The sequence below is a fragment of the Micromonospora psammae genome, from assembly GCF_036902725.1.
Taxonomy (GTDB): Bacteria; Actinomycetota; Actinomycetes; order Mycobacteriales; family Micromonosporaceae; genus Micromonospora.
On sequence record NZ_JBAKHM010000002.1, the window covers coordinates 508,430 to 566,100 of the forward strand.

Here is a 57,671-nt window from a genome sequence, read left to right on the forward strand (position 1 = left end):
ACTGACCGAACTGGACCCGTTCATCCACCTCGACCAGATGGGCGAGGTTGACTACGCCCCCGGCGAGCCCAAGGGCACCCCCTGGCACCCCCACCGCGGCTTTGAAACCGTCACCTACATGATCGACGGGATCATGGACCACCAGGACTCCCAGGGCGGCGGCGGCACCATCACCGACGGCGACACCCAGTGGATGACCGCCGGCAGCGGCCTGCTGCATATCGAAGCCCCACCGGAGCACCTGGTCACCAGCGGCGGCCTCTTCCACGGCCTGCAACTGTGGGTCAACCTGCCCCGCGCGGCCAAAATGAACCCGCCCCGCTACCAGGACATCCGCGGCAAGGAATCCGCCCTGCTCACCACCCCCGACGGCGGTGCGCTGATCCGGGTCATCGCCGGTGAGGTCGCCGGACACCACGGCCCGGGCTCGACCCACACCCCCATCACCATCGCCCACGTCACCGTGCAGCCCGGCGCGGAACTCAGCCTGCCCTGGCGGGCGGACTTCAACGCACTGGTCTACGTCCTCGCCGGCCGCGGCACCATCGGCACCCACGGGCGGCCCATCCACGTCGGCCAACTCGCCGTGCACGGCCCCGGCGACGCCCTACGGGTGGCCGCCAACGCCAACCAGGACGCCAACACCCCCGCCCTGGAGCTCTACATCATGGGCGGCCAGCCCATCCGGGAGCCCGTCGCCCACTACGGGCCGTTCGTCATGAACACCCGCGACGAACTGGTCCAGGCCTTCGAAGACCTCCAGGCCGGCAAGCTCGGCGTCATCCCCGCCAAGCGGCTACCGCACACCGACGGCCAGGCACCGCGTCCCTGACCGACCCCGTACCCGACAGCGCCGGGCGAGCCCGCGCCACCGGCGATGGCGACGACCGCCAGGCCGCCGGCATCCCACTTTCCCCTTGACCGAACGAAGGAACATGTCATGACAATCAGGACCGGTGCCCCCGTCGTCGTGGGCGTGGACGGATCCGCCGCGGGGTTGGACGCGGTGCGGATGGCGGCTCGGGAGGCGGCGCACCGGCGGTGTCCGCTGCGGATCGTGCACGCCTTCATCTGGCCGCTGATGGGTGTGTCGGTCTGCCCGGCCCCCGGCGGACCGGTCGACGGGGGCCTGCGCCACCAGGCCGAGCGGTACGTCGCGGAGGCCGTCGCCGAGGCCGCCAAGGTCGCCCCGGACGTGCCGGTCACCGGCACCGTTGTCGATGGCGCGGCAACCACGGTGATGCTGGCCGAGTCCCGGGAGGCCGCGCTGGTGGTGCTCGGGCACCGTGGCCTGGGCGGCTTCGCCGGGCTGGTGATCGGCTCGGTCACTGTGCAGGTCTCGGCCCGGGCGCTGAGCCCGGTGCTGGTGGTGCGGGGAGATCCGCGCGCCGACGGCCCGGTGGTGGTGGGCGTGGACGGCTCGGAACTGTCCACCGAGGCGATCGGGTTCGCGTTCGAGGAGGCCGCCTACCGGGACGCCCCACTGGTCGCGGTGCACGGGTGGCTCCACCCCACGTCGGCCGGCCACGGTGAACTCCTGCCCCTGGTGTACGACGGGAAGGAGTACGACGAGGAGTTGAAGCGGGTCCTCGCCGAGTCGGTCGCCGGCTACGCCGAGCGCTACCCGGAAGTGGCCGTGCAGCACCGGCTGGTCCGGGGCGCCCCGGCCCACGTACTGACCGAGGATTCGAGGACTGCCCAGTTGGTGGTCGTCGGCGCACACGGACGCGGCGCCCTCGGCGGGCTGCTGCTCGGTTCGGTCAGCCACGCGGTGCTGCACCACGCGCACGCCCCGCTCGCCATCGTCCGGCACTAGGTGTACTGCCCAGGCAGGTTGGTCGAGATTGTGCGATGACACGGTCTGATGTCGTGGACGGGTGAAGGCCTCAGGTTGTGGAGTGGAGCTGTCGAGGAACCGCTCCGCCAACCAGGAGGCCTTCGTGTCCCACGCTAACGCTGCCCTGACCCCTCGCGCACGTCTGCGTCTGGCGCGTCTGATCGTGGACGAGGGCTGGCCGGTCGTGAGGGCGGCCGAACGCTATGACGTCTCCTGGCCGACCGCGAAGCGGTGGGCCGATCGCTATCTCAGCGATGGCGCGGCGGGTATGACCGATCGGTCTTCACGACCACACCACAGCCCGGCCCGGACGCGGCAACCTCAGGTCCGCAAGATCGTGCACCTGCGCTGGAAACAGCGCCTCGGACCGGTGCAGATCGCCGGGCGGTTGAACATGGCGGCCTCGACGGTGCACGCCGTGCTGACCCGGTGCCGGGTCAACCGGCTGTCACACATTGACCGCGCCACCGGGGAGCCGATCCGCCGTTACGAGCACGACCGGCCCGGCGCGATGCTGCACGTTGACGTCAAGAAGTACGGCAACATCCCCGACGGCGGCGGCTGGCGCTACGTCGGTCGCGTCCAGGGCGACCGCAACCGCGAAGCCACCGCCCGGCGCACCGGAGCCCGCAACACCCGCTACGAACCCCGCGTGGGCACCGCGTTCGTGCACACCGTCATCGACGATCACTCCCGCATCGCCTACGCCGAGATCCGTGACGACGAGAAAGCGCGTGCGGGGCCAACCGTCGCTGCGGCTCCACTGCGCCCGCGTATTGGACGTTCCAGCCGACCGCGCGGCGCAGGTTCTGCCAGAACCGATCGAGTAGCCGCGGAAAGTGCACGGCATCCCAGGCGGCCCGCCGGTAGTCGTAGGCGTCGGGGTCAACCGGCGTCCCGTCGGAGTGCACGCGGCCGTATGAGCCGAGGGTGAGGGTTAGAAACATCGACGGCCGGAACACCTGCCCACCGCGCCCCTCGTAGGTGCGGCCGACCGTGCGGTTCTCGACGGGCAGCCGGGGAAGGTCTGGGGCATCCTGCCGCCGATTGGTCGACCGCACCCGGCGCTTGCCGTCGCCGTCCTCCTGGTCCTCACTGCCGTGCGGCGGCGCGGGACGGCCCCGCATACCTTCGGTGGTGATCTGGCCTTCCAGTTCCGCGATGGCGTCGTCCAGGTCGGCCACCTGGTCCCACTGCGACGCTCGTGCGGCTTCATCGCGGGCGAATTCCAGGTGAGCACGGGCGACGATCAGGCCGCGTTGCGCGTCGGTGGCGGGCTGTGGTCCGGGGTCGGGTTCGTCGTCGCGGTGCCAGCCCTCGCGGATCTGCTGCTGGCGCAGCCGGCGGGCGCGGGTGGCGCAGGCGGGGCACTTGGCTTCCTGGGTGGCGCCGCACGGCATGTCGATGACTTCGGTCTGTCCGCTGTCGAGGTCGGTGCGGCGCAGGCTGACGGGGCGGGTGCAGACGCCGTAATCCGACGCGAGGCCTTTGACGACGTCGACGGAGCGGGGCATGAGCATCCGGGCGGCCCGGGAGCCCGGCCTCGGCTCCACCACGGGGGCGGGGGCGAGGCCGGGCAGCGTCGGAGCGAGCTTCATCGGCCCACCTCCACACCGGCGGGGGTGAGGTCGCGGACCCGGACGGTCGGCCGGGTGTCGGTGGCGTGGTCGTCGCGGTGGCGGTCGAACACCGCTACGCCGGTGCGGGTGGTCTTCGCCCGGTACATGGCCGCGTCGGCGTCAGCGAGTGCGGCGGCCAGGTCACCAGCGGCGGGAGCGAGCCCGATGCTGGCCGTCACCGACACGACGACGCCGGAGGGCAACTGAACCGGCGCGGCGATGGCGGCGGCCAGCTGGCGGCCGGCGGCCGTGGGGTCAGGATCGCAGAGCAGGGCGGCGAACTCGTCTCCGCCGAGGCGGGCGGCGACGCCGTGGACGGTGGCGAGCCGGCCGGCGACGGCGGTGAGAACCACGTCTCCGGCGGCGTGGCCGTGGGTGTCGTTGACGGGCTTGAAGCCGTCCAGATCGACCACCGCGACCCACGGGCGGGTCGGGGCGAGCTGCTCCCAGCCGGCGGCGAGGCCGGCGCGGTTGGCCAGCCCGGTCAGTCCGTCGCGGAGGGCGGCGCGTTGCAGGGTGGCGAGTTTGTAGCGGGCGACGTAGAGCCGGTACTGATCCCAGGCGAAGACGGCGAGGCCGGCGACCAGGAACAGACCGGAGACGATGGCGTCGTTCATCGGGTGACCTCCCGAGTCAGCGGGGTGCCGTTACGGCGAGCGAAGGCAGTAGCCGGCACCGGGGCGACGGGGGCCGGGCGGGCAGGCTCGACCGGGACCAGGGCGATCGGTTCCGGCTCGACGGTGACCGGAGCGACGGTGGCCGCCGAGGCCGGTGCGGGCGGGACGGCCGTTGGTTCGTCGGTCGGCGCCGCTGCAGGGGCGGTGGTGAGGACGAGCTTGGACAGGCCGATGAACGCCAGCGCGGGAACGGCGGACAAAAGCCACCCGGACAGGCCGGGCTTGGCCACCGCGAGCTGCGCGGCCAGGGAGAGCGCGACGGCGGCGACGAGCAGGAACATCGGGTAGCCGATCGGCCCGCCGCTGCGGCGTCGGCGGCGGATGGTCAGCAGCGCGGCGACGGGGACCAGCTCGGAGATGACCGCGTTGGCCCAGCCGAACCACTCGCCGGTCCGAGCCGGAGAGTTGTCGAGGGTCCAGTCCTTGACATGGGTGAAGGAGGCGGCCCCGGCGAACCCGGCGACCAGCAGGAGGATGACGACGAGGACACAGTGATGGTCATCGACATCGCGGACCAGGCACTCGACGGACGCCGCTGATCGGTCACCGAGGGACAACGGGCACAGTGAATGTGATCCGACAACTGATGTGCGACGCACCTCTGCCAGGTGATGCGCGACAGGTCCCAGAGGTCTAGGGGCGGCAGGAGCCGCCGACGAGACGTCCTGTCATGCCGAGAAGAGTGTGTTGCCGCGAATTTCCCATGGCTGGCATCCGCTGTCCCGACTCAGGGTGTAGCGGGTAACCCGGCGCGGCACAGTTCAAGAGCGTCTCGAGCACCGCGCAGGGCTGCGATCACGTTGGGCGAGGGTCGCACGTGCACTTCAGGAAGATCGAGGCCGGCCGATCCGTTGGTAATCGGGTAGGCCAGTTGCTCACGCCCGAGCCGGAATTGGGCGTCGATGCCGGTGCGGTTGCCGCGCGGGTCCTGGCGATGCCAGCGGCCCGCGAGATATACGGCAACGAGGCCGTGCAGGAAGGGCTCTCCCCCGTCGGTCAGCTGTTGGTAGCACAACCCGGCCGGAACGCCGGCGGCCCGGGCCACGGCCACCAGCAGGTGCGACTTGGCATAGCAGAGGCCGACGCCGGCGCTGAGCACCTCGCCAGCGGTGACGGTGATCCGCGGATCCTGGGCGTCCACGGAGTGCCGGATCCGGTCACGAACCCATGCGAAGGCGGCCCGCATGAAGTCGACGTCGTCCGGATGCGCCGCGCGTAGTTCACCAGCTAACGCCCGCACTGCCGGATGGTCCACCTCGACGACCATGTCACCGCCCAGGTACTCCAATGGTTCGCCCGCGACCAGTTGCATAGCTGTCCCTTTCCCCGCCGCTTGTCGGATCGAGGCTGCTCCATCGCGCCATGACCCATCGCGTTACGGTAACGGCGCTATTTCACCGCAGCCACGCTTCGCCTGTCACCCTCATTCCCGGACACGGCTGCGGCAACGCGCACTGATCTGCCGCATTCCGCGCGCCGATGTGGCGGATCAGTTGGCGGACGCGTGTCGCACGAAAGTCGACGGAGGGACAGGCCGACCGCGTCGCGTTGCCGAATTGACCTCTTAAGGATCAAGGCGGCCCGCAAGCGGGCCGCGCCGGCCCGGCCCCGGCCTGCTGGCGACCTCCGGCCGGCATCGGCCGGGCCGGCCGGCCATCTGACGGACGACAAGAGCTTTGAAGACCTCGGGGCTCCGCCCCGAACCCCGACCCTCCTCAGAGATGCCACCCGCGGCTCCCCTCGCCGGGCACCACAAGGGCTACCAGGCTCCCCGCACGGGGACCAGGTCGTTCGTCCGGTGGGCGCTCCACCTGGTCCCCGTGCGGGGAGCCTGGACGGTCTACGACTGCCCGACGAGGAGATCCGCTCACCCCAACCGCCGTGCCCGCGACCTAGCCTCGCGGAGCTCGGGCGGCACGGGCACGCTCGATCTTGGATGGCACGACGTAGATCACCTCTAGCAGTTGCCGCGTCAGATCGGCCAGATCTCGCGCTTCATCGAGGTCGACGTCTCCGAAGATGTCTGGGTGGGCGCCTGCATTCCCCATCTCACGAATGTGGGTTGCCCAGTCAGCCAGAGATGCCGGCAGTCCTCCGTCCCTGACCAGCTGAGTAACCTGATCCTTCAGGCTCTTCTTAGCCTTCGCGGCGTCCGAGCCTTTGTCCTTCACGACATAGGCAAGCGCGGTTCGGAGGACTGCTACCGCCCCATGCGGGGCGCCGGCCGCTAGGCACCGCAAGCCCTCGCCATAGGCATCCGCCACAGCCTTCGGGATCGATGGGTCGAGCTGGCCGCCGCCGGGGGTCGGCCACCAGTGGAAGCCCGCCCAGGAAACCCGCCCAGATCTCCCATCTTTGGACCCACCAATCAACTTCTCCTCGATCACCGCGACTCGCTGCTTACATCCGTGGCACTCAAGCACGGCCACGCGCTCCACGTAGTCACGCTCCGAGTTGCCATCGAGCTTCGCGACCCACTCATCGGTAAAGGTGACTGGCTCAGCTCCGAGCACCTGGAAGCTGCTGACCCGGTGGCATCGTGGGCACGGACCGCCCGGGTCAGCGCTGTCAGGAAGCCGCTCCGGGTCTTGAACTGCCTTCTGTAAGGGTGGCGGCGTCAGCCAGGCTGGCATTTGAGTCCCCCAAGTCGTGCCCGTTACGTGCCCGATCCGACAGTCGATCAGGGGCACCATGGTCAACATGAACAGCAAACGACAAAGGCCTCTGGCCTACGTTTCCGCAGGTCAGAGGCCTGTCCGTTGCCTGGTGGCGGGTAGAGGATTCGAACCGCTATAGCTTTCGCGACGGATTTGTAGCCTCCACCCAACCTGCTGCCTGCAGAGGCTACGACACTAACCACTTCGGACTTGTCCTCTAATCGTCGCAGTAGCGGCATCGACCGGGCAAGCGCCCGCCGCCCGGCGCGGAGAGCGGACAACTTCTGGTGGCAGGAGCGAGCACCCCAACCGGCATCTTGGTCTACCGACGCTTACCGAGGCTTGGAAGCCCGCTCGGCCTTGCTGGAACGCTCTGGGAAGGGCCGTCGTAGTACTGCGGGCTCTTCGGCTTCGGCAGGGGTGGCGTCCGCAGGGGAGGCAGCGTGGGTGTTCTACCCCTTTCTGGCTGAGGTGGGAGCACAGCGGAAGCCGAGGCAGGACAAGACTTTGTCTGGTGCGGATAGGTATGCGAGTAAAGGCGCCCCGTCCGGAGGTTGACCTTCGTGGCGCGCCCACAGTCAGGGCAGTCATGCGGGGCGGCGTTGGGATTTCCGCGTTTCGGGCGGTCCTGTAGCTCACGCTCAGCTGATATCCAACCTTGCACGGTCACAGGGCTGATGCCAAGGTCGTCAGCAACGCGGTGGACTCCACGGCCTGAGCGCACCATTCGTAACGCCTCGTCGCGCTTAGCAGCCAATCGTTCTCGCTCCGGTGGCTCCATGGGTCCTCCCATGCACTTGACCAGGCAAACGTATCTCTCGATTCCCGTTGATCGGCATCGGCCGGACGGGCCAGTGACCCAGCGTGGCTCCAGAGCTCTCTAATCTCTCGGCCGCCTTGAGGCGTTAGATGCCTCCGCTAGCAGAGAGCGATGCCCGGTAGGCGAGATGCCCGTACGCGATGCCGTGCTCCGCGGCCATGCGCAGCTTGCCGAGCGGTCGCCCCGTCGCGGTCTCAAACGCGTCGAGATCCTCGCCGATCCAGATCGCTCCGGCATCGAAGAGGACATGGTGATTGGGGCATAGACAGAGGAGGTTGTTGAGAGCGTCGGGCCCGTTATGAGGGCGGCCTAGAGGGCGTACGTGCGCGCCTTCAGCGTAGGGACCAGCTGGTGTCAACAGCCGTGTGTCGCAGATTTGGCAGTGGTAGTCGTACATCTGCTTCACCTTGACCGCGAGGGCGGTGCTGCGTACAAGGCGTTGAATCACCGCCGGGACTCGGGGTGCGCTGCCGGTAGCCGTCTCCTCCGTGGGCGGCTGATCCATGTTGTCGACGCTGACGAGGCGGAACCTCCAGATTCGGAAGCCGTCCTTGCCCCCGGTTGGCCAATGATCGACCACCCTGAAGAGGCCGTCGTAACGGAAGCCTTTGGAGGGCGAATAGGCCGAATGTCCTCCAGCGCCGCGGATGACCCGAACCGGGTTGCCCTCCAGTTGGTTCCGGGCTAGCCCGGCGTTACCCAGGGTCAACTCCTGGTGGGCTATCTGCCGCTTCGTGGCAGGGTCGTTGCCGCCTTGCCCGGTGTACACGATCTCATCGCCGTAGTCCTCATCGTCGATGTAACCGCCGGACACGACGATGGATTCGGCGCCGTCCTTGCCGCCACAAATGCCGCCCTGTAGCGGACGATGAACTTTGGAGGAAGCAAGCTCGGCCCGGTTGAGGAACGTTGAACCCACCGGATATCCCGGGACCTCGCCGTACGTCCGCACACTCATAGCGGGCACCGTAGAGCATGCCCCTGACGGGACAAGAGGATCGGTCCCTGGGCTTCGAGGAGTCGGGGTGATTCGGGTTGATCCCGAGGGGCACCGCCCGCGGTGACAGCAACGAGTGACAGCAACGGAGGCGGACGGGCCGACGCAGGCCGGGACAAGCAAAGGGCTACGACCAGACGTCACCAACCGCGCTGTACTGACCTGGACAGCCTCGCCAAGGCTACGGATCAGAAGGTTAGGAGTTCGAGTCCCTTCGGGCGCACAGAGCAAGGGGAAGCCCCCGACCAGCCGAAACGGCAAGGTCGGGGGCTCTTTCATGTCCGCCAAATTCAGGCTTCGAGCGGCCGTGGGAGCCAAGCTGGGAGCCACCGGGTGCCTCACTGCCCGAACAGCGCACGGGACATGGCCGCCGCAGCAGAACGGCGGTCGCCTTCCATCAGGTGCCCGTAGACATCCTTGGTGATCGCGATCGACGTATGCCCGAGGACTTCAGACACCACATGCAACGGGGTGCCCTGGGCAAGCATGAGCGACGCACCAGAATGGCGAAGCTCGTGCGGGTGCCAGTGCCCGAGCCCGGCCCGCTTGCACAGCGCCGAAAACCGGTGGGAGAAGTTGTCCGGATCGAGCGGCGTACCGACCTCGCTGGGGAAGACCAGGCCGTGATCCTGCCACGCCTCACCGGCTCCACCCCGAGGCAGAGCGCGCCCTGCGGGAAGACGTAGTCGAACGGAACCGGAACCTTGATCGTGTTGGGGACCATGCCCGAGTCGCGCTACACACGCGGACCGAGCTGGTGCCGGCGATCGTGCAGCGAGCCGACGCGGAACATCCGTACGAGGTGCCCTGCGTCATCGCCACCCCGGTGATCGCAGGGAACCCCGCTTACGTTCAGTGGGTACTCGACGAAACCGCGGGCATCCAGCCTCACCCGTAGTGCCTAGTCCCACCACATGCTTGACAGATCCGTCCCAGCACATGGCCGACAGACAACCTAGATTTCGGATCAAAATCTCAGCTTGCCACCCGGTGGCAGACGTGGCCGGATGGTGGATGATCCCTGGCGTGGGAGTCCTCTACGACTACTTTGCGACCGCATCGGATGACCATGCCGCCGCGACGATCGACCTCAAGGGCGGCCCAGGTGGGGCCGAGCCCTTGTCGCCCGAGCTGCAAGCGGCCATCCGTGCTGGTGATCACGAGGCGATGCACCGCCTCATGCGGCCGCGCGTCCGATTCTCCGAGCACGGTCTGCATGTCTTGTCCGTCAAGGGCATCGACCCAGTCGTGCAGATGGGGACCTTGGAAGAACTTCTCACCGGCGTCAGCACCGATGTCATCTTCGCTCGCCCACGTTCCGGCCTAGACGTAGCCGTCAGAGATGAAGGCGAGCGACTGGTCCTGTCGCTCACTGACGAACTACAGCAGGCACTGGTCGAGCAAGCCCCCGGACGGCTGGATGCGGTTGCCGTGCCGTGGTCTCAGACAGAGGAGTTCTGGGGCCACGGGGACCCAGAAGTACTGGCCGAGTTCCTGCGCGAGCTCTCCCAGCTCGCACACCAGGCCCGCGACCGAGACCACCGTCTGTACTGCTGGGTTTGCGTGTAGTCCACGGAGAGCCGCGCCTGGCATCCGTCCGCTCATGGCCGATGACGGCGCGATCATGTCAAGCATCTGGTGGGACGCGAGCGTCAAGTATGTCCCGTGACGGGACACAGCCTCACCCGTAGCATTTGCCGAATTGCGCTCTATCAGATCAAGGCGGCCCGCAAAGCGGGCCGCGCCGGCCCGGCCCCGGCCTGCTGGCGACCTCCGGCCGGCATCGGCCGGGCCGGCCGGCCACACTTGGGGACGACCAGGACCCTGAAGACCTCAGGGCTCCGCCCCGAACCCCGACCCTCCTCAGAGATGCCGCCGCGGATCACCTCGCCGGGCACCACAAGGGCTACCAGCCTCCCCGGACGGGGCCCAGGTCGTTCGTCCGGCAGGGCGCTCCACCTGGTCCCCGTCCGGGAAGGCTGGACGGTCTGGCGACTGCCCGACGAGGAGATCCGCTAAAGCCAGCGTGCCGTCGACCCCGTCGTCCCGCAGAGCGGAAGACTGCCAGCGGGGCAGGTACCGGTTGGGGGCAACGCCAATCTCGCCGCGCAGTCGGGGTAGCCACTGGAATTCAGGCGTGTAAAGATCGCGCCGTGCTCACCTCGTCAGCATCCCCTCCTGTCGCCGTCCTGTTGTTCTTTGAGCCTTTCGGCATCGCTGCCATAGCTCTAGGCATCGGAATAATCGTCACGCGGCGTGTCCCGTGGCCACTTCAGGGTCTCGCACCGGCGCCGTTGCGCAGAGGCAGCTCCGTCGCTCTGATAGGTGTCACTATCGTCCTGGGAGCGTCAGCGGAGTTTCCGTCGACTCCGCATCCGGTCGCAGTAGCGCTGAGCGCAGCGGCTTTTATCACCATCACGGCCTCTGTGGCCTGCCTGATCTTTGTGCGACGCTAGCAGCCAAGTCGGCTAGATCGACAACTCCCATGCTGACAGTCTGGGAGCCACGCGTGGGAGCCACCGGGGCGGACTGGACCGGACGGTACGGGACCGATCGAGTTGCCGAGCGCTTGAGGACCAGGACCAGGCGGACGGCGTCGGACGGCCCTTGACATGGGCTTGGGAATCTACGGATCAAAAGGTTAGGGGTTCGAGTCCCTTCGGGCGCACAAGATCAAGAGAGCCATGACCTGCGGAAACGCGGGTCAGGCTCTCTGCCTTTTTGTCCTTCGTGGACGTTTGGCTGCTCGGTGGCTGCTCGTCCGACGAGCATCCCCTACGTTCCGGCCTGTCCGGCGGGGTTCGGGTGGGTCCGGTCTGGTCTTGGCGACGGCGGCGAAGTAGATCACCGGATCGTCGCCGGTGTAAACCGCGGCGAATACGATGTTGACCGCTTTCTGCCCCCGCAGCCCCGTCGGGGCGGCGATGCCGTAGGCGGTCCCCCACATGCCTCCGAGACCGAAATGGGTCGCGTAGTTCAGTCCTGTGCGCCCCCGCGTAGTGCGGGGGTGAATAGGTAGGACCCGCTCGGCGAAGTCCGCCGGAGCGTAGCTGTCCTCACGTTCGGTCAGCGGCATCTCGATGAGCTTCTGGAAAGCCGTCATCACCACCGTGCCCGCGACACCTGCCAGGACGCCACGCCCGGTGGTCGTCGCCACGCCCGCGTAGTTGCCTGATCCTCTGGATTTCACCAGCGCCTCCTCGACGGCATCACGGAGCCTTGTCTGGTGCGCGGGGGACCGCCAGAGGAGTACCGAGGGGTCGCCCGGATCATGTCCGCGGGGCCGGCGGTAGCAGTCCGTGCAGGACCAGGGCCGACAACGCGTCGGCTGTGTGGTCCCGGTCGCGCGACGCGGTCGGTGCGGCGGCGGGGTCCAGCCGGTCGGCGACCGGGTTTTGCGTCAGGGCCAGCGCCGGGCCGACGATCGCGAAATAGAGGATGTGCGGGGCCAGGCGCGGGATGCGGCCCGCCTCGATGAGAGACGTGACCGTTGGTGTGATGCTGTCCCAGAATGGCTGGACGAACCGCTGGTGCAGGTAGTCCAGGCGGTCGGAGTCGCGAGTGGACTCGTCGGCGATCAGTCGGCTCAGCTGCGACGCGTTCGCCGCCATGCGGTAGAGGTGGCCGACTGCGTTTTTCAGCCGTTCGTCGTCGTCGCGGTACCGGGCCAGCAGCGCGTCGCGCTCCGCTTGAACGTCGGAGAGCGCGAAGTCCACCACCGCGCGCCAGAAGCTCGCCTTCGACCCGTACCGGTCGTTGATGAAGTTGTGGCTGGCCCCGAGCCGGCGTGCCAGCTCCCGCACGGTGGTCGCGTCGTAGCCGAGTTCGGCGAATGTGGCGAGTCCTCGCTTGAGGATCTCGCACTCGTCGAGCTGCACGGGAGCGTTCTTCCGTCGCTGTTCCATCTGACTCCTTCCAGCCGCTTTGCCCGGATTCGCGGGCATCGCAGTGTGGCCCATCACGTTTGCTTGACGCTTGTCAGAACCGGGGTAGTCTGACATCTGTCAGAACTTACCCGATTGCATCGAGGAAAGGTCATTCAGATGGCACTGCAGGGCAAGGTCGCGCTGGTAACGGGAGCGTCGCAGGGTATCGGCAGGACGATCGCCGAACGCCTCGCCGGTGACGGGGCCAGCGTGGTCGTCAACTACTACCCGTCGTCGCGACAGGACGCCGAGGACGTCGTACGCGGCATCCAGGCGGCGGGCGGCGCCGCGGTCGCCGCGCCGGCTGACATCGCCGACGCCGCGCAGCTGCGCGGGTTGTTCGACGTCGCGGAGAAGGAGTTCGGCCACCTCGACATCGTGGTGCTCAACGCCTCCAACACGACCCACGGCACGATCGCCGACACGTCCGACGAGCAGTTCGACGCGATCTTCGCCACGAACGTGCGCTCGGGGTTCATCGCGCTGCGCGAGGCCGCGATCCGGCTCCCCGACGGCGGGCGGATTGTCGCTATCTCGGCCGGGCTGACCCTGATGCCGCGTCCCGGAACCGGCGTCTACGCGGCGAGCAAGGCCGCCGTCGACCACCTCGTCCGGGTGCTGGCCCACGAGGTGGGCGCCCGCGGCATCACGGTCAACAGCGTGCTGCCCGGCGCGGTCCTGACCCCGGCGCTGCTCAAGGCCGGGCAGGCCGTCATCGACGCTGAGGTCGCGCAGACGCCGCTCGGCCGGGTCGGCCAGCCGGAGGACATCGCCGACATCGTCCGCTTCCTGGTCTCCGAGCAGGGCGGTTGGATCACCGGCCAGACGATCGGAGCCGGCGGCGGCATGTTCTGACCCGCCGCGTACTCCCCGTCCCGTGGCTCAGGACCGGGCTGATTCCGGCAGGACGTGAACGGTGCCGTGGACGGTGAGACGGACGGAGGTGCCCGCTGCGTAGGCCGCCGGCTGGTCGAGGATCCGGGCAGTGATGCGGGTGTCGTCCTGCAGTTGCAGGTCCACCACGGCGTCGTGTCCGTGGAACAGGTGGTTGCGCACGGTCGCGGGTACGCCAGGTGCGCTGGCGGCGTGCAGGCGCACCTGTTCGGGTCGGACCAGTACGGTGACGTCGCCCTGGTGCGAGGCGGCCAGGGGAAGTGCGCCAAGCGGGGCGTGGGCCGTGCGGCCGTTGGCGGTGGCTCTGAGAAGGTTGGTGTCGCCGACGAATGCGGCCACCCACCGGTCGGCCGGTGCGTGGTAGAGGTCGTACGGGCTGCCGGTCTGCCTGACCTTGCCCCCGTGCATGACGGCGACCTGGTCGGCGATGGACAGCGCCTCGGCCTGGTCTTGGGTGACGAGGACGGCGGTGGCGTTGTCGGCGTGCAGTGCGGTGCGGATGTCGGTGCGCAGGTCGGCGCGGAGGCTGGCGTCGAGGGCCGTGAACGGTTCGTCCAGCAGGATCAGCGGTGGGCGTGGTGCCAGGGCGCGGGCGACGGCGACGCGCTGCTGCTGGCCGCCGGAAAGCTGGTGAGGCATCCGCTTGCCGTAGCCGGCGAGACCGACCAGGGCGAGGACCTCCTCGATGCGACCGCTGCGGCGGGCGGCACGGTCGAGGCCGTAGCCGACGTTGCCGGCCACGTCCAGGTGGGGGAAGAGTGCGCCGTCCTGCGCCATGACGGCGACGCGTCGCCGGTGCGGGGCTACGTGCAGGCCCGGTGCGGCCACCCGTACGTCGCCGACGTGGATCTCTCCGGCGTCGAGGCGTTCGAAGCCGACGATGCAGCGCAGCAGGGTCGTCTTGCCGCAGCCCGATGGGCTCAGTACCGCGGTCAGGGTTCCCGCCGCGACGGTCAGCTCCGCTCCGCGGAGAGCCTGGACCGGTCCGTCACGTTTGCTGGCGGCGTGGACGGAAAGCGTGGTCATCGTGGGTCTTTCGGGGTGAGTGTTCGCCGGGCCAGGATCAGCGTGGGGCCGGCCGACAGCAGGACGAGCAGCGCGGCGTAGGGGCACCGGCGGCGTAGGCGGCCACGGACGTGTGCGTCCACAGCTCGGTGGCCAGGGTGTCGGTGCCGGTGGGGCGCAACAGGAGGGTGGCGGGCAGTTCCTTCATGCAGGTCAGGAAGACCAGCGCCGCGCCGGCGCCAATGCCGCGGGGCTGACCCACGAGCTCAACAACCCGGCGGCGGCCGCGGTCCGGCCACCGCCGCGCTGCGCGGCCGAGTCGCCAAGATGCGCCGGAAGCTCGCGATGATCGCCGACGGTCGGCTCGACGGGCGGCGCCTGCACGACCTCGTCGCCCTTCAGGAGGAGGCGGTCAAGCGGGCTACCGACGCGCCGGCCCTGACTCCGCTGGTGGCCGACGACGCCGAGTACGAGCTCGGCGACTGGCTGGACGACCGCCGCGTCCGGGGGCCTGGGGACTCGCCCCGACGCTGGTCGCCGCCGGCATCGACATCGAGTGGCTGAACCGGGTCGACGCCGCGGTCGGCGCCGACGACCTGGCCTCGGCGATCGACTGGATCGCCTACACGATCGACACCCAACTGCTGATGGGCGAGATCGACGACGCGGTCTCCCGGATCTCCGGCCTGGTCGGCGCTGCCAAGCAGTACTCCCAGCTGGATCGGGCGCCCCACCAGACCATCGATGTCCACGAGCTGCTCGACGCCACCCTGGTCATGCTCCAGGCCAAGATCCCATCCGGGTGCGGTTGATGAAGGAGTACGACGAGACCCTGCCCGCCAGCCCGGCGTACGCGGCCGAACTCACCAGGTCTCGACCAACCTGATCGACAACGCGCTCGCCGCGATGGGTGGCACCGGCACGCTCACGGTGCACACCAGCCGCAACGAGGACCGGCTGATCGTGGAGATCCGCGACACCGGGGCGGAGATTCCTCCGGAGGTACGGCCGCGGATCCTCGAGCCGTTCCTCACCACCAAATCGGTCGGCGAGGGGACCGGTCTCGAGCTGGACATCTCCTGCCGGATCGTTGTCAACAAGCACGATGGGGACATCCGGGTGCAGTCCGAGCCCGGCGACACCAGGATGATCGTGCTGCTGCCGATGAGGCGCGGGTGACGGTGGTGGCATCGCCGCCTTCGCTGCCGGACTGGGCGGTTGCCGCCAGCAGCATCCGGGGGTCGAACTCTCCACGACAATGCCGCCTGGTGCAGGAGACCCGCACAGCGGTGCCGATCTACCCGCTCGTGAGCGACTGGCTTGGCAGACAGCGGAGTGCGGCGACATCATGACGCGGTCAGCCCGCAACGTGCGATAGTCCCGGCGTCGGCTTGCTCGGTCTGCAATGGCAGGCCGGCGCCGCCGCCGGGCGCAGCACGGCTCGGGCAGCCATCCGCTGCGCGGGCGCACCGTCGTGCGTTGCACCCGCCTCATCTCCCTGCTGCCGGATGGTCACCCCCTGAAGCGCTGAGTGTGTGACGGCCGCGCTGAGCAGGTGGGGACCGTAGTGACGACCGGAGGCTCGCAGCCTCGATCCGGTCACCCAGGTTGCGCTGGAATGAATGTGACCGGTCGGTAGCGAAGCCCCATACCGTGCAGCCTGACGGTCATGGCAGACAACCGTCGCCGACTGCCGTGAGGCGACTGATCCTCACCATTCTTCTTCCGATAGCCAAATCTCGCTTCCGGGCGGAGAAGTGGCGTTTTCCGGCGGGCGAAGCCGCCGGTGGCAAGCAAGAACCAGCCGATCGTGGCGATATGCGTTTATGTATCCGTCCACCAGTTGAGACAGCGCGGCCGCGGAAATCGTGACAGCCGCGTGGTGACAGTCACTGGTGGGGCCCCGGATTGGGATTTTGCGCTTCCCCCGGCTCACGATTGAGCCTGTTGGCAGCCGCGGCGTGCTGGGAGCGGGGGCGGGAAATGGCGGCCTGTAGTGCCAATCGCGCGCCGGCTCAGGCGGACGATCTCGAGGAGGCCGCGGCGGTCTTCACGAGCGTGCGGCCACGCCTGTTCGGGATTGCGTATCGCATGCGCAGCAGCGTGGCCGAGGCCGAGGATCTGGTGCAGGAGGTGTGGCTCCGGTGGCAGACCTGCGACCGCGGCGTGGCGGTCGACCCGGCCGCGTTCCTGGTGAAGACGACGACCAGGCTGGCCATCAACGCACTGCAGTCGGCGCGGGTGCGGCGCGAGACGTACATCGGGCCGTGGCGCCCGGAACCCGTCGACACGAGCGCGGACCTGTGCCTGGGCGCCGAGCGCGGGGAGGCCCTGGAGTTCGCGGCGCTGCTACTGATGGAGAAGCTCACGCCCAACGAACGCGCCGCGTATGTCCTGCGGGAGGCCTTCGACTACCCGTACGCGCAGGTTGCCTGCGTCCTGCAGTCGACCGTACCCGCGGTGCGGCAGCTGGTCAGCCGGGCGCGCAAGCACATGACGCAGGAGAGGCGCACGCCGGCCAGCGCGGCCGCGCAGCGGGAACTGCTGCATCGATCAGGTGCTGTGGATGACGAACCTGGAGAAGACCAGAGCGGTCTCCGGACCGGCCTGACCCGGGAGGTCAGGAACCAGCCTGCTACCCGGTCCAGGTGTCCGGAAGAGCTTGCCCAGTCGGCCGCGGTCCTGCTGTGCGGGCAACCGGACATTGACCTGACCATCGCCCGTGGCGCGGCCCACGTGCCGGCCCTGTGGCCATGATGACGTTGAACTGGTCACCAGTACGCGGCGAAAATGATCTTGACGATAATCCGAAACGTTTGGGAGGTGTGGTGGCTGGTTCTCCGTTCGGGCAGCGGTTGCGGGAGTTCCGGCAGCTGGCGGAGATGACCCTCGAGAATCTGTCCGAGGCGTCCGGGGTGAGTTGTCGGGCGATCAGTGACATGGAGCGGGGGCACAGCCGCGCGCCACAGAAGCGGACGTTGGCGGCGTTGGCCGACGCGCTGAAGCTCGGCGACGAGGATCGTGCCGGCCTGGTCGAGCTGGCGCGTTGCGGGCGGTCGGAGAGCCGGGTCGGGCGGCCTCCGGTAGGTGAGCTGCCGCGGGGGGTCAATGACTTCGTGGGTCGGGCGCGTGAGTTGGAGTTGCTCCGCCGCCACGCAATGTCGGCGTCTGCCGATGGGTCGATGCTGGTGGCGGTGGTGCACGGCCAGCCGGGGTTGGGGAAGACGGCGTTCGCGGTCCGGGCGGCTGAGCAGTTGCGTGAGGTGTTCACCGACGGGCAGTTCTACCTGGATCTCCGGGGTACGGATCCCGTGCCGATGACGGTCGGCGAGGCGTTGCTGCGGCTGCTGCGGGCGCTGGACGTCAACCCGCGCAGGATCGCTGAGGATGAGCAGGAGCGAGCCAGCCAGCTGCGAGCGATTCTGCGGGATCGGCGGTGTCTGCTGGTGTTGGACAACGCAGCGGATGAGAGTCAGGTGCGACCGTTGCTGCCGGGTCTGGGTACGGGAATGGTGGTGGTGACCAGTCGTCGATTGTTGGGCGGTTTGGAGGGGGTGGTGCGGGTCGGGTTGGCACCGCTGACATCGGGCGAGTCCGCTGTCCTGTTGCGGGCGATCGTGGGGGAGTCGGATCGGGCGGCCGGGCAGGAGATCGGCACCGTGGCCCGGTTGTGTGGCCACCTGCCGTTGGCGTTGCGGATCGCCGGTACGCGGATGGCGAGTCGACCGGGGTGGACGATGGGGCATCTGGCGGAGCGGCTGGGGGACGCGGATCGCCGGTTGGCGAACCTCTCGGTGGGGGATCTGGGGGTGGCGGCGGCGTTCGCGTTGTCGTACGCGCAGTTGTCCGATCCGGCGAAGGTGATGTTCCGACGGCTCGCGCACGTGCCAGGGGTCGATTTCGCCGCTCCGATCGCTGCGGTGCTCGCCGAGGTCGATCTCTGTGACGCCGGGAATCAGTTGGATGAGTTGGTTGACCTTGGCCTGCTGCAGCCCGAAGGGTTCGATCGTTACCGGTTCCATGACCTGATCCGGCTCTTCGCGGCCGACCGGCTGCGCGGCGAGGAGCCGGCGGAGGTCAGGACGGCCACCGAGCGTCGGATGGTGGATTGGTTGTTGGAGACGGCGATCGTCGCGGGCCGGTGGTTCGAGCCGGGGTTCGGCACGCCACCGGATGACTGGCAGGGTCTGGTTTCCATGGCCACGCCGGAGCAGGCGCAGAGCTGGTTGCAGGTCGAGGCGGACAGTTGGCTGGCCGCGTTGCGGTCGGCGGCCGCCGCCGAGCAGCACCAACGGGTCGTGGACGTGGCCGAGGCGATGCACTGGTACTCGGACCGCCGGATCCATTGGAGACACTCGTCGGAGGTCTACCGCCTGTCCCATGTGGCTGCTTCCCAGCTGCCTGACCGTCGGCAGGAAATCACCCACATCAACTACTACGCCTGGGCTGTTTCCACCTGTGAGCGGCGCTACGAGGAGAGCGCGGCACTGGCGCTGAAGGCCTACCGGCTTGCCGGGAAGCTCGGGGACACGAAGGAACAAGCCAACGCGCTGCACTACACGGCCCGTGCTTGGCGGATGGGCGGCAATTTCGAGAAGGCCATAAAGGCGTACCACCGCGGCCTGGTTCTGGCCGACGCCGCCGGCAACCACGACGGATACGTCCAGATTCGCGTTGGACTGGGGCAGACGTTCATCGAGTTCGGCAGATTGGGCGAGGCGCTGACCGAGTTCCGGGGTGTGCTGCGGGAGGTCGACACGCGACCGGTCGCCCCCGCATCGGCGCGGGTAGCTCGGATGACGGCCCGGACGGCGATCGCCAGGTGCCTGGCCGACATGAAGCGCTGGCCGGAGGCGCTCGACGAGGCGACGCGGGCACTACCCCTGGCCACCGACCACGGCCCGAGTTTCACCGGACGGATCCACCTGACGCTGGGCCGGGCACACTCCGCCCTCGGCGCGACCGACAAGGCCCGCTACCACCTGGCCCACGCGGTCAAGCTGCTGGAGGACGGCGGTGAGGACCGAAAGCCCACCAAGCCTGGACTCTCACCGGTCGATCCTTCACCTCCACCCTGCGCCATGATCCTGTGTGAAGTGGAGATCCCCATGCGGGCATGGCATCGAGGCATGGCCTTACATGCACATGTGGGCGCCCCCTGTGCGCTCCAGCGAGCCAGGGCGATCAGTTCAGCGAAGGCCGAACTGGCGGCCCTTGACGCCTAGCCCGCCCTCACGCAGTTGTGTCTCTGCATGGTTGGCCTGACGCCGCCAGTTGCTTGACGCCAGTCGACGATCGCTCGACCTGCGTACGCGGGCCAGGTGTGCCTGGCTATCCCGATGCCGCGCCCACAGAGGTGGACGACTGACCGCCGGCACTCACTGGTTTGCCACCGCTCCCGCACTCGGCCTCCCCAGCGTTCCTCACGGGGCCGATCCGCGTGTACTCCGGGTCCCGGGGCCGCTGCCGGTGTCCCGCTGATCCGACACGCTCCGGTCAGCCGGTCACCACACTCGCACGTCACTGGAACCACACTCCGGCCTCCTAGCGTGGTGTCATCGAAGGCGGAGAAAGCCCTTCACCGGCCCTTCTGGCGCATCACGCTGGAATGACCATGGCCCAGACGGCCACGTTGCGCCTGGAATGGTCGCAACTTCCGGGGCAATGAGGGGGAACGAGAAGCGCGTGGGCGACGGACTGGCACAAGGCACACACACCGTGACGGTGTGTGGGGTCGATCAGCGCTTTCATGTGGCCGGTAGCGGCCCGGTGTGTGTCGTGTACCCCGGCGGTCCCGGCGTGAGCTGGGACTATCTGCGGATGCCGGAGCTCGAGGAGCACATGCAGCTCGTCTATATCGAGCCGATCGGGACCGGTCGGTCCGGTCGGCTCGCTGATCCGCGTGGCTACTGCTGTGACACGTACGTGGCATTCCTGGACGCGGTCGTCTCCCAGCTCGACACGGATCCGGTGTTCCTGCTCGGCCATGGGTACGGCGGCCTCGTCGTGCAGCGCTACGGGCTCGACCACCCGGCCCGGGTCGCCGGGCTGGTCCTGTACGGGACTTCTCCCGTGACCGACGAGCAGTTCCGGCAATCGGCTGTGGCCGAGATGATCGCCTTTCCGGCCCGCCACCCAGGCCGCCGAATGGAGGCCGACGCGGTCGTGGGCGCGTTTGAGGGTGCGCTGACCGCTACCGACGACGAGACCTTCGTCCGCTGCCTGCAGGGCGCGTGGCCCGCCTACCTCGCCGACTACTGGGCGCACGAGGAAACCTTCGCGCCGGTCCGGGCCCGCCTGCGCGGCTGGGCCGAGCCCCAGCGGGGCGGGGAAGCCGTGCCGTTCGACGTCCGGGCGGAGCTGGGCCGGATCGAAGCGCCGACTCTGATCCTGGCCGGTGCCCACGATCCTCTCTTCGGCCCACATTGGGCCGCGATGCTGCACGAGGGCGTTGCGCACTCGGGCCTGATCGTCTTTCAGCACAGCGGCAACCTGGCACACATCGAGCAGCCGGCAGCGTTCACGGGCGCGGTCGCTGACTTCATGTACCTGGTCGGCGCGGAGTGACCGAGGCGGGTCAGCCGGGGCGCGATGCGTCAGGGACACCCTGCTCAAAGCCGCTGTGGTAGAGGACCCGCGGGCACCGGTCGAACGTCGCCGACCGCGGCTGCACCCGGGTCGAGGACCGGCGCCGCTGCTCACTGAACATCAACTGCTTCAGCACTTCCAGCTCGTAGCGTCGACGGCTGTTCCAGTGAGTCCGTCGAGGGGTCCCCGGGTGAATGACGTGAGCCCGAGTGGAAGCGGGACCTCGCCAGGGCGCGGCTCGTCCCGGAGCCGGGGGACCGTACGACCTCACTCCGAGGTCCTCAGGAAGTCGCCACGTATCAGAGGAGGATTCGCCATGCCGAACAGCGACGAGCCCGGGGCAGACGGGCAGCACCGCGACACACCGCGCCGGAAGGGCGAGGCGGTGCACCGACAAGACGTCCGGCACGGGCACCCGGCATACCCGGACGCGACGGAGCGGTCGTGATCGAACCCCTGCGAACAGCGGACCGGCCCTGGCTGGCGGTTCCTCATCCAGCGCAGGCAACGGTGAGGAGCGGAGTCGCACGCAACAGCGACCAGGAACCGCTGTCCCACGGGGCGCAACTGGCGCGTGAGCAGCAGATCAGCCACACGCTGCAACACGCCATCCAGCCGGTCACCAGCGTCGTCAGGCACCTCGGCGGCCTGCAGGTCGCCGTGCGATGCCACGGCGCCGACCCCGCGCTGCGCATCGGCGGCGACTGGTACCTGATTCTGCCGCTGGCCAACGGAGATCTGGTCCTGGCCGTGGGCGACGTCGGCGGTCACGGAGCGGGCGCCATCGAGGCCATGATCGGGCTGCGGTACGCGACGGTGGCGTACGCCGCCGAGGGCCACCCACCGGCAACGATCCTGTCCCGGCTCAACACACTGCTGTGCGGCGCCGACCACGGGACAACCGCGACCGCTGTCGTCGCGACATACCGGCCGAGCACGGGCCAGCTCCTCTGGGCGCGCGCCGGGCATCCACCGCTGCTGCTGGCCGACCATCACCGCGTGACACGCCTGCCCAACCCTCGAGGGCCGCTGCTGGGGGTCTTCCCGGCGCCGCCGTTCACGCAGGAGTCCCGCCAGCTGCTACCGGGGCACTCGGTGCTGCTCTACACCGACGGCATGATCAAGCGGGGGACCTTCGACGACGGTATCGACCTGCTGGCCGATCGGATCACCGGCGTCGACGGGCACCCGGCAGCGATCGTCGACCGGCTCGATTTCGACGCCGCCCGCGACGACGCTTGTGCACTACTGGCGCAACGCGTAGCTTGATCGACCGCCGATGACCGTCGACATCCTGCACCACCTCGCCGAGCGGGACGGCACGACGGTGCGCCGGCGGTTCCGACAATGCCGGCTGCAGGGTCTGGGCTGGGGCCCTCGACGTCCGAGCAGACCCGCACGAAGAATTCGTTTCTGCGTTAATTCTGCCTGGTATGGGGATGACACCGCTGGTTGAATCGGTGTATGAGCTGGTCCGTCCCGGGGCGGCCGGGGGCGGACGGCGAAGGCGGGTCATGACTGAGTCGGCATTGGCAGTGCGGTTCACCATCCTGGGCCCGGTTGGAGCCCGGCGCGGTGACGCCGATCTCGAACTCGGTGGCCGTCAACAGCGGCTGGTGCTCGCCCTGCTGCTGGCTCACGGCGGATCGGTGGTCGGCCTCACGGACCTGGTCGACACCATCTGGAATCAGGCCCCGCCGACAAGCGCCGTCAACGTCGTCCATCGCTACATCGGCACCCTACGGAGGCTGATCGAGCCCGACCTGCCGGTACGCGCCGTCGGTACCTACCTCACCCGGCATGCGGCGGGATACCAACTGCGGGTCGACGAGGAGTCGCTCGATCTGCTGCGCTTCCGTCGCCTGGTAGCCCAGGCCCGGCAGGCGCCCGAGACCGGCCCGGCCGTACGGCTCTACACCGAGGCGCTGGCACTGTGGCGCGGTTCCTGCACGATGGGCCTGGATCCGGACTCGCGCGCCCATCCGGCCTTCGCCGGGATAGATGCCGAGTACTCGCAGGTCGTCCGGGATGCTGCGGACACTGCCCGGCGTGGCGGTCAGGCGCGCCTGGTGATCCCGGCGCTCCGCCAGGCGGCCGGGCAGAACCCACTCGACGAGGCGCTGCAGGCCCGCCTCGTCCTCGCGCTGGCCGCCGACGGCCGGCAGGCCGAGGCCCTGGAAACCTTCCAGGAGGTCCGCCGGCGGCTCGGCGATGAACTGGGCATCGACCCCAGCCCCGAGCTGCTCGATGCCTACGACCGCCTGCTGCACCAGCGCACCTCGGCCGAATGGTGGGGCGCGCCACCACCGCTCGGAACAGTCGCCGCCAGCCCGCTCGCCCACTCGCGCGCCGACGGCGAGGAAGCGATCGGGCCAGTGAACCCACCGCCGACACCAGCTCAGCTGCCGCCGGACCACCCGTTCTTCGGCGGCCGGACAGACATCCTGACCCGGGCACAGGCGCTGCTCGAGGAGGACCGGCGGCACGGGCGGGCCACCGTGGCGCTGGCCCTCGACGGGATGCCGGGCGTCGGCAAGACCACGCTCGCGATCCGTCTGGGACACCTTCTCGCGGCCGGGTACCCGGACGGGCAGCTCTACGCCGACCTACGCGGCTTCGCCGCCCAGGACTCTGCGATGTGCCCCGTCGAGGCGCTCCGTGGATTTCTGAGCTCGCTCGGCGTACCGCGGGAGACCGCGCCGACCGAACTGCACGCGCTGGCCGGACTCTACCGCAGCATCCTCGCCGGGCGGCGGGTCCTGATCGTGCTCGACAACTGCCGAGACTTCGAGCAGGTGAGGCATCTGCTGCCCGGCACCCCCGGCAGCCTGGCCATCGTGACCAGCCGTAACCGGCTCACCGACCTGATCACCACCGGTGGGGCCCATCCCTTGCCGGTGGACCTGCCGCCGCCCGACGAGGCGGGGGAGTACCTGGTCCGGCGGCTGGGCGCCGAGCGGATCGCCGCAGAGCCGGTAGCGGTCGGTGAAATCATCGCCAGCTGTGGGCGACTGCCGCTGGCCCTCGCCCAGGTTGCCGCTCGTGCCGCGGCCCTACCAGCAACACGGCTCGCAGAGATCGCCGCAGAACTAGCGGCACCGCGCAGCCGCCTCGACAGCTTCAGTGGAAGCGCTGAGACGAGCTTGACGGAGGCGTTCTCCTGGTCGTATCGAGCGCTCAGCCAGCCGGCGGCACGCCTGTTCCGGCTACTGGCACTGCACCCCGGCCCCGATTTGACCGCGGATGTGGCGGCAAGCCTCGCCGGTGTCGATCCGCCCACCGGCACAACCCTCATGGCGGAGCTGGCCACGCACATGCTCACCCAGATCCGGTCCGGCCGGCATCAGGTACACCACCTGGTGCGGGCGTACGCCGCCGGCCTCAGCGACGAGGAGGACACACCGCACGAGCGTGGCGCCGCAATCAGGCGCCTGTTCGACCACTACCGCTCCTCGGCGTACCACGCCCACCTGCAGTTCGATCCGCAACTCCCCGCGCCCGAGCCACCGGCGCCCGGACCCGGGGTGACACCGCTGCGCTTCGCCGGCCACGATGAGGCGATGGCCTGGTTCGAGGCCGAACAACGGGTCCTCGCAGCCGTTGTCGAGCAGGCCGGCGCGCAGGGAGCCTCCCGGGTCGCCTGGCACGTCGCGCGCACCATGCAGAACTTCCTGGACTTGACCGGCGGGACGTTGGACCTGGCGGCGACCAGGCGCAGCGGGCTCGCCCGGGCGACCGCCGACGGCGATCCACAGGCGCAGGCCCACGTGCAGCGCAGTCTGGCCGGAGCGTTGTACCGGCTGCACGACCTCGACCAGGCGATGGAGCACCTCCAGCGGGCGCGAGACCTGGTGAAACGGCTCGAAGATCTGCAGGGCGCTCGCCAGGTGGAACTGAACTCGCCGCACACCCGTAGGGAACAGCTTCCGCACGAGGAAGCGATCCCACAAAGCCCTCGCGCGCTCGCGTCGTTCAGAACCGCCGACAAGCGCAACCAGGCACAGGCGATGCCGGCCATCGCCAGCAGCATGGCGGCGTTGGACCGCCACGGTCGAGTCGATCGGCCGCGGCAGTACGAGGATCACCCGGTAGGAGTGCCGACTCGTCAGCTGAGTGCCTCATCCGCTCGGGCGACCGGATCTCCGGCGGTCCCCGGGTAGGTGCGCCGCGTAGGGCTGTCACAAACAGGACGGACGTCTTGTCCTTCCTGTAGAAACTCTCGTTTTGGAGGAATACATGAGCGCTGAGCAGGCACACCTGCCCCCAGGCGTTGAGGTGATCACGACTCTGCCGGAGGCGGCGGCCCTGATCCCGGCGGGCGCCGAGGCCAGGACGATCCGGGTCACCCTGTCGCCCGGTGACCCCGGTGCGCCGCCGCACCGGCACCCCGGGCCGGTCTTCGGCTACGTGACCCAGGGCGAGGTCCTCTTCGAGCTGGAGGGGCAGCCGCCCCGGGTGCTCAAGGCCGGTGACGCCCTGTTCGAACCCGGGGGCGACGTGATCCACTACCAGGGCGCCAACAACCTTGCGGACGCACAGTCGCAGCTGGTGGTGACCATGTTCGCGCCGCCGGGTACCCCGGTTCTGACCGTGGTCAGCGCGGAGGAGCTGGCCGAACGACGACACCTGCGAGTTACCCAGCCACGATGAGCACCAGGAGATCGGCGGCTCGGGGTGATGGTCGCCCCGGTGCGCCGCGATGGGTGCGACCCGCTAGGCGATACCGAGCGCAAATCAGATGAATCAGTGGCCCGGCTCGCCGCCAGCGGCGAGCCGGGCCACTGCCTCGGCGGGCGTGTCGTCGTAGCCTGGCCGGGCCAAGAGCTCGTCGTAGCCTGGCCGCTCCACGCCTCCGGCGCGGGCAGTCCGAAGACATCTACATCGCGGTACCGCACCAGGTCCTGCCCTTGCGGACGCCACACCTCGATTGCGTTGACGCGGCGCCCGGTGGCAGCGGCCGGGATGTCGTGCTGTCGCTCGGGCAGGGCCGCGTCCTGTCCTACCAGGTACGTCGCCTCCTTGACCTGTCGAAGGGCTACTCGGGTAATCGGCGGCCGTCCTGGTAGAGCAGCCTGCGGAACCGTGGCCCGCAGCTGCACCTGGTGGCGAGCCGCAGTCTCCCCGCGCCGTGATCGTCATGCCCGTCGACGACCAGGCGCGGCGGCAGCCCGCCGCTGCCCGGCACGCCCTCAACCGCGGCTAACACGTGACCGCCGTCGCCCCGGGCATGGTGGCGCTGCGGCTGGTCCTCAACGGGCAAGCCGCCTTCGTGATCGCGGCGCAGGCCCTCGACCTGCCGGAGGTGCAGATCGCGGACCAGCCGCCGCCGGTGGTGCCCCGGCCACGCACCTCTCCGGATGTCGTCCCGCCCCAGCCGCCGCAGGCCACGCGAGCGCATCCCAGGTGCGAGACGTGACGCACCTGGCGACCCCGAGCGCTAGGAGTGATGTGGACCCGTGGCGGTGCTGGAGCTGCGGCCGGTGGTGGCCGATGCCATGGGCCTGCCGACGGTGCCGGCGCGACCGACGGCGGCTGCGCCGGGACTACCTGCGCCGGGCCGCCGCCCAGGACGCGCTCCGCGACATGACCCGACCAGACCGCGACCAGACGTAACGCCGCACACCCGACCGGCGCAGGTAGACCGGAATGCCGGTGCGAGCGTCCAGATGACAGGGGCGGACCACCCGACCCCTCCCCGGCCTGCCGGCGGGTGGTTCCGCCCCTGTCGTACCTGATGGCCATCGACCAGCGCGAGTACGGTGCCCGGCATGACGGCCCCCGCCGACCGCCGCGACGACCAGGCGGGCATCCCCGCCCAGCACACCCCCGAGGCGCCCGCAGGGTCCACCGCACCCTAGCCGGCCAGCCCACCCCCCGCCGGTCGCGGCGCCGCCTCTGGATCGCCGCCGCCGTGGTGGTCGCGCTGACCTTGGTCGGCGGGGTCGTCCACATGCTCGTGCCGACCGCTGAGGAAGAGGCGACCGAGCGCTGCCACGACGCCAGCCGGGACAAGCTGTTCTCCCCGTCGACCACGGTGTTCGCCGAGGACGTGCAGTAGAACCAACACGCCGCGGTGTACCGGGTCGTGGGGGATTTGGACGCGCAGAACAGGGTCAGCGGGACGTTGCGTGGGGAAGTACTACTGTTTCCCGCGGCACGAGGACGACGGCAGCGGGACCACGCTCGATGCGAGGGTCATCAGCCCCTGACGCTGCCGTGCCGTGCAGGAAGGTTCAGCGGGTGGTGCACGTGCCCTCGCTGCCGTAGGCAGAACGGCTGGTCCTCGCCGAGTTGTCCGGCGTCGCCGGCCGCTACGGCACCGGCAGCGACCGGGATGCGGATCCGGGCCAGGCGATCGCTACGGTCCACGCGGTGACCAACCGACCGCGGCTACTCAGTGGCGGTGCGTGTCGGGTGAGCACGGATGATTCGCGTTGTGGCGCGGCAGGGGCGACCCGACGCACCCGGCGTCGTATTCGGAATCTCCAATTCGGCCCGCGACCTTGTAGCATGCGGCGGACGACGGCCGGCAGCCAGAGCGCGGCTCTGGTACGACTCGGTGGGCGGCTCTGCCGGGTCGGGCGGCTGCGGCGCCGGTCAGGCCGGGGCCGGAGTGAGAGAGGAACCTGCTCGGCGTGTTCCAGGAATCGGACCGGACCCGGATGGCCGGCGGAAACTCAATTGGCGGGGCACCAGGCGCTGACCGGCCGGAGGCGTGGGACGCGGAGCTGGCCAGAACGGTGCGGCACGTCGCCGTGCTGCGCACCGGGTTCTACGTTGTCGTGCTGCTGGTCGCCCTCGGCGGCCAGGTGTCCGGGGCCATGGAACGGCTCGGCATGCCCTGGTACGTCGCCCTTCCCGCAGTTGGAGCGCTGGAGCTGGGCGGCGTTGTGGTGCTGGCAAACGCCGATGTACGCCGTCGACTAGGCGAACGAGCAATGATGTCCCGCGTGTTGTCGGCCGGCATCGCGACCGCCGCGGTCGCCTTCAACTGGCTGGCTCACAGCAACCACCTCGAAGGCGGTTTCTACGCGGGCATGTCCCTGCTCGGTTATCTGGTGTGGCTGATGAACACCGAGAACCAGCGGCGGGACCGGCTGCGCGCCGTGCGGCAGCTGCCACCCACGACGCCGGCCTACGAACCGGTCGGGCACTGGTTGCGACGCCCGTGGCTGACCCGCCGTGCCCGCTCGCTGGCCAAGGCCGACCCCGGCCTGGGGCTGTACGGGTCGCTCGACGCGGCGCGCGCGCAGATTCGCGCCGAGCGGCGGCAGGCGGCGCTGAGCAAGGTGTTGCACCGCAAGATCAGTCGAGCGCTGGACGCCACCACCGCGGACATCGCCGTGGCGGTGTACGACCTCGACGAGATCGCGCGGCGACTGGCCGAGCAGGCGGACTACGACGGGCTCACCGCGCTGATCGCCGCCGATCTGGCACCTGCGCGCGTGCTGGCCGGGAACCTGCCGGTACGCGGCCGCCGGCGGTGGTGGCGTCGGCGCGGTCAACCCGACCCCGCCGCACTGGCCTCGGCCGCGCGGCTGCTCGCCGACGCCCCGGAGCGGTTGCTCGCCCACGCCCCCGAGCCGCTCGCCGTCGCGGCCCCCTCGCCGGACGCCGCACCCGCGGCGGACGCAGCCTCCCGCGGCTCAGCGCGGCCAGAGTCGGCCGGGGACGCCGTGCAGCAGGCGAGCGCCACCGAGCAGGCGGGAGACGGGGCCGAGCGACCGGGATCGGAGCGGTCCCCGGCGACGCCGCACCGCACCGACCGGCAAGTGGAGCGGTCCGGAAGCGCGGGCCAGCTCACCTCGACCACGGATCAGCCCGAACCGCCCCGCGCCTCCGACTGGGCGGCCCTGCACGCGGAAATCGCCCCGCTCCTGCCGGCAGCCGCACCGCGCCGAACGCCACGCAACACTGCAGGCCGGTCGGCCACCAACCGGGCGGAGGCGCAGCCGGCCACGGACGCGCCAGGCTCGGTCGCGAAGCCGGCCGACACCGCGCCGCCCGCAACGGCCCGTAGCGCGGCTCCGACGTCGCGAGCCGCCAGGGGACAGGCACGTGTCGCCCGAGTCGCTGACCCGGCGGGTGAGCCGGGGCCGATCGCGTCCGTCACGCGAGAGCTACCCCTGGTGGCCGGGCGGGACCTGCCGGACCTGGTGGACACCGCGGCGAGTCGGACCACGCCACCCGTCGCGGCCCCCGACGCCGGGGAAGGAACCAGCGAGCAACGACCAGCTTCGCGATCACGGCAGCGCCCGGTGGGACGACGCGGCCCGGCGACCGGGCTCGGAGACCGTCCGGCGGCGGTCGAGCACCCGGTCGGCTGAGGCCGGCGTTTCAGGGCGTCGACCCCCCGCGCGCAGAGCGCGAGGTCTCGGCCGCGGGCGGCGAACTCCCGGGCCATCCGGGCGCCCAGTCCGGCGCTGGCGCCCGTGATCAGGATGTTCTCTGTACGCCCATCAGCGCACCGCCGCCGCGGCGGCCCGGCCGGCGATGCGGCCGGAGAACAGGCAGCCGCCGAGGAAGGTGCCCTCCAGCGAGTTGTAGCCGTGCATGCCGCCGCCGCCGAACCCGGCGACCTCGCCCGCGGCGTACAGTCCGGGCAGCGGCTCGCCGTCCACCCGCAGAACCCGGCCGGCAAGGTCGGTCTGCAGCCCGCCCAGGGTCTTGCGGGTGAGGATGTTCAGGCGTACGGCGATCAACGGTCCCGCCTTGGGGTCGAGCAGCCGGTGCGGCGTGGCCACCCGGACCAGCCGGTCCCCGCGGTAGGCGCGGGCCCCGCGAATCGCGGTGATCTGGGCATCCTTGGTGAACGGGTTGGTGATTTCCCGATCCCGGGCGACGATCGTACGTTCGAGGTCGGCGAGCTGGATGAGCGGCTCGTCGGTCAGCTTGTTCATGCCGGTGACGAGTTCCGCGAGGGTGTCGGCGACGACGAAGTCGGCGCCGCGCTGCTTGAAGGCTTCGACCGGTGCCGGTGCGCCGGGACGGATGCGGCCGAGGACCTGACGGACGCTGCGCCCGGTCAGGTCCGGGTTCTGCTCCGAACCGGAGAGAGCGAACTCCTTCTCGATGATCTTCTGCGTGAGCACGAACCAGCTGTGGTCATGGCCGGTGGCCATGAGGTGCTGCAACGTGCCGAGGGTGTCGAAGCCGGGGAAGAACGGCGCCGGCAGTCGGCGGCCCTTCGCGTCCACCCACAGCGACGACGGGCCGGGCAGGATCCGGATGCCGTGCCCGGGCCAGATCGGGTCGAAGTTGTGCAGTCCCTCGACGTAGTGCCACATCCGGTCGGGGTTGATGATCGTGCCGCCGGCGGCCTGGGTGATGCCGAGCATGCGGCCGTCCACGTGCGCCGGCACACCGGTCACCATGTGCTTCGGCGGCTTGCCGAGCCGGGCCGGCCAGGCCTCGCGGACCAGATCGTGGTTGCCACCGATGCCGCCCGAGGTCACGATCACCGCTGGGGCGCTGAACTCGAAATCGCCCACCGCGACCCGCGAGCTGGTCACGCCGCGTGCGACCGCGCTGGGCTCCAGCACGGTGCCGCGGACCCCGGTGACCACACCCGCCGTGGTGAGCAGACCATCCACTCGATGCCGGAATCGCAGCTCGATCCGGCCGCGGGCGACGGCCTCGCGGACCCGGCGCTCGAACGGCTCGACCACGCCGGGACCGGTGCCCCAGGTGATGTGGAAACGGGGCACGGAGTTGCCGTGGCCCTCTGCCCGGCCGTCGCCGCGCTCCGCCCACCCCACCACGGGGAACAGCCGAAGACCCATCGCGCGCAACCAGGCCCGCTTCTCGCCCGCGGCGAAGTCGACGTAGGCCTCGGCCCACCGGCGCGGCCAGTGGTCCTCCGGCCGGTCGAACGCGGCGCTGCCCAGCCAGTCCTGCCAGGCCAGCTCGCGTGAGTCGCGAATGCCCATCCGCCGCTGCTCCGGCGAGTCGACGAGGAACAGCCCGCCGAACGACCAGAATGCCTGGCCACCGAGATTCTGCTCGGGCTCCTGATCGAGCAGCACCACTCGCGCGCCGGCATCCGCTGCCTCGGCGGCTGCGACGAGACCCGCCAGGCCGCCACCCACCACAATCACATCTGTGTCCACCAGCCCAGCCTTACGGACCCCATTGCCAAATGGGAGTTGTGCAGTGACGAAAATCTGGGTGGCTCTTATCACCGGTGTGACAAAGCGAGGGACCCGTGTCGGATGCCGTCCGCGACATCGAGCCTCGGCTCGCCACCCTGGGCACCCATGTCGGCGAGCACCTGAGGCGCAGCCGCGACGCCCTGCACGCACGGCTGCTGGACACCGTTCGCGCGGAGATGCGGTCACAGGGTCGCTCGCTGACCGGCGACCAGGGGCGCGGGCTGTCCCTGGGCGTGGAGACCGCGGTGACCGAGTTCGTCGAGGCCGTCGCCGACCCGGCCCGCGACCTCGAACCCACCAGGGCGGTGTTCCGGGCCCTCGGACGCACCGAGTTCTTCGAGGGCCACCAGGTCGACGCGCTGCGCGCCACCCTGACGATCGGGGCCCGCGAGATCTGGTCGTTCCTGGTCGAGTCCGGCGTCGACCGATTGTCCCCGCAAGAGCTCTATGTGCTGGCCGCCGCCCTGTTCGGTTACGTCGACGCCCTCGCCGGGTCCGCGGCCGAGGGCTACCTGCAAGCCCAGCAGGACACCTCACACGACTGGGCCGTGGCCCGCCGGCGGCTCATCACCCTGCTCGTCCAGGCGGACCCGCCGGGCGATACCGTCCTGCGCGCCGCCGCCCACGCGGCCCGCTGGCCCCTGCCCGCGTCAGTGGCCGTCGCCGCCGTCGACAGCGGCGACGCCGACCACCTGGCACGCGCCGTGGGCGGCGGCACCGTCGCCACGGTGATCGACAACGCCGTGCGGCTGGTTGTCGCCGATCCCGAGACGCCCGGGCGCCTCGCCCGGCTGCGGCACGTTCTCGCCGGCCGGCGCGCCGCGCTGGGCCCGAACGTCCCGCTCGCCTCGGCCCGGCAGTCGTACCGTCTGTCCGCGCGGGCCCTGCTGTTGCAGGGCGCCGGACGGTTGCCGGCCGATCACCTGCTGGTCTGCGCGGACCACCTGTTCGAGCTGATCACGCAGTGGGAAACGGGGCTCACCGACCTCCTCGCCGCACAGGAGCTGGCGCCGCTTTCTGAGCTGCCGAGCGCCACGCGGGAGACCCTGGCCCACACGCTGTACGCCTGGTTGCGCGCTCAGGGCCAGGTGATCCCCACGGCGGCGGCGCTGCATGCGCACCCGCAAACGGTCCGATACCGGCTCCGCACGCTCCGACGGCTCTTCGGCGCCCGGTTGCAGGACCCTGATGCGCGGCTGCGGTTGCACGTCGCCCTGGAACACCGGCTCGCCCGCTGAGGCGCACCGACGCCCGGCCACCGGTAGCCCGGTGCTCTCCGGTCCGCCCGCCGGCACCGGCGACGCGGCCGATGACCGGCAACCCGCGGCTGGCCGGGCTCAGCCGGCGGTCGGCAGGAGGGGATTCAGTTCGGTCGCGGCCACGTCACCGGGCCTAGCGCCGGGCAGCCAGGTGGCCAGGTCGTTGGCCTGCGCCGGGTTGGCCGGCGGGGTGACGGTCAGGCCGTCGGCGAACCAGATCACGGTCATCACCTCCCGCATGCCGCTCGACGCGTTGGGCAACGCCTTGTGCACGGTCCAGCCCGAGTGGAAGGTCGCGTCTCCGGCCGCCATCGCAGCCGGCGCCGCGATCGGGAACCGCCGGTCGGAGACGAGCCGTTCGAAGTGCTCCTCGGAGGCGTCGGAGATGACGACGTCACTGAGCGGACCGGCGGTGTGACTGCCACTGGCGAAACACATGCCGCCCGCCTCGGGACTGACGTCGACCAGCGGCATCCACATGGTGATGCACCGATGCCCGTCCAGCGGCCAGTACATGGCGTCCTGGTGCCAGGGCGTGTGACCGCCCTGCGGCTCCTTGAACAGCGCCTGGTCGTGGTAGAGCCGAACCCGCTCCACGCCCAGTAGCGCGGCGGCCACGCCCGCGAATCGGCTGGCCAGGCTGAACTCGGCCGCCGCCGGGTCGTGCCGCCACAGATTTCCGACCTGCAGGAACGCACGACCGTAGGTGTCGCGCTGGTCGATCGGCTTGTCCTCGGTGCTCAGCCGCCGTACGCCGTCCGCGATCACGTCACGGAAGGCGGAGACCTCGCTGGCGTTCGCGACGCCGCGCAGTCGGATGTGACCGTCGCGCCGGTACGACGCCAGGTCTGCGGCGGACACCGGGTACGGGCTGGTCAACGGCGGCAGGTGAGTGAGGGTCATGGCGGAACTTCCCTTCGCTCGGTGATGCTGTTTCGTCGTGCCTTGCTGTACCGACAGCCCACCAGACGGCTGATGGCCACTCCCGGAACGACCTGGCAGGAGGGGTACGTTGTGGTCTACCGTCCTGGGATGGCACCCGCCGCAGAGGTGGTGTCCCGACTCGGCGTCGCGCGTCTCGGGCACATACGACTCGCGGGGCGGATCGAGGGTGGAACCGGGATCCCGAGCCGTGCACCCCGCAGCTATCCGTCCTACGCCCTGACCTACGTCACCGCCGGGGCCGGCCGGTACCGGGACGCGACCCATGACATCCCCGTGGCACCCGGCACGCTGATCCTCGTCTTCCCGGGACTGCCGCACTGGTACGGCACGGCAGGCGACGCCACCTGGGACGAGACGTTCCTCGTCTTCGACGGGCCGTTGTTCGAGCTGGCCCACCGGTCAGGCGTCGTCGATCCCGCCCGACCGGTGCACACCGCGCTGCCGGTGGCCCTGTGGCAGGCACGCTTCGACGACTTCCGCCGCCGCCCCCGTGTCTCGTCGCCGGAGGGCGGCGACAGCGAGGGGTTGGAACTGTTGGGGCTCATCGTGGACGCGACCAGCGCCGCCGGCAGGACGATGGAAGGCGTGCAGGCTGGCTGGTTCGCCCGCTCGGTGGAACTGCTCGAGGGTGACCTGGAGACGCACCTGGGCATGCCGGAGGTGGCCCGAGCGGTCGGACTGCCGTACGAAACCTGGCGTAGAGCCTTCCGTGCTCGCGCCGGCGCCGGTCCACAGCAGTACCGGAACCGGCACCGGCTGGACACCGCCGCGGAACTGCTGCAGCACACGTCGATGAGCACGAGAGACATTGCCGCCGTCCTGGGATTCAGCGACGAGCGGCACCTCATCCGTCGCTTCCGCGCCCGCACCGGCATGACCCCCCGGCAGTTCCGCGACAGTCGGCACGGTCGAGGGGCGGGCCCGAGCTGAAGTGCCAGCGCATCGGGCCGAGCAGTGGTTCGACGAGCGGCGTCACTTCTACCTGATTCCACGCGGGCCTACTGCCCGCCGGTGTACGACACCATCGATGAGGCGGGTCTCGGGGGCTGGATCGGATTGCCGGGGTAGCCGTTGGGGGAGGGGAGCGGCCCGCCGGGGAGCTGGACCCCCTCGGAGTGTCGGCGGCCAGCTGGGTTCGCTGGCGGCGGAGACGGCCGGCGCGACCGGCGTGCGCATCGAGGTGCCGGGGCTGGCCGAGGTGGTGGCGCGCGGCGGCGCGAGCCGGCTAATGACCGAGGCGCGCCGGCTCACCACCGCGTTGAGCGCCTGACCCGCTGGTCGGCCTGGAACGTCGGTCGGCCGGGACACCCCGGCCGACCGGGGTCGACCCGGCCGCGTGAGCTCACGACAGGGATACCCATGCTGAGCATGGCGTCGTCGGTAGCCGAACCGCTCACGTGGCCGCCTCGCCGGCCGTTGTTCCGTCGGCTGCGGCGGCTGTTACCCAGCCCCGCGCGGCGCCGAGGTCGATGAGGGCCTGGCCGTACCGCCACAGTTCCGTGGAGGCGTCGCCGATGACCGACTTGCGGTCGCGCACCACGGCGTCGGTGACCCCCGGCGTCTTCCACGTCCCACCGCGGCTGTTGAAGTTGAGCAGGAGCGGCTGGAGCCGGTCCATCGCCTTGGCGAAGCGCGCCTCCGGCGTGGCCCGCTGCTCGAACTCATCCCACAGCGCCCGGAACTCGGCGGCCTGGTCGGCGGGAAGCAGGTCGAACAGCCGGTCCGCGGCGCGCTGCTCGCGCTCGGCTTGGTCGGCGCAGGCGGCCGGGTCGTAGAGGAAGCTGTCCCCGGCGTAGATCTCCACGAGGTCGTGCACCAGGACGAGCGCGAGGGTCCGGGCGACGTCGATCGGCTCGTCGGCGTACTCGGCGAGCAGCAGCACCATCAGGGCCAGGTGCCAGGAGTGCTCGGCGTCGTTCTCACGCCGGTCGGCGGCGAGCAGCGGGCTGCGCCGCAGCACAGTCTTGAGCTGGTCGACCTCCACGATGAAGCGCATCTGCGCGGCGAGCCGCTCGGGGATGCCGGTGGGCTGCTCGACTCGGTCGGCGATCAGGGGACCAGTGGTGTCCGCCGTCATCGGTCTGCCTTTCGGGAGTGCGGGATTAGCGGGCCACGTACTGCAGGACGACGCTCAGAGCCAGCAGTACGGTGGTCACGACCATGACGAGATTAGGCCGTACCCGCCGGGCGGCGCAGGCGCCGAGTTGTAGGAGGAACCCGACGAGCATGGCCTGGTCGATCGCGGAGGTGGCGACCGTGACGATGGCCATCGCCGCGAGCGTGGCAACGTCCAGTCCCGGCATGGTGCGCACCTCGGTCGGGGTGGGCAGCATCTTGACCGCGACGAAGAGCAGTGCGCCGGTGGTGGCCTGCACCGGGATGTAGGTGAGCACGGGCGTGGCGACGAGGCAGGCGATCAGCAGCAGGCCGGTGACGGCCGAGGCGATGCCGGTGCGAGCGCCGGCGCGGATGCCGACCGCGCTCTCCACGTACGCGACGTAGCTGGTGGAGCCGGCGACGGCGCCGACGGTGGTGGCGGTGCCGTCGACGAGCAGCGCCTGGCGCATCCCCGGCACCTCGCCGTCGGCGACGATGCTCGTGCGGGCGGACAGGCCGAGAACCTTCGCGACGCTGCCGAAGAAGTCAAGCGCGAACAGGATGAGCACCACGCTCCACGCTTTCGGATCGGCGATGGCCCCGAGGTCGACGGCGAACATGGCGTCGAACCAGCCGCCGGCGTCGCCGCCACCGGCGGGCTGGGTGAGCCCGGCGTAGGCGGCGTAGCCCGAGGCGGCGGCGATGGACGCGAGTACGGCGACGCGCAGCTTGAGCCGGTCCGCCACCAGGGCTACGGCCAGCCCGAGGTAGCAGGCGATCGCGGCCGGCGAGGTTAACGACCCGACACCGGTGACGCGGCCGCCCTCGGCGGTGACGATTCCGGAGATCTGCAGGCCAATGAGGCCGATGAACACGCCGACCGCGGTGGCCAGGCCGACGCGCATGCCGGCGGGGATGGCGTCGATGACGGCCTGCCGCAGCCGCAGCAGCGTCACGACGACCATCGCGACGCCGGACCAGAAGACCAGCCCGAGGGCCTGCTGCCAGCTGAAGCCGAGCACCGCAATGACGGAGAACGCCACCAGGGCGTTCATCTCCATGCCGGGGGCGACGGCGAACGGCAGCCGCGCCCACAGCCCCATGGCGAGGGTGGCCAGGCCGGCCACGACCACGGTGGCGAAGAACGCCGCCTGCTGCGGGATGCCGCCCTCGGCGAGGATCGCCGGGTTCACCACGACGATGTACGACAGGGCCAGGAACGTCGAGACCCCGCCGAGAAGTTCGGTGGTCAGACTGGAGCCGCGGGCGGTCAGGCCGAAGTACCGGTCCCAGGCCGGCACCTGTCCCATGGCCGGCGCGGCCGGCTCCTGCGTCGTGGTCACCGCGACACCGCCTGACGGTCGGCTACGCCGCTGATGGTGTCCCCGACGTCGCCGAGCACCAGCCGGGCGGGGTCGCCGGGGTCGACGGCGTAGAACCGGTCGTTGAGGACCCCCGAGACGTGCCCGACGTGCACCGTCGTGGCATGCCGGAGGCGGTCGGCGTACCGGGCCAGGGCGAGGGCGCCGGCGGCGGTGGAGTGGCTGGTGAAGATGTCGACGCGGGCACCCGGGGCGGCGGCGAGGTGCAGCGCCGCCATCAGCGTCACCCCGGAGGCGACGACGCCGTCGATCACCGCGACCCGGCCGTTGACGGTCGCCGGTGGTCGGCTGTCGAAGCCCACCAGCAGGCCACCGCGGACGGCGATGCGCTTGGCCTGCGGTGCCCACGCCGATGCCGCGCCGGGCAGGCACCCCAGCCGCTCGGCCAGGATCCGCCCCTCCCGCTGCGGCGCGATCACCAGGTCGGCGCCCCGGCACGCCACGACCGGCGAGACGGCCAGCCGTCCGTAGATCTCCTCCAGCGTGTGCAGGTAGCGGGCCTGGTCGTCGGCCGACTGCGTGGCCAGGTTCGCCACGCGGGTCAGCGAGTCGACGTGGTCGGCGACGGCCGGGTCGGTGTCCGAGGCCTGTACCACCGTGCCCGGCAGCGGGCCCTCGGCGTGCAGGTCGGCCAGGAGTGCGGCGTCGAAGAAGACGAACGTGGCGAACGTCGTGTCGAAGCGCTGTTCGTAGGCGGCAGCCGCCGCCAGCAGGTCCGCGTCCCCGTCGACGCGGTCGATCACCGTTGCGATGGTCACCGTTTGCCTCCCCTTGAGCGTGCGGACGATCAGTTGTCGGATGCCGAGCGCGCCCCGGTGAGGACCGCGGCAGGGGCGCGCAGCATCGCCGCCGCGACCGGCACGGTGACCGCGGCGATCAGCACCGTGGCGAGGAAAGCCCGGCGGAAGTCGGCGGTCTCGGGCGCGGGGCCGTGCAGCAGCACCAGCAGGGCCAGGCCGATCGCGCCGCCGACGTACTGCGTGGTGGTCACCAGCGCGGCGCCGGTGCCGTTGGCGGTCTCGTCCAGGTCCCGGGTGCCGGTGATGAACATGCCGGTGAAGGCGAGCCCCTGCCCGAGGCCGGACACGACCAGCCCGGGCAGCACACCGGTGAGGTAGGCGTGCTGAGCCAGGCCGAGTGTCAGCAGCCCGAGCCCCACCGCGCCGACGCCGAAGGCCACTATCAGCAGGCGGCGCAGACCCCAGCGGCCGGCCAGCCGCCCGGCCAGGCTGTTGCCGGCCACGATGGTCAGCGTCAACGGCAGGAACGCCAACCCGGCGGCGAGCGTGCCCATCCCCATGTCCCGCTGCAGGTACAGCGTCACCAGGTAGAACTCGGCGCCGAGGCTGGCCATGTACAGGGCCGCCACCACGCACGCGGCGCGCAGCGTGGCGACCCGCCACAGCCCCACCGGCACCAGCGCACCCGGGCGCCGCGACTGCAGCCCACAGACCGCCGCGCCGAGGACCACCGCCACGACGGCCCAGCCGGCCACGGCGCTCCAGGACGGGCGCTCGGCGGACGCCTGCGTGGCCGCCACGACGAGCGATACCACGGCGGCGGTGCCGAGCAGCGCCGCGGTCGGGTCCAGGCGTTGCCGGGCCGACGCGGCCCCGCCCCGCAGCAGCCCGGCCGCCGCCGCCACGCAGATCGCGTTGATCGGTACGGCTACCCAGAACACCCAGCGCCAGGAGAGCATGGCCAGCACGGCGCCGCCGACCACGACGCCGAGGGCCAGCCCGACCGCGCCGGTCGAGCCCCACACCGCCAGCGCCCGGTCCCGCGCCGGCCCGGCCGGCCATCCCCCGTTCAACAGGGCCAAGGTTGCGGGTGCCAGCAGCGCTGCCGCCAGGCCCTGACCGACGCGGCCGGCGAGCAGCAGCGCCCCGTCGTCGGCGGCGCCGGCCGCCAGCGACGACAGCGCGAACAGGGCATGCGCGGCGAGGAAGAGCCGGCCACCGCCGACGGCGTCGACGAGCCGCCCGCCCAGCAGCAGGAAGCCCGCGAAGACGATCGCGTAGGCGCTGACCACCCACTGCAGCGTCGCGGTGCTGAAGCTCAGCGCCTCGCCGAGCGAGGGCAACGCCACGTAGACGATCGAGAAGTCCAGCGCGACAACGAGTTGGGAACAGGCCAGCGCGAACAGCAGCCGTGACGAGCCCGGACGCGGCGCAGCGATGTCCGACAAGACGTGCCCCCGTGACGTACGTCGGCGGCCGGCCGCCGCCTTTCGTGGGGCCGCACCATGGGTGCAAGGTAACGAAACGATGGCAGCCGATCAACCCGATGACCGCCGAGCGTCCATGCGACCGCCACGCACGGTCACGAAAGCCGAAGCGTGCATGGCCCCGTTCACCGGGCTGAGCCGCGCAGTTTCGGCAAGTTGGCGACCATGCTGCGGCATGAAGGAACGGACGCGCTCCGCCGGGGCCGGCCGTGGGGCCTGCCGTTAAAAGAGCGGGTGCTACTGGTCGTGGCGGAAAGCCCTCCGTCCTTGGGACATGGATCTGATTTCATCAACCAGGGCCGCGTCTACGGGCATGCGACATCCTCTTCTGCCGCCGAGCGCGCGTGGCATGACAATCCGAGTGCGGGCGTCGACCGGGATCGTGTTGACTCTGGCGGTGGACCGTCAGCGGCTCAGCAGCATCGCGCACTCGCACCATCCGATCGCGGCCCCGATCTTCGGGGTCAACCTCAACCGGCTGCTGCGCCGAGCGGGCCGCCAACCGGAGGCTCGGGTCCTCGATCTCGGGTGCGGAGAGGGATCCTGGGCGCTGCAGGCCCTCGCTCACTTCCCCGACGGGCATGCGGACGGCGTGGACGTCAGTCCGTACGCCCTCGAACGTGCCGCCAGCGCCGCCGCCGAACGCGGCCTCGCCGACCGGCTGACGCTGCACGAGCGCGACGCTCGGACGTACGTGCCTGACGGCGATTACGACTTGGTGCTGTGCGTCGGGTCGACACACGCGTTCGGCGGATTCGGCGAGACGCTGGAGCTGGCCGGTCGGCATGTGAATGCCGACGGCATCCTGATGGTCGGTGAGGGATTTTGGCAAGTCCCGCCGACTCCGGAGGCCCTCGCAGCGCTCCATGCGAAGCCGGAGGACTTCACCGACCTCGCCGGCCTGGTCGACGCTGCTGAGCAGGCCGGCTGGACGCCGGTGTACGGCCATGTCAGCGACGCCGCCGAGTGGGACGACTACGAGTGGTCGTGGATCGGCTCGCTCACTGAGTGGGCGCTGGACAACCCCGGTCATCCGGATGCTGCCGAGGCACTCGCCGTCGCCCGGGAGCACCGCGAACAGTGGTTGCGCGGGTACCGCAACGTTCTGGGCTTCGTGACGCTGGTGCTACGCCGCATCTGATCGTGGTGCGGGTTCACTCTCATGCCGCCGACCGCGCCAGCGAGCGTAATTCGGCCTGCGTCTCTATCGCTGGGTCTCGAAGTGCTCCTTCATCGCCGGGTAGTAGTCGTCGAAGTCCGGTATCGGCTGTCCGGCGCGCGAGGCGACCAGCGCGTCGAGGTAGTACTCCCAGCCCGGTCCGATCTCGCCGACGCCCTCCGTACCGGTCAGGTGCTGCGTGAACCGAAGCTCGGTCACGCCCGCGCTCTCGACCAGCACCAGGTCCAGGTGCCAGCCGCCGTGCTCGTCGGCGGCGGAAACCGCTAGCCGGCGCGGCGGCTCGCACGCGTTGATGGTCATGTCCATCCAGGGCTTGCCCTCCTCGTGCGCCATCTGGACCTTGATCGTGCGTCCCGGCGCCGCGTCGCCCTGCCAGGGGCCGAACCAGCGTGCCGTGCGGGCCGGATCGGTGAGGCTCGCCCAGACGTCCGCCAGGGGAGCGCGGAACGTGCGGGTCAGTACGAGATCGTCGCCGAACAGTCGGCCGGTGGGTGTCGGGCTCATGCGGTCTCCTTCTGGGATGGGTGCCGCCCGGTGGCCGTGTGCCGCTCGCGGCGGGCGCGGTAGACCTCGGTCTCCAGCGCATCGAGGTGGTGCTGCCAGCCCGACGGGCGCATCAGCCGTCCCAGCCACCCGGCCAGCTCGTCGAGTGGCGCGGTGACCAGTGTGTAGACACGTCGGCGTCCGTCGGTCGTGTCGCGTACCAGGCCGGCCTCGCGCAACACGCGCAGGTGGCGGCTGACGGCCGGTCGGCTGATCGCGAACCGGTCGGCGATCTGGCCGGCCGAGAGTGGCTCGTCGCGCAGCATCAGCAGGATCTCCCGCCGCACCGGATCGGCGATCGCGCCCGCCACCTCGTCCACCCCAGAAGCGTAACCATGAGGTTACGCTTCTGGCAACGCAGTGTCCTGACGGGGCGGCCCCGGTGACGGAGCGGCTCCAGGTCAGACACGTCGGCTGGCATCGGAGGAACGCGAACCTCGGGTACCGATGCGATGACGGCCAGTGACAGGGGGCAAGAGGTGCGCGCCGGTGGCGACAACGAGGACGAGTCCCCGCCACGGCCGGCTCCGCGGGCCGGTCGGTGGATGACCAGGAGGACCACGGATACCCGACAGTGAACGTGCGGCCGCGCTGCTGGGCGCGCAGCGGCGCCTGCAGGCCGCGCAGCGGGCCGGCGGCGTCACCACACCTGCACCTCCGACACCTTCGACCCGGTCGTCAACTGCCCCTGACCGCACGACGCGGTTCCCACCCGCCCCCGAGGCAGGTAGGAACCGCGTCGTGTCGGGTGACAGCGCCAGCGGCTACAGCCGGTGCCGGACCCAGACGTTCCGCCCGCGTGACCGCCGGGAAACCTGCTGAGCGGAAGAACGCCGGCGGCGACCCGCCGCCCGATGCTGCGTTGAGCCAGGCGCGGGCGGTTTGGGATGGCGTAGCCCAGGCCGAAGGCCTGGCAGCATTTGGCCAGGCGCTGCGGCGTGTTCCAGGTCGTGCGGCGGATCAAGGCCGGAGCCTTGCTGCCGTTCATCTTCGTGGTCGTCGTCGCCGCAGCGGCGGCGGCCACCGGGGCTCACGTCTCGGACAGCCAGCCGCGCTCGTGGGCGCGCCACCCCAGCTGCAGGCGCGACTGCGCCCCCGCGGTCTTCATCAGGTGCTGCATGCGGCGTACGACGGTGCGCCGGCTCATCCCGAGGCGAGCCCCCGCCGTCTCGTCGGTCATCCCGGCGACCAGCAGGGACAGCAATTTGCGGTCCTCGTCGGAGATCTCGCCGAGCGCGGTGGGCGCGCCGTCGCCGGACAGCGCCAACGGGCTCGCCGCCGCCCACGCCCCCTCGAAGAGCGCGACGAGCGCTTCGAGCAGCGCGCACGGATGTGCCAGCACCGCCGCGTCCTGTGCGGCGTCCGTCCAGACCAGGGGGAGCAGGGCCAACGTGTGGTCGGCGATGGCGAGCTTCGTCGGCAGGCAGCTGGGCAAGGTGATGATCGAGAATCCGTCTGCGGGCCACGTCGCGCTGCGCGTCGCCCTGACCGACCGGGCCGGCAACCAGGTCACGCAGACCGTCTACCGCGCCTACGCGGTACGGTCCCGTTAATCACGCCAGCCGGGCCCGAGCAGCTCCTGACGCCGCTCGGGCCCGGTACGGCCGACTGGCGGGTGGTAGGGCACGATCCGAACATCCGCCCGCCGCGCATCCCAGGCCACGAGTGTGCCGGTCGTCGCGGCGGCCCCGTACCCGACCAGAGGCGGGTCCTGGCCGACAAGGCCTACAGCTTCCGCGCCAACCGGCAGCATCTCGCCCGCCGAGGCATCGCCGCGACCATCCTTGGTCAAGACCGACCAAGCCGCCAGCCGCCGAGAGAAGGATCCCCACGGCGGCCGATCACCGCGCTTCGACGCCACATCTACCGGCAGCGTCACGCCGTCGAGTGCGGCATCAACCAGCTCAAACGCAACCGCGCCCTCGCAGCCGAGACGACAAACTCGCCGTCCGCTCCCACGCCTGCACATCGTCAGCATCAACGAATGGCTCCGAGCAGGCTTATGAAACAGGGTTCTAGTAGGTGACGCGTACTCCCATCTCGGCCCAGGTGAGGCGGCCGACGACGCCGTCTGCGGTGAGCCCGCGCATGCTCTGGTACCACCGCACGCCCGACTCGGTCCTGGCGTCGAACTCGGTCAACGCCGGGCCGCAGCGGCGGGCGCCGATGAATCGTTTGACGAACCCCACGTCCTCGCCGGTGCTGCCGGTGCGGACGGTGCGGGATCCGGGCGCCCGGCCCATCTGGGGGGCCGGCGGCCGGGTGGCCGCCCGGAGCGCGGCGAGGGTCTGCGGTCCGACGGTGCCGTCGACTTCTAGCCCATGGGACTTCTGGAAGGATCGGACCCAGGCGGTGGTCGCCGGGCCGAACACCCCGTCGGCCCCTAGGCGGGCACCCACCCGGTTGGCGAGCGTCTGGAGTTCCCGTACGTCGCTGCCCCGGCAACCGGTGCGCAGGATCCGGTCACCCAGCTTCGACGGCTGGGCGGTGGCGATGCCCCAGGGGCGCAGGCTGTCCTCCAGGGCGCGGGTGTGGCTGACGCTGACGTGCAGGTGTTTGGTGTGGGGGTTGGATCCGGTGTAGCGAGCCGGCCGGAAGCTTCGCGTGCGGCTCCAGATCGTCCGGTTGAAGATGACGTACTGGGTGGACGGGTGCGCGATGCAATGCCGGACCACCAGCAGCGGGTCGATCCCGTCGATGTCGAAGTCCGCCGCGTTGACCGAGCGGTCGTCGCCGTCCGGGTTGTGATCGGACTTGCGGGCCTGATGCGCCGCGTCACCGATCCAGCCGTCGGACGCCTTGTCGCGGTGCGGCCAGCGGGTGTTGACCTCCTCACGTAGGACCCGGAGGGTCGGGGCCAGGTGCGCAGGCATCCTCAGTCCTCCTCTTCCAGGGCCACGGCAAGGTCGTATTCCACGGCCTCACCGATCCGGTTCTCCGGGTCGTCGTCCTCGTCGAATGTGGTCACCAGGTACTCGAGGTCTGTGTTTGCGGTGTCCATATGGTCCTCCTTCGGTCATCGCCCAGGCTGGTAGCCGGTGCCCCTTGGACCGGCGGCAGGCTCCTGCGGGCGGCCGGGCGGCCGGGCGGGCGGGCACACGGCCACGGCTCACGAATGACGAGCCTCGTGGCTCACCTTCGGAACCGGGGTGGGCGTCAGCAAGCGGAGAGTCGGCTATCGGCGCCATTGCTGGCTGTCCGGGTATTCGGCCCCGCCGATCGACGTCACGGCCGGAGAAGGTGGCCCAGTGCTCTCTGGTGTCCGCCGACGATGGACTCCGATGGCCTGATTGAGGCGTCAACCTTTCGGGTTGGGCCCTCATTGACCCTGGTGAGCCAGTTGACCAGGTGCGCTGTCCCAACGGCCGGAGGGGAATGCCGCTTCGGTTCGTGTCGTTGCCGCCACCGACGGCAACGTCCGAAGGGCGACAGTTTTTCGCTATCGATCACCCATAGCCTCCGGGAATCCCACTCCAGTCCGCACCGGACCCGTGGGAGACAAGGGGGACCCATGCATTCATGTGAACGGCGTGCCGACGACCGCCGTCGAACGGGTACATCGTGACCGGGGTCGTGACCGCCGTCGCCGCCGCCGGGCTGGTAACCGAGCACCCCGGCGCCACCCCACCCATGACTTACAACGTGCTGCTCCGCGTGCCTGCCGGCTCGGCCGCAGGCACGCCGACGATCGTGCAGGGCACCCTGCAGAACCTCGTCGGGGGCCGTCGTTCGCCGGCGCAGCGCTCCAGCCTGTCGGTGTTCCTTTGTCCGGGCGCGACACTGCGCGGCATCGCGTACTGGTTGCTGCGGACCATGAAGCCCACGGGAGCATCGGATGCCACCCCGTACGACGAGATGAACGTGGCCGAGGGCCTGTGGGGATGGAACCGCGACTACCTGGCCGCGCTGGGCGGCCCGACCGCCTGGCGTACCGGGCTGTGGCTGCCGTTGCCGGTGGAGGTCGCGGCGGGCGGCGCGCAGTGGGTCACCGACTGGGCGACCGTCGGCGGCTGGGCCGACCGGTTCCCGGCCGCGTCGGGGGTGTCCCTGGACGCGCCCGCCCAGCACCTACCGCTGCCTGACCCGGCCGCCCTGACCGCCGAGGTGACGATCTGGCGGGCCGGTCGGGACCTCGACGAGCTGGCCGACGCGATCGAGCGCGACCTGGTGGGCAACCCGTTCGAGGCGGTCTTCCGGATCGTCGAGATCCTGCGCCAGGTGGCGGCCGAGGACGCCGACGACGCCGTGGACCTGGCGGCGGAGGTGACTGGCCGGCTGACCGCGGTGGAGCTGGCGACGCTGGCCGGGGTGACCGCCGGGCACGGACTCTTGCGCCGCCTCTGGTCGCTCGTCGGCTCCAGCAGCGACGGGGACGCCGAGGACGCCCGCGACCTGCTCGGTCCCGCACTGGGCCTGACCCGTACCGGATCGGGAGCCTGGCAACCCCCGGGGGTGATCGGCCCGGCGGTCCTCCCCGACGAACTGACCCCGGTCCCGCCGGCCCCGCCGGTCAAGGGCAAGAAGCCGGCGCCGCAGGGACTGGTGGCGCCGTGGAAGGTGGCCGCGGAGAACCCCGGCGGACGACACACCATGGTGCTCGGCCGCGACCTCTGCATCGGGGTCACCGACAGCTACACCCAGAAGAACGGCACCAGTTGGAGCGGCCCCGCCTACGCGGGCCGGCTGGACCCGGCGCAGTTCATCCAATCGAACACGGCGGCCATCGGGTTCACCGCCGCCGCCGAGCGGGCGCGGCTGCGGGTCATCGAGCTGATCGCACCGAACGAGGGGCGACTGGACGCCGCCCGCGGCGCGGACAAGGGCACGCTCTCCACCGGCATCCAGCAGTGGTCGGCCCACCTCAACGAGGAACTGCCGGTGCTGCTGGCCCGGTTCAAGCGGGTCGCGCCCGACCACTACGACCTCTTCTTCGGCATGTACGGGTTGCAGCCGGAGCCGTGGTGGCGGGTGGGCGGCAAGGAGGCGGCCGTCGAGGTCGCCGACCCGGCCCAGGTCCGCGCGGCCAACCCGGAGGCGTTCGACGGCGACGGCGAGGCCAAGCAGGGCAAGGAATACGCGTTGCGGTATGCGGCGCTGTTCCGCGTGCCGCCCGGTGGCGGCCGGCAGCGTCTCGCCGAGCCGCCGGACAGCGTCGTCGCGGTTCTGCCCCGGCACGCGTTCTTCGGAGTGAGCGCGCAGGGCAAGGCGTACACGGTCGCGCCGGAGTGGTGCGGCCGGATCCGCCTCGCCTCGCTCTGCTCGGTGCCCTACAACGTGGTGCAGGTGTGGACCGCCGTGTGGCGGTTCGAACGGCTCGGCCGCCAGCCACTGGGCAAGGCCACGCTGACCGTGCGCGGCCGGCCGTACCGCATCCGCGACTTCGTCAGCTCCGAGTACGCCGCCGCCCTCGTCATCGACCAGCACATCAACGCCCCGTTCTGGGTGACCGAGGCGATCGACCGGGCGATCAACCGTACTGAGCGCGCCATCGCTCGGATGCCCGAGCCGATGCGCACGGAGCTGCGACCGTTCGACGAGGGCGCCTCAGCAGCGCTGCGCGCGCCGTGGTTGCGCCTGTTCCAGATCAACTACCTCGCCGAACGCAACCTCGTCGGCAAGGCCGAACGGGACACGCGGATCACCGGCCTGCACGACCGTTTCGACGAATCCAACGCCTGGAGCGGGCTCGATCCGGAACCGGGCACCTTCTCCGGGTGGGTGGGACCATGATCAACGTTGCCGGACTGCCCGCCGAGGTCGAGGATCTCGGGATCGCCTTGGGCCTGCTCGCCCCGTCCGGCGGCGGTGTCCGGCTGGTCGAGGAGTTCTTCGCCGACCCGTGGACGCGCGTCGGGAAGCTGGTCGCCAGCGATGTTCAACGCGCCGCGCTGGTACGCGCGATCGAGGGCATGCTGCCGGCCGCCCAGCCGCGCTTCCCAGCCGACGGCGCGGGGGAGCTCGGCCGGCCCGTCCGGCACGTGCCGCTGCTGGAGGAAGGCGGCAAAGGCCAGGTCTACCTCGTCGTCGAGCGCACCGGGCTGGCCGCGTCCGCCCCGCTGACCCTGGCCATCGCGGCCGAGGCCGGGCCGGTCGCCGGCGGGCCCGCCGTCACCGCACGGGTGGACCTGCTGCTCGCCGCCAGCGGCACCGTCACACCCGTCGCGGCCAGCAAGAGCCACCCGATCCGGCTGCGGGCGCAGGCCCCGCTCGGCGAAAGCGGCGCCAGTGTGGAGGCCGCCGTGCTGCTGGTCGCCCCACCCGACGAGGGGCTGAGCCGGGTCACCGTCACCGTACGCGGCCTGCCCGGCACCACCGAGCCGCTCGTGCTGGACCCCGCCGCCGGCAGCGCGCAACTCGCCCTGCTGGTCACCGCGCTGCTCCGGTACGTCCTCGCCGAGGTCGGCGATGACGTACCGGCACCGGTGCAGCTGGTCGCGGCCAACCTGCCCGGGCTGCTCGGGCTGGCTCCGGGCCTGGTCCCGCTGCCCCTCGGCGACCTCGCCGCCGACCCGGCGGCCTTCCGTTCGTGGCTGGCCGCCCTGGTCGCCGCGCGCACCCCGGACGGCGCACCGGGACTGGTCGGCTGGTTGGACTCGGTCGCCGGGCTGCTCGGAGCCGACCCGTCCAAGCGCACCGACCTGCCCACCGACGCCGATCCGCTGCTGATCCCGGTTGTGGCCGGGCCACCGTCGGTCGACCTCACCGTGGCGGTGCGCAGCGACCCGGCGACCGGTACGCCCGCCCTCGTGCTCGGTGCCCGTGTCGGCTACCGCGGCACGGGTGCCCTCGACGCCACCGTGCTCGGCGACGCCGTCCTGCTGGTGGTGCCGCTGGCCGGCACAGCACCGACCACCCTGTTCGAACGCCTCGACGTACTGGTGGCGGCACCGGCCGGAGCGGGCCGGCTCTATCCAGCCGCGGGGGAACCGGCCGGCGCCGTGCAGGTCGGTGGGCTGCGCGCCGGGTTGCGGTACCGGGCGGCCACCGGGGCGATCACCCCCCTGTTGGAGCTGCGGGACGTCACGGTCGCCATCGGCGACGAGCCGAACCACCTGGACCTCATCGACCTCACCGACGCCCGCTCGTTGACCGCCGCTGCGCAGTCGCTGCTCGAGGACGCGATCGACGCGGGCCTCGGCACGGCGGCCGGGCCGGTCGAGGCGTTGCGGCGCCTGCTCGGGCTGGGCACCACCCCGGGCATCGACCTCGGCCTGCTGACCACCGCACCGACCCGTGCGCTCGCCGCCTACTACCGTCAGCTGCGCCAGCAGCCCGGCGGCTGGTCGGGCGTACTGGAGGACGTGGCGCGGCTCGCAGGCGCCGTCGCCCCGGTGGTGACCGGCGCGGGCAGCGTGGCCGAGCCGTGGCGGGTGGCGGTGCCAGCGTTCGCCGCCGTGGACGGCGCCCCGATCGCGCTGGAGCTGATCCTGTGGGACTCCGGCACCCCGGCCGCCCCCGTCGTCGAGCTCGGGCTCGGCCTGCGCGGCGGCGGCCACCTGGACCCGTCCCTACCGTGGCGGGTGGACGTGCGCGCCGGGCTGGCGTCGATCCCTCTCGACGCGGTCGACGGTCCGGCCTGGCTGCGCGGGGTCACCGCCACCGTGGCCTTCGACCCGCCCGCCCTGGCGACGGACATGCCGGTGCGGGTCTCCACCGGCGGCATACGCCTCGACGTCGGCTGGTCGCTCGGGTCGGCCGTCACGGTCAGCGCCACCGTGGACGATCTCGCAGTCAGCGTGGACGGAGTCGCACACGTCCTCGGCGATGTCGTGCTGCCTCCCGCCGGCCCGATCGACCCCACCGCGGCAGACCTGGGCCTCGGCATCGACCCCGCCGCGCTGTGGGGCGCCGCCCGGGCGCTGCTCGCCCGGGTCGCCGAGTCGTGGGCCGGCCCCACCGCCCGGGACCTGCTGGCCCTGGTCGGCATCGCCGGTCCGGCGACCACCGGCCCGTTCGCCGGACTGCCGCCGCTGCTGCCTCCCGACCCGGCCGATCTGTCCACGCTGCTGGCCGATCCGGCCGCCGCCGTACGCGGATGGCTGGCCGGGCTGGCCCGCGACGACACCGCCCGGACCGACGGCGGCGTGCCGTATCTGCGAGCCCTGCTGCAGCTTCTGCAGGCCGCCCTGACCGACCGACTGCCCGCCCTGCCCGGCCAGCAGCTGCCGCCGGTCGACCTGCCGGTCACCGGCACCGGCACTCCGGCCGTGCCGTGGCGGGTGCCGATGCAGCGTCCAGACGAGGACGCGGTGGAGCTGCTCGCCTGGCTGGAGCCGGAGGGCCCGCCGGCCCAGTGGGCGGTGGCGCCGCTGATCGAACGGTTCGGCGCCTCCGACTCCCCGCAGGACCTGGCGGGGGACGAGCTGCGGATCACGAGCACCGACGTGCTCGAGGCGGCCGACGTGGCCGCGGCCTATCTGCCCGAGGTCGCCAACGCGATCGCCACCGTGGACGCCGCCCACGCCGCCGCCGCGCTCGCCGCTCTGTCCGGCGTGCTCGCCGAGGGCGACGGGCTGGTGCCCGCCGACGCGGCGCTGCCCGTGGAGCCCGGGTGGCGGGCCGGCACGCTGGTCGCCGCCACACACGACACCCTCACCACCACGCCGGGCATCGTCGCCCAGCTGCGCGACGAGATCACCGCCCGGAGCGCCGCGGCCGGCGACGACTGGGCCGTGCTCCTGCTCGCGCCCCCGCTGGCCGGCGTGCGGCCGTGGGACGACCTGCTCGCCGACGTTGCTGCGGACCAGATCGCCACCGTGGACCTGCGGGTGCCCGGTACGCCGCCGAACCTGGTCGACCTCGGCACGCTGCCCGCCGCCCGCTGGTACGTGGTCGATCTCGCCGACGACGGTACGCTCCCCGCCGCCACCGCGCTGGCCGCGCTGCGGCACGTGCACGACGCGGTACGTGCCGTCCGCCCTGGTGTGCGCACCGTGCTGGTCGGGCACTCGTATCTCGGCCTGGTCGCCCGGCAACTCGCCGCGGCCGTGCCCACCCAGTTGCTCGGCCTGATCACCGTCGGCACCGTGTTCGACGGCACGCTGCTGCCTCTGGACGCGCCCGCGGTCGCCGACGGGGTGCGGCTGGCCGCCATGCTGGCCCCGGCCGGCCTGCCGGCCACGCCGCTGCTCGACGCCGCCCTGGGCCTGCAGCGCCGGCTGCTCGACGGCTACGCCGCGGTCGAGCCGGGCCAGCAGGCCCGACCGGCGCCACTGCCCGCCGCCGCATTCACCCGCTGGCCCGCCACCCCGGTGAACCTGCAGGGCCTACCGGCGCTCGCGCTCTTCGGCAGCCTCGGCGACGTCGACGGCAACGGCGGAGCCGGTGGGCTGCACGCCGCTCTTGTCGCGGCGCTGACCAGCCAGACCGTCGCCGGGGCCGGCCCCGCCGAGCTGCCCACCCACGCGGTCGCCGCGGTACGGCTCGCCCTGGACCTGGGCGCACCGGTGGCCGGTGACCCCGACGTCGACGTGGACGTGCGTCTCGGCCTCGGCGCCGTGGCGCTGCACCCCGGGGCAGCCGACGCACCGTCGGCGCAGGTACGGATCCAGGTCGCCCGCCCCGACGGGTGGCTGCTCGGCGGACCCGGCGTCGGCGCCCCGCTGCCCGCCCGGGTCCGGGCGTTGACCGTGCGCGCCACCGTCCGCGCGGGCGATTTCGGCCCGGTCACCGAGGTCGAGGTGGTGTTGCACGACGCCGCTCTGCGCGGCGACGCCTCCACCGCGGTGGACCTGCTCGACCCGCGGGCGCCGGAGCTGCTCGACGCGCTGGTGCGGCAACTCGACCGGGTGGCCGCCCCCGGCGGCCGGCTGACCCGGCTGCTGACCGAGCTCGCCGCCCTGGGCGTCATCCACCGAGCGACACCCGGCCGCCCGGCCGCGGTGCTGGCCGACGCGATCACCGCGCTGCGTACCGACGCCACGGCCTGGCTGGCGCCGCGGCTTCCGGCGCTGGTCGACCGGACGGCGGGGCTGCTCGGCCTGGTCCGCGACCCGAACGCCCCCGCCGGCGGGGGTCCCTGGCGGCGGCGCGTCGGCGGGCTGCCGGTGGAACTGGTGCTGGAGGCACAGCCGTGGCGGCTCACCGCCCGCACCACCGGGACCGGGCTTCGGCTCGGCCACGGCGTCACCCTGACCGGGTCCGCCACCGTCCCGCTGGCTGATCCGACGCCGCAGGTGCAGGCGGCCTTGGCGGTCGGTGGCGTCACCCTCACGGGCACCGACGGTGCGGTGTCGCTGGCCGCCCCCTGGCTGGCCGAGCCGGTCGGGCTGCTGCCGGCCGGCCCGGGGCTGGCGGGTCGGCTCGCCTCGCTGCTGCCGCGGCTGTTGGTCAACGGGGCCCTGGGCGTCCTGCTCGAACAGATCGCCGGCGGCGACGTCCGGGTGGCCTCCCTCGACGGGCTGCTGACCGACCCGGCGGCGTGGGTGCAGCGCACCTTCGCCGGCGCTCCGGGGGCACCCCCGCAGGCGGCGCCGCTGGCCGGCCTGCTGCGGCTGGCCGCGGCGCCCCTGGGTCTGGCCGCCGACCCCGCGCATGCGCTCACGCTGCCGGGCGGGATCAGCCTTGACCTGCTCGACGTGGGTCCGGCCGACGCGCGGGCGTTGCGGCTCCTGCTCGCCACCGACGAGCCGATCGAGCTGTGGGACGTCGACGGGGCGCCGGCCACTCTGGACCTGACGCTGCACCTCGACGTCGACGCAGCCCGGCAGGTCCGGCCCGGCGGCGAACTGACCCTGCACCTGCCGCTGCCCGGCGACTGGGGCGCCCTCGACCTGCGCCTGGGCGCCGACGCGGGCGGCCTCTCCGTGGCCGTCACACCGGCCGCGCTGGGAGCCACGCTCACCCTGCTGCCGACCGTGACCGGCATGGACACCCTGGTCCAGGCGGCCGGTTCGCGGCTGCTCCCCGAGGTTCTCGACCGGCTCACCGAGGGCATCCGCGCCCGTGACCCGCACCCCGCAGTACTCGACGACGTGCTGGATGTCGCCGAGGCGCTCGGCGTCTACGACCCGCAGGCCGCCCCGCACGGCTTCGCCGCCCGCGCGGGCGCGCTCGCCGACCTGGCCGAGGACTTGGCCGCCGGCGGGCTGGCGGGCGTCGGTCCCGCCGCGGCGTCCGCCGCCGTCGCCGTGCTGCGCCGCGTCCTCGGCGCCGCGCAGGTGCCCGACCCGTCCACGCCCGGCGAGGTGGTGGTCCGGGTCGGCGTGCTCGGCGGCACCGTCGAGCTGCGTACCGACCTGGCCGCGTCACGCCCGGCGCTGGGCCTGGCGGTGCGGGGCGTGAGCGCCGGAGCGCTCACCGCCGACGTGGTCGTGGGCTACGCCCACCCGAACGTGACGGCCGAGCTGACCGCCCAGGCGTACGTTGACACCGGTCTCGGGGTGGCGCTGCGCGCCCGGCTGTCCGCGCGAGCCACACCCGAGGGACTGGCCGTCCGGCTCGGCCTGCTCGGCACCGACGACGCGGGCACCGGGGAACTGGCCGTCCAGCTCGCGCCGGTGGTGCAACTGCCCGGGGCAGCCGAGCTGGCGCAGCTCGCCCAGCGGCTCGTGGTGCCCATGGCGGGCACCCTCGCGCTGCGCGCCGCCGAGCCGTGGCTGCGACAGCCGCTGTGGCCCGGCGGACGTACCACCGGTCAGATCCTCACCGGCGCCGGCGTGGCGATCGACACCGCCGACGGGATGCGCATGGCCGCCGCGCTGCCCACCCCGATCGGCCTGCTGCGCGGGGCGCTGGACGCGGTGGCCGGGGTGGCCGTGCCCGTTCCGGGCGGGCTGGCCCTGTCCGTCGTCGCCGACGGCGCCCGGTACGGCGTCGTCCTCCGCGGCGAGCTGACCCTGCCCGCCGGGGACACTGCGGTGCAGCTGCGCTTCGGGCTGCCCGGGACGCTGGACGTCGGGTGGGGACCGGCCGGCCAGGGTGTGGGTCTGCTGCTGCTGGACCTGACCAACACCGCCGCGCCGCAGCTACGTCCGGTGCTACGCCTCGGCGGCCTGGGCATGCGGGTGGCGGCCGCCGCCTCCGGCAAGGCGCTGGTGGCCACCGGCGGGTTCCGCCTCGGCGCGGCCAGCGCCCACGTTCGAGCCGACCTAGCCCTGACCGGCTCGGCGGCGCTGGGCCGGCCCACGGTCGTGGACGGCGCGGTCGTCGTGGAAGGGCTGGGCTTCCCGATGGCCCCTGGTGGTGGCGGATCCAACCCGGTCGCGGCGTCGCTGCTGCAGACCGGTGGTGGCGGTGACGCCACCCCGGCGAACCCTCCGATCGACGTGCTGGTGGCCCGCGGCGGGGGCCGCTGGCTGGTGCTGTTCGGCGGTAAGGCGGAGGCCCGGTTCGAGATCAACCGCAGTTACGGCCCGCTGCACATCGCCGAGCTGGCGCTGCTGTACAAGGCCGCCACGGCCGGGCCGGGCAAGGTGGGGGTGGCCGTTGACGGTGGCGTCGCCGTCGCCGGCCTCACCCTGGACGTCGACGACCTGTCGCTGCTGGTGCCGCTGCGTAACCCCACCGACCTGAGCGCCTGGGAGGTGGACCTCACGGGACTGTCGCTGTCGTTCACCTCACCGGGCGTGTCGATCGCGGGCGGGCTCGTGAAGGTCACCGGCGCCAACGGCGTGCAGTACGACGGCATGCTGTCGGTCGATCTGGCCGGACGGGGGCTGACGGCGGTTGGCTCGTACGCCCGACCTCGTGACGACCTCGGTGAGTTCACCTCCCTGTTCGTGTTCCTGTCCGTCGGCTTCCCGCTCGGCGGACCGCCGTACCTGTACGTGCTCGGACTCGGCGGCGGCGCCGGCTACAACAGGAAGCTGCTCGTGCCCCGCGACCCGCAGGGCGTGACCGCGTTCCCGCTGGTCAAGGCGATTGACGACGGCGGCTTCGAGGGCGCCGGTGGACCGATGGGGGCGCTGGCCCGGATGTCCCGGGACATCCCGCCGGCGCGCGGCGCGTTCTGGCTCGCCGCCGGGGTCAAGTTCACCACCTTCCAGCTGCTGCACACCACCGCCCTGGCGTACGTCTCCGCCGACCGCGGGCTGGAGGTCGGGCTGCTCGGCCTGATGCGCATGGCACTGCCCGACTCCCAGGCGGCGGTGATGAACGTCGAGCTCGCCCTCGCCGCCCGGTACAGCACCGTCGACAAGGTGCTGTCGGTCCGCGCGGCCCTCACCCGCAACTCCTGGCTGCTCAGCCGCGACTGTCAGCTCGTCGGCGGGTTCGCCTTCGTGGTGTGGTTCGACCGGCCCGAGGTGCTGCTCTCCATCGGCGGCTACCACCCCAGGTTCCACAAACCGGCGCACTACCCCGACGTGCCCCGGGTCGGATTCCACTGGTCGGTCGGCGGCGGCGTGGTCGTCAAGGGCGAGGCCTACTTCACCCTGACCCCTGCGGCCGTGATGCTCGGGGGACGACTCGAGGCCTCCTACGACCGTTCGCCGGTGCGAATCTGGTTCGTCGCCGCCCTTGATGTGATCGTTCGCTGGGATCCGCTGAGCTACGAGGCGGACATCGCCGTCAGCATCGGCGCCCGCTTCACCATCAAAGTGTGCTTCTTCGCCTGTGCCCGGATCAACGTCAGCGTCTCCCTCGGCGCGTGGGTGCACATCGAGGGCCCGCCGCTACGCGGGACCGTCACCGTCGACCTGGCGATCGCCTCGGTCACCGTGCGGTTCGGCAAGACGCAGCCGCAGAGCTTCCCCGACTGGTCCCAGTTCGCCACCAAGTACCTCAGTGGCGGTGACGCGGCCAAGCCGGCAACCGCCGCGACGGTGACGGCCGGCAACCTCCCGCCCGCCATCGGCAGCCGGCCCGACGGCACGCTGGAGCGCCCCTGGTCGGTGGCACCCGAATTCGCCGTCCGTGTGGAGTCGCTGATGCCGCTGGCGACCTGGCGACTGGCCAACAGCGGTCGCCCGGACGACCCCACCGGCGGACGGACAGTCGAGGTCGTGCCCTCCGGCAACAAGGTCGGCCACGTGAAGGCCGCCCTGGTCGTCACGGTCGACCAGCGCAGCGGCACCACCTGGACGGCCGTACCGACCGCCCAGGTGCAGGCCCTGCGAGCGGCCACGACCACGACCGGATTCCCGGCCGGCCTGTGGGACGGCAACCTCGCCGGGGACCGGAACAACGGTTCGCAACCCACGATGGTCCAGGCGTTGTCGTCGGTGAACCTGGCAGCTCCGGTCACGGTCTCCGAAGCCACCGGGGCGCTGGGCGACGTGGCGCTGGCCACGATGATCGAAGAGGAGCAGCAGCGGCACCTGCCGCTGTTCGGCGCCGGCGCACCGGCTGCGGCGCCGTCGGTCCTGCGCCGCCGGACCGCGGTGGCGTCCGAGTCCGGCACCGCCGTGACGGCCCTGCGGGCGGCCGGTCCGGCCGGTCCCCGCCTGCGCGCGACCGTGTCCGCCGACCAACGGCGCGGCCCGGTTGCGCCCGTTGCCGCCCGGTTCCACGCCGCCCGGGCCACCGGCGACCCACTGCCGCTGGGCAGCACCCAGATCTGGGACACCTCCGGCGCGCCGGCACTGCGGCTGCGCCTCGACGAGGGCGCCACACCGCTGCGGCTGGCCACCTTCACCAGCACCGGCGCGCCGATCAGCGACGGCCCGGCGCGGGCGGGCGCGCGGGTACCGGCCGAGGCCGGCCACGCCGTGGTGACCCCGGCCGCCGGCGACACCGCCGGCTGGACCGCGGACACCCCGCTGATCCCGGTCACCGACGGCGTGCTCCTCGCCCCGGGCGCCACCATCCTGCTGCCGGGTCCGTGGCGCCCGCCGGCCCGCTACCGCCGCGCCGGCGCGCACGTCCCGGTGCCCGCGGCGCTGCTGACCGCCGCCGTGGACGGCCTGGTCACCACGCTGCCGGTCACGACCCGCAGCGTCGTGGTGGCCCTGGAACCGGCCACCGCCGGCGCCGACCTCGCCGACGTCCGCATCGAATCCGAGGGAGTGCGGGTGAGTAGCCGCGAGGACGCCGCGCCGGACCGGATCCTGCTGACCGTCGATCCCGAGCCGGGGGCGCGCACCGTCTCGGTGCAGGTGTTCGCCGGGAACGGCTGGCGGGTGTGCGCGGTGATCGGCACCCGGGACGACGCCGTTGACCCGTACGACCCGGCCGCCCGGGTCGCGCTGGCCCGGGTCGCCACGCCGGCCGCCGTGCCGGCAGGGGACTCCGCCGCGGTGCGGACGGCGGCGCGGCGGGCGGCGGTCGTCGAGGCGGAACCCGCACCGGCGGCACCGACACCAACGGCGGCCTGGGTCGCCTTCGACCACGACGAGACGGAGGCGTGATGCCCGAGGCACCCATCGCGGCGGGCTCGATCCGGCTGCACGACAAGGTGGCGCCGTCGCTGACGGCCGGGATCTACCGGTTCCGCAGCGCGCTCGACGTGCGGCGCACGACCGATCCGGGTACGGCGCTGGCACCGCCGCCGGAACACGCCACCCACGTGCAGGTGAGCGCGCCGCGCCTCGCCCTGGACGCCAGCGAGGTCGCCGCGCAGCACCCGCCCCGGGACGCGGTCGGGGCGTTCGGCGACCGGCTGCCGCACGTCGTGCTGGGTCGCCGGACCCTGCCGTGGGAGCGAAGGTTCTCCGACGGCACCCCATGGCTGGCGCTGCTGGTCGTCCGATCCGACGAGGCGAGCCTGGTGACCGGGCCGCTGCGCACCATTGTCGGCGAGACCGCATTCTCCCGCCTCAACAGTGCCGAACCGGTGGACGGCAACCGTACCGTCGTCGGTTTGCGGGCCAAGGACCTGCCAACCTTCCGGGCCCTGCTGCCCAGCCGGACCGACGTGGGGCTGCTCACCCACGTCCGCCAGGTCAATGTCGCCGACACCGCCCTGGCCGGCCGCGACGACGACGGCTGGTTCGCCGTGGTCACCGCCAACCGGCTGCCTCTGGGCGGATCGAACCCGGTCACCTACACCGCCTGCCTGGTCTCCCTCGAGGCACGCGAGGACGCCTGGTCCACCACCACAGGCAGCCCGCCCACGCTGATCGTCCTCGCCTCGTGGCCCTTCACCACGAGCACCGCCGGGGGCACCTTCGAACACCTGGCCGCGCACCTTGACCTCGGCGCGTTCGCGGCACCACCGGCCGGAGCCCCGGCCATCGTGGACAGCGCCGGCTCGCTCGGTCTCGCCGGCACTCGTCGCGACGGAACACCTACCGTCATGGGCTACCGGCCCCCGCTGCTCGGGTCGGCACCCGACCCGCTACCCAACGGACCAGCCGACGTGACCGCCGACGCCGCCTTCGAACTCGGCCGTCTCCTCGCCGCCGCCGACGGCCGGTTCATCCGCGAGGTGGTCGCCTGGCACCGCGCCACCGACGACGCCGCCCGCTCCGGCAATGCGGCGAGCGTTCGCGCCGGCAGCGTCCACTCGTACGCCGCCGGCGGGCCGATGCTTCGCCGCGCCGCCGTCGCAGCGGCCGACAGCGACCCGCTGGCCACGCTCGGCGAGACGTTCGCGCAACGGCTGCTGTCCCGCACGACCCGCGCAGACCTCTGGCAGGCCCACCCGGGCGGGGCCAGCCTCATTCCCCGCCAACTGCCCCGGGAAGGAGAACCGTCGTGACGACCCAACTGTCATCCGGTGCCCGGCTGCTCGCCGAGCGGCTCGGCACCCTGCTCGGCGGCCCGCCGACCGCCACGCCCGACCCGCAGGCGCGACGCCGCGCCTTGGCGGCGAGGGCCACGACGACGGCCGAGACGACCACCGCCACCGCGACGGCCGTGCCGCCCCTTCCCGCGTACGTCGAGCACCTGCTGGCCCGCTGGAGCCTCCTGCACGACCTGCCCTTCCGGTACCTCGTCCCCGACGCCCGACTGCTGCCCGCGGAGTCCATCCGGTTCTTCCGGCTCG

General features: G+C 71.5%; 44 protein-coding genes and 3 pseudogenes (2 of these 47 running past the window's edge). 24 read left to right on the forward strand and 23 right to left on the reverse strand.

Annotated elements, in window-relative coordinates; genetic code table 11:
- From V6U79_RS05705 to V6U79_RS05715, 3 genes and pseudogenes are all read left to right on the forward strand, one after another.
- Positions 1–832 carry the 3' portion of a pirin family protein gene (locus V6U79_RS05705; RefSeq protein ID WP_334613752.1) on the forward strand. The gene continues 155 nt to the left of window position 1, outside the view, so only the last 832 of its 987 coding nucleotides appear in the window; the start codon falls outside the window, past its left edge; its stop codon occupies positions 830–832.
- A gap of 108 nt (positions 833–940) precedes the next feature.
- Complete coding sequence (locus tag V6U79_RS05710) at positions 941–1,816, forward strand: universal stress protein (protein ID WP_334613753.1); 876 nt, start codon at positions 941–943, stop codon at positions 1,814–1,816.
- Positions 1,817–1,940: 124 nt separating this feature from the next.
- Positions 1,941–2,570 (forward strand): annotated as a pseudogene (locus V6U79_RS05715) (helix-turn-helix domain-containing protein); the annotation flags it as partial.
- Here the strand turns inward: V6U79_RS05715 and V6U79_RS05720 are convergent.
- The 7 genes and pseudogenes from V6U79_RS05720 to V6U79_RS05750 form a co-directional block, all read right to left on the reverse strand.
- Positions 2,569–3,435 (reverse strand): annotated as a pseudogene (locus tag V6U79_RS05720) (replication initiator); the annotation flags it as partial. The pseudogenes V6U79_RS05715 and V6U79_RS05720 sit on opposite strands and share 2 nt — an antisense overlap.
- On the reverse strand, positions 3,432–4,073 hold the full coding sequence (locus tag V6U79_RS05725; RefSeq protein ID WP_334613754.1) for a diguanylate cyclase: 642 nt from the start codon (positions 4,071–4,073) through the stop codon (positions 3,432–3,434). The gene V6U79_RS05725 and the pseudogene V6U79_RS05720, both read right to left, overlap by 4 nt.
- A complete protein-coding gene (locus tag V6U79_RS05730) occupies positions 4,070–4,651 on the reverse strand; it encodes a DUF2637 domain-containing protein (RefSeq protein WP_334613851.1) in 582 nt (193 codons plus the stop codon). Before V6U79_RS05730 ends, V6U79_RS05725 begins: the two co-directional genes overlap by 4 nt.
- A gap of 209 nt (positions 4,652–4,860) precedes the next feature.
- Entirely contained in the window at positions 4,861–5,445 is a 585-nt protein-coding gene (locus V6U79_RS05735) for a transglutaminase-like domain-containing protein (protein ID WP_334613755.1), read from the reverse strand.
- Positions 5,446–6,025: 580 nt separating this feature from the next.
- Positions 6,026–6,646, reverse strand: a complete 621-nt coding sequence (locus V6U79_RS05740) for a DUF4145 domain-containing protein (protein ID WP_334613756.1) — start codon at positions 6,644–6,646, stop codon at positions 6,026–6,028.
- 1,049 nt (positions 6,647–7,695) lie between these two features.
- Positions 7,696–8,568, reverse strand: coding sequence for a YDG/SRA domain-containing protein (locus V6U79_RS05745; RefSeq protein WP_334613758.1), 873 nt, complete (start codon positions 8,566–8,568; stop codon positions 7,696–7,698).
- 377 nt (positions 8,569–8,945) lie between these two features.
- A complete protein-coding gene (locus tag V6U79_RS05750; RefSeq protein ID WP_334613853.1) occupies positions 8,946–9,269 on the reverse strand; it encodes a site-specific integrase in 324 nt (107 codons plus the stop codon).
- Between the two features lie 8 nt (positions 9,270–9,277).
- Between V6U79_RS05750 and cutA the strand changes: the two genes are divergently transcribed.
- The gene (cutA, locus tag V6U79_RS05755) at positions 9,278–9,505 is read left to right on the forward strand and encodes a divalent cation tolerance protein CutA (RefSeq protein WP_334613854.1); all 228 of its coding nucleotides are present in this window, start codon (positions 9,278–9,280) and stop codon (positions 9,503–9,505) included.
- A 92-nt stretch (positions 9,506–9,597) separates the two neighbouring features.
- A complete protein-coding gene (locus tag V6U79_RS05760) occupies positions 9,598–10,176 on the forward strand; it encodes a hypothetical protein (protein WP_334613759.1) in 579 nt (192 codons plus the stop codon).
- A gap of 1,135 nt (positions 10,177–11,311) precedes the next feature.
- On the opposite strand, the gene V6U79_RS05765 is transcribed toward V6U79_RS05760, so the two are convergent.
- Entirely contained in the window at positions 11,312–11,797 is a 486-nt protein-coding gene (locus tag V6U79_RS05765; RefSeq protein ID WP_334613760.1) for a hypothetical protein, read from the reverse strand.
- 79 nt (positions 11,798–11,876) lie between these two features.
- The gene (locus tag V6U79_RS05770) at positions 11,877–12,485 is read right to left on the reverse strand and encodes a TetR/AcrR family transcriptional regulator (RefSeq protein WP_334521504.1); all 609 of its coding nucleotides are present in this window, start codon (positions 12,483–12,485) and stop codon (positions 11,877–11,879) included.
- 165 nt (positions 12,486–12,650) lie between these two features.
- Here V6U79_RS05770 and V6U79_RS05775 point away from each other — a divergent pair, with 165 nt between their 5' ends.
- Positions 12,651–13,388, forward strand: coding sequence for an SDR family oxidoreductase (locus V6U79_RS05775; RefSeq protein WP_334521502.1), 738 nt, complete (start codon positions 12,651–12,653; stop codon positions 13,386–13,388).
- Positions 13,389–13,415: 27 nt separating this feature from the next.
- Here V6U79_RS05775 and V6U79_RS05780 read toward each other — a convergent pair whose 3' ends face one another.
- Both V6U79_RS05780 and V6U79_RS05785 read right to left on the reverse strand, forming a co-directional pair.
- On the reverse strand, positions 13,416–14,453 hold the full coding sequence (locus tag V6U79_RS05780) for an ABC transporter ATP-binding protein (RefSeq protein ID WP_334613761.1): 1,038 nt from the start codon (positions 14,451–14,453) through the stop codon (positions 13,416–13,418).
- Positions 14,450–14,721, reverse strand: a pseudogene (locus V6U79_RS05785) (iron ABC transporter permease); the annotation flags it as partial. The pseudogene V6U79_RS05785 and the gene V6U79_RS05780, both read right to left, overlap by 4 nt.
- A gap of 38 nt (positions 14,722–14,759) precedes the next feature.
- Here V6U79_RS05785 and V6U79_RS05790 point away from each other — a divergent pair.
- From V6U79_RS05790 to V6U79_RS05840, 11 genes are all read left to right on the forward strand, one after another.
- Positions 14,760–14,996 (forward strand): hypothetical protein, encoded by a 237-nt coding sequence (locus V6U79_RS05790; RefSeq protein ID WP_334521498.1) that lies wholly within the window; start codon positions 14,760–14,762, stop codon positions 14,994–14,996.
- 83 nt (positions 14,997–15,079) lie between these two features.
- Positions 15,080–15,244 (forward strand): hypothetical protein, encoded by a 165-nt coding sequence (locus tag V6U79_RS05795; protein WP_334521496.1) that lies wholly within the window; start codon positions 15,080–15,082, stop codon positions 15,242–15,244.
- A 94-nt stretch (positions 15,245–15,338) separates the two neighbouring features.
- Positions 15,339–15,611 carry an ATP-binding protein gene (locus V6U79_RS05800; RefSeq protein ID WP_334613762.1) on the forward strand — a complete coding sequence of 91 codons (273 nt, stop codon included), beginning with the start codon at positions 15,339–15,341 and terminating at the stop codon, positions 15,609–15,611.
- Positions 15,612–16,379: 768 nt separating this feature from the next.
- Positions 16,380–17,189, forward strand: coding sequence for a sigma-70 family RNA polymerase sigma factor (locus V6U79_RS05805; protein WP_334613764.1), 810 nt, complete (start codon positions 16,380–16,382; stop codon positions 17,187–17,189).
- Positions 17,186–19,657 carry a tetratricopeptide repeat protein gene (locus V6U79_RS05810; protein ID WP_334613765.1) on the forward strand — a complete coding sequence of 824 codons (2,472 nt, stop codon included), beginning with the start codon at positions 17,186–17,188 and terminating at the stop codon, positions 19,655–19,657. Before V6U79_RS05805 ends, V6U79_RS05810 begins: the two co-directional genes overlap by 4 nt.
- A 460-nt stretch (positions 19,658–20,117) precedes the next feature.
- The gene (locus V6U79_RS05815) at positions 20,118–20,999 is read left to right on the forward strand and encodes an alpha/beta fold hydrolase (RefSeq protein WP_334613766.1); all 882 of its coding nucleotides are present in this window, start codon (positions 20,118–20,120) and stop codon (positions 20,997–20,999) included.
- Positions 21,000–21,464: 465 nt separating this feature from the next.
- On the forward strand, positions 21,465–22,289 hold the full coding sequence (locus tag V6U79_RS05820; RefSeq protein WP_334613768.1) for a PP2C family protein-serine/threonine phosphatase: 825 nt from the start codon (positions 21,465–21,467) through the stop codon (positions 22,287–22,289).
- A gap of 245 nt (positions 22,290–22,534) precedes the next feature.
- Positions 22,535–25,180: an AfsR/SARP family transcriptional regulator gene (locus tag V6U79_RS05825; RefSeq protein WP_334613770.1), complete on the forward strand. Its 2,646-nt coding sequence runs from the start codon at positions 22,535–22,537 to the stop codon at positions 25,178–25,180.
- Positions 25,181–25,256: 76 nt separating this feature from the next.
- Complete coding sequence (locus tag V6U79_RS05830) at positions 25,257–25,670, forward strand: cupin domain-containing protein (protein WP_334521477.1); 414 nt, start codon at positions 25,257–25,259, stop codon at positions 25,668–25,670.
- Between the two features lie 556 nt (positions 25,671–26,226).
- Positions 26,227–26,436: a hypothetical protein gene (locus V6U79_RS05835; RefSeq protein ID WP_334613771.1), complete on the forward strand. Its 210-nt coding sequence runs from the start codon at positions 26,227–26,229 to the stop codon at positions 26,434–26,436.
- Between the two features lie 1,219 nt (positions 26,437–27,655).
- The gene (locus V6U79_RS05840) at positions 27,656–29,347 is read left to right on the forward strand and encodes a hypothetical protein (protein WP_334521469.1); all 1,692 of its coding nucleotides are present in this window, start codon (positions 27,656–27,658) and stop codon (positions 29,345–29,347) included.
- Between the two features lie 132 nt (positions 29,348–29,479).
- On the opposite strand, the gene V6U79_RS05845 is transcribed toward V6U79_RS05840, so the two are convergent.
- Complete coding sequence (locus V6U79_RS05845; RefSeq protein WP_334613772.1) at positions 29,480–31,129, reverse strand: FAD-binding dehydrogenase; 1,650 nt, start codon at positions 31,127–31,129, stop codon at positions 29,480–29,482.
- Between the two features lie 95 nt (positions 31,130–31,224).
- Between V6U79_RS05845 and V6U79_RS05850 the strand changes: the two genes are divergently transcribed.
- On the forward strand, positions 31,225–32,409 hold the full coding sequence (locus V6U79_RS05850) for a PucR-like N-terminal domain-containing protein (RefSeq protein ID WP_334521466.1): 1,185 nt from the start codon (positions 31,225–31,227) through the stop codon (positions 32,407–32,409).
- A gap of 99 nt (positions 32,410–32,508) precedes the next feature.
- Here V6U79_RS05850 and V6U79_RS05855 read toward each other — a convergent pair whose 3' ends face one another.
- Entirely contained in the window at positions 32,509–33,333 is an 825-nt protein-coding gene (locus tag V6U79_RS05855) for a phytanoyl-CoA dioxygenase family protein (protein ID WP_334613774.1), read from the reverse strand.
- Between the two features lie 129 nt (positions 33,334–33,462).
- Between V6U79_RS05855 and V6U79_RS05860 the strand changes: the two genes are divergently transcribed.
- Positions 33,463–34,305: a helix-turn-helix transcriptional regulator gene (locus tag V6U79_RS05860; protein ID WP_334613776.1), complete on the forward strand. Its 843-nt coding sequence runs from the start codon at positions 33,463–33,465 to the stop codon at positions 34,303–34,305.
- Positions 34,306–34,768: 463 nt separating this feature from the next.
- Here V6U79_RS05860 and V6U79_RS05865 read toward each other — a convergent pair whose 3' ends face one another.
- From V6U79_RS05865 to V6U79_RS05880, 4 genes are read right to left on the reverse strand one after another with little or no spacing between them, the layout of a single operon-like run.
- The gene (locus V6U79_RS05865) at positions 34,769–35,452 is read right to left on the reverse strand and encodes an HD domain-containing protein (protein WP_334521458.1); all 684 of its coding nucleotides are present in this window, start codon (positions 35,450–35,452) and stop codon (positions 34,769–34,771) included.
- A gap of 25 nt (positions 35,453–35,477) precedes the next feature.
- The gene (locus V6U79_RS05870; RefSeq protein WP_334521455.1) at positions 35,478–36,815 is read right to left on the reverse strand and encodes an NCS2 family permease; all 1,338 of its coding nucleotides are present in this window, start codon (positions 36,813–36,815) and stop codon (positions 35,478–35,480) included.
- Positions 36,812–37,612, reverse strand: coding sequence for a hypothetical protein (locus V6U79_RS05875; RefSeq protein ID WP_334613777.1), 801 nt, complete (start codon positions 37,610–37,612; stop codon positions 36,812–36,814). Before V6U79_RS05875 ends, V6U79_RS05870 begins: the two co-directional genes overlap by 4 nt.
- Before the next feature lie 29 nt (positions 37,613–37,641).
- On the reverse strand, positions 37,642–39,042 hold the full coding sequence (locus tag V6U79_RS05880; protein WP_334613778.1) for an MFS transporter: 1,401 nt from the start codon (positions 39,040–39,042) through the stop codon (positions 37,642–37,644).
- Positions 39,043–39,430: 388 nt separating this feature from the next.
- Here V6U79_RS05880 and V6U79_RS05885 point away from each other — a divergent pair, with 388 nt between their 5' ends.
- Positions 39,431–40,222: an SAM-dependent methyltransferase gene (locus V6U79_RS05885; protein ID WP_334613779.1), complete on the forward strand. Its 792-nt coding sequence runs from the start codon at positions 39,431–39,433 to the stop codon at positions 40,220–40,222.
- Between the two features lie 63 nt (positions 40,223–40,285).
- Here the strand turns inward: V6U79_RS05885 and V6U79_RS05890 are convergent, their stop codons facing one another.
- From V6U79_RS05890 to V6U79_RS05915, 6 genes are all read right to left on the reverse strand, one after another.
- The gene (locus tag V6U79_RS05890) at positions 40,286–40,765 is read right to left on the reverse strand and encodes an SRPBCC family protein (RefSeq protein WP_334613781.1); all 480 of its coding nucleotides are present in this window, start codon (positions 40,763–40,765) and stop codon (positions 40,286–40,288) included.
- On the reverse strand, positions 40,762–41,124 hold the full coding sequence (locus tag V6U79_RS05895; RefSeq protein ID WP_334613782.1) for a metalloregulator ArsR/SmtB family transcription factor: 363 nt from the start codon (positions 41,122–41,124) through the stop codon (positions 40,762–40,764). Before V6U79_RS05895 ends, V6U79_RS05890 begins: the two co-directional genes overlap by 4 nt.
- A 710-nt stretch (positions 41,125–41,834) precedes the next feature.
- The gene (locus V6U79_RS05900; RefSeq protein WP_334521423.1) at positions 41,835–42,239 is read right to left on the reverse strand and encodes a helix-turn-helix domain-containing protein; all 405 of its coding nucleotides are present in this window, start codon (positions 42,237–42,239) and stop codon (positions 41,835–41,837) included.
- Between the two features lie 114 nt (positions 42,240–42,353).
- The gene (locus tag V6U79_RS05905) at positions 42,354–42,785 is read right to left on the reverse strand and encodes a hypothetical protein (RefSeq protein ID WP_334521420.1); all 432 of its coding nucleotides are present in this window, start codon (positions 42,783–42,785) and stop codon (positions 42,354–42,356) included.
- Positions 42,786–42,819: 34 nt separating this feature from the next.
- Positions 42,820–43,677, reverse strand: coding sequence for a peptidoglycan-binding domain-containing protein (locus V6U79_RS05910; RefSeq protein ID WP_334521417.1), 858 nt, complete (start codon positions 43,675–43,677; stop codon positions 42,820–42,822).
- 2 nt (positions 43,678–43,679) lie between these two features.
- Positions 43,680–43,805, reverse strand: coding sequence for a hypothetical protein (locus V6U79_RS05915; protein WP_334521415.1), 126 nt, complete (start codon positions 43,803–43,805; stop codon positions 43,680–43,682).
- Positions 43,806–44,365: 560 nt separating this feature from the next.
- On the opposite strand from V6U79_RS05915, the gene V6U79_RS05920 reads away from it, so the two are divergent.
- The 4 genes in view from V6U79_RS05920 to V6U79_RS05935 are tightly spaced (each overlapping or abutting the next) and all read left to right on the forward strand, a layout consistent with a single transcriptional unit that may run on beyond the window.
- A complete protein-coding gene (locus V6U79_RS05920; RefSeq protein ID WP_334613783.1) occupies positions 44,366–46,534 on the forward strand; it encodes a hypothetical protein in 2,169 nt (722 codons plus the stop codon).
- Positions 46,531–56,091 carry a DUF6603 domain-containing protein gene (locus tag V6U79_RS05925; RefSeq protein WP_334613784.1) on the forward strand — a complete coding sequence of 3,187 codons (9,561 nt, stop codon included), beginning with the start codon at positions 46,531–46,533 and terminating at the stop codon, positions 56,089–56,091. The genes V6U79_RS05920 and V6U79_RS05925 overlap by 4 nt, the downstream gene beginning before the upstream one ends.
- A complete protein-coding gene (locus tag V6U79_RS05930) occupies positions 56,091–57,383 on the forward strand; it encodes a hypothetical protein (RefSeq protein ID WP_334613785.1) in 1,293 nt (430 codons plus the stop codon). Before V6U79_RS05925 ends, V6U79_RS05930 begins: the two co-directional genes overlap by 1 nt.
- A protein-coding gene (locus V6U79_RS05935) for a hypothetical protein (protein ID WP_334521403.1) crosses the window boundary here: on the forward strand, positions 57,380–57,671 show its start. The gene runs 731 nt beyond the window's last position; the window shows 292 of its 1,023 coding nt (coding positions 1–292); it begins with the start codon at positions 57,380–57,382; the stop codon falls past the right edge of the window. Before V6U79_RS05930 ends, V6U79_RS05935 begins: the two co-directional genes overlap by 4 nt.

Coding starts and splice junctions, on each gene's coding strand:
- V6U79_RS05710 (WP_334613753.1), top strand. CDS start 941: ATGACAATCAGGACCGGTGCCCCCGTCGTCGTGGGCGTGGACGGATCC.
- V6U79_RS05725 (WP_334613754.1), bottom strand. CDS start 4,073: ATGAACGACGCCATCGTCTCCGGTCTGTTCCTGGTCGCCGGCCTCGCC.
- V6U79_RS05735 (WP_334613755.1), bottom strand. CDS start 5,445: ATGCAACTGGTCGCGGGCGAACCATTGGAGTACCTGGGCGGTGACATG.
- V6U79_RS05745 (WP_334613758.1), bottom strand. CDS start 8,568: ATGAGTGTGCGGACGTACGGCGAGGTCCCGGGATATCCGGTGGGTTCA.
- V6U79_RS05775 (WP_334521502.1), top strand. CDS start 12,651: ATGGCACTGCAGGGCAAGGTCGCGCTGGTAACGGGAGCGTCGCAGGGT.
- V6U79_RS05780 (WP_334613761.1), bottom strand. CDS start 14,453: ATGACCACGCTTTCCGTCCACGCCGCCAGCAAACGTGACGGACCGGTC.
- V6U79_RS05790 (WP_334521498.1), top strand. CDS start 14,760: ATGCGCCGGAAGCTCGCGATGATCGCCGACGGTCGGCTCGACGGGCGG.
- V6U79_RS05795 (WP_334521496.1), top strand. CDS start 15,080: ATGGGCGAGATCGACGACGCGGTCTCCCGGATCTCCGGCCTGGTCGGC.
- V6U79_RS05800 (WP_334613762.1), top strand. CDS start 15,339: ATGGGTGGCACCGGCACGCTCACGGTGCACACCAGCCGCAACGAGGAC.
- V6U79_RS05810 (WP_334613765.1), top strand. CDS start 17,186: ATGATGACGTTGAACTGGTCACCAGTACGCGGCGAAAATGATCTTGAC.
- V6U79_RS05825 (WP_334613770.1), top strand. CDS start 22,535: ATGACTGAGTCGGCATTGGCAGTGCGGTTCACCATCCTGGGCCCGGTT.
- V6U79_RS05830 (WP_334521477.1), top strand. CDS start 25,257: ATGAGCGCTGAGCAGGCACACCTGCCCCCAGGCGTTGAGGTGATCACG.
- V6U79_RS05855 (WP_334613774.1), bottom strand. CDS start 33,333: ATGACCCTCACTCACCTGCCGCCGTTGACCAGCCCGTACCCGGTGTCC.
- V6U79_RS05860 (WP_334613776.1), top strand. CDS start 33,463: ATGGCACCCGCCGCAGAGGTGGTGTCCCGACTCGGCGTCGCGCGTCTC.
- V6U79_RS05865 (WP_334521458.1), bottom strand. CDS start 35,452: ATGACGGCGGACACCACTGGTCCCCTGATCGCCGACCGAGTCGAGCAG.
- V6U79_RS05885 (WP_334613779.1), top strand. CDS start 39,431: ATGACAATCCGAGTGCGGGCGTCGACCGGGATCGTGTTGACTCTGGCG.
- V6U79_RS05890 (WP_334613781.1), bottom strand. CDS start 40,765: ATGAGCCCGACACCCACCGGCCGACTGTTCGGCGACGATCTCGTACTG.
- V6U79_RS05910 (WP_334521417.1), bottom strand. CDS start 43,677: ATGCCTGCGCACCTGGCCCCGACCCTCCGGGTCCTACGTGAGGAGGTC.
- V6U79_RS05915 (WP_334521415.1), bottom strand. CDS start 43,805: ATGGACACCGCAAACACAGACCTCGAGTACCTGGTGACCACATTCGAC.
- V6U79_RS05925 (WP_334613784.1), top strand. CDS start 46,531: ATGATCAACGTTGCCGGACTGCCCGCCGAGGTCGAGGATCTCGGGATC.
- V6U79_RS05930 (WP_334613785.1), top strand. CDS start 56,091: ATGCCCGAGGCACCCATCGCGGCGGGCTCGATCCGGCTGCACGACAAG.